53 protein-coding genes, 1 pseudogene and 1 riboswitch (1 of these 55 cut by a window edge) are annotated in these 57,091 nt (G+C 67.7%); of the genes and pseudogenes, 27 read left to right on the forward strand and 27 right to left on the reverse strand.

What is annotated here, in order from left to right:
• The 3 genes and pseudogenes from ABZV44_RS43210 to ABZV44_RS43220 form a co-directional block, all read right to left on the reverse strand.
• Nucleotides 1–1,962 (reverse strand): annotated as a pseudogene (locus ABZV44_RS43210) (DNA-directed RNA polymerase subunit beta); the annotation flags it as partial.
• 873 nt (nucleotides 1,963–2,835) lie between these two features.
• Nucleotides 2,836–3,717: a sigma-70 family RNA polymerase sigma factor gene (locus ABZV44_RS43215; RefSeq protein WP_354850459.1), complete on the reverse strand. Its 882-nt coding sequence runs from the start codon at nucleotides 3,715–3,717 to the stop codon at nucleotides 2,836–2,838.
• A 2-nt stretch (nucleotides 3,718–3,719) separates the two neighbouring features.
• Nucleotides 3,720–4,115: a VOC family protein gene (locus ABZV44_RS43220; protein WP_354850462.1), complete on the reverse strand. Its 396-nt coding sequence runs from the start codon at nucleotides 4,113–4,115 to the stop codon at nucleotides 3,720–3,722.
• 205 nt (nucleotides 4,116–4,320) lie between these two features.
• Between ABZV44_RS43220 and ABZV44_RS43225 the strand changes: the two genes are divergently transcribed.
• The 4 genes from ABZV44_RS43225 to ABZV44_RS43240 all read left to right on the forward strand — a co-directional run bounded on the left by ABZV44_RS43225 (nucleotide 4,321) and on the right by ABZV44_RS43240 (nucleotide 6,101).
• Entirely contained in the window at nucleotides 4,321–4,545 is a 225-nt protein-coding gene (locus ABZV44_RS43225; RefSeq protein WP_354850465.1) for a hypothetical protein, read from the forward strand.
• Between the two features lie 224 nt (nucleotides 4,546–4,769).
• Nucleotides 4,770–5,564, forward strand: a complete 795-nt coding sequence (locus ABZV44_RS43230; protein ID WP_354850467.1) for a GNAT family N-acetyltransferase — start codon at nucleotides 4,770–4,772, stop codon at nucleotides 5,562–5,564.
• Nucleotides 5,561–5,785, forward strand: a complete 225-nt coding sequence (infA, locus tag ABZV44_RS43235) for a translation initiation factor IF-1 (RefSeq protein ID WP_354850469.1) — start codon at nucleotides 5,561–5,563, stop codon at nucleotides 5,783–5,785. Before ABZV44_RS43230 ends, infA begins: the two co-directional genes overlap by 4 nt.
• A 22-nt stretch (nucleotides 5,786–5,807) precedes the next feature.
• Nucleotides 5,808–6,101, forward strand: coding sequence for a hypothetical protein (locus tag ABZV44_RS43240; RefSeq protein ID WP_354850471.1), 294 nt, complete (start codon nucleotides 5,808–5,810; stop codon nucleotides 6,099–6,101).
• Here ABZV44_RS43240 and ABZV44_RS43245 read toward each other — a convergent pair.
• The 12 genes from ABZV44_RS43245 to ABZV44_RS43300 all read right to left on the reverse strand — a co-directional run bounded on the left by ABZV44_RS43245 (nucleotide 6,086) and on the right by ABZV44_RS43300 (nucleotide 20,741).
• Nucleotides 6,086–6,946, reverse strand: a complete 861-nt coding sequence (locus ABZV44_RS43245) for an amidohydrolase family protein (RefSeq protein WP_354850474.1) — start codon at nucleotides 6,944–6,946, stop codon at nucleotides 6,086–6,088. The two genes, ABZV44_RS43240 and ABZV44_RS43245, sit on opposite strands and share 16 nt — an antisense overlap.
• A gap of 11 nt (nucleotides 6,947–6,957) precedes the next feature.
• Nucleotides 6,958–7,698 (reverse strand): SDR family NAD(P)-dependent oxidoreductase, encoded by a 741-nt coding sequence (locus ABZV44_RS43250; protein WP_354850476.1) that lies wholly within the window; start codon nucleotides 7,696–7,698, stop codon nucleotides 6,958–6,960.
• 54 nt (nucleotides 7,699–7,752) lie between these two features.
• Nucleotides 7,753–8,904 (reverse strand): glycosyltransferase, encoded by a 1,152-nt coding sequence (locus ABZV44_RS43255; RefSeq protein WP_354850479.1) that lies wholly within the window; start codon nucleotides 8,902–8,904, stop codon nucleotides 7,753–7,755.
• A gap of 49 nt (nucleotides 8,905–8,953) precedes the next feature.
• Nucleotides 8,954–10,273 carry a glutamate-1-semialdehyde 2,1-aminomutase gene (locus tag ABZV44_RS43260; RefSeq protein WP_354850482.1) on the reverse strand — a complete coding sequence of 440 codons (1,320 nt, stop codon included), beginning with the start codon at nucleotides 10,271–10,273 and terminating at the stop codon, nucleotides 8,954–8,956.
• Entirely contained in the window at nucleotides 10,266–11,564 is a 1,299-nt protein-coding gene (locus ABZV44_RS43265; protein ID WP_354850485.1) for a GNAT family protein, read from the reverse strand. The genes ABZV44_RS43260 and ABZV44_RS43265 overlap by 8 nt, the downstream gene beginning before the upstream one ends.
• On the reverse strand, nucleotides 11,561–12,946 hold the full coding sequence (locus ABZV44_RS43270) for a glycosyl hydrolase family 28-related protein (RefSeq protein WP_354850591.1): 1,386 nt from the start codon (nucleotides 12,944–12,946) through the stop codon (nucleotides 11,561–11,563). Before ABZV44_RS43270 ends, ABZV44_RS43265 begins: the two co-directional genes overlap by 4 nt.
• On the reverse strand, nucleotides 12,946–14,247 hold the full coding sequence (locus ABZV44_RS43275) for a Wzz/FepE/Etk N-terminal domain-containing protein (RefSeq protein ID WP_354850488.1): 1,302 nt from the start codon (nucleotides 14,245–14,247) through the stop codon (nucleotides 12,946–12,948). The genes ABZV44_RS43270 and ABZV44_RS43275 overlap by 1 nt, the downstream gene beginning before the upstream one ends.
• Nucleotides 14,238–15,614 (reverse strand): hypothetical protein, encoded by a 1,377-nt coding sequence (locus tag ABZV44_RS43280; RefSeq protein ID WP_354850491.1) that lies wholly within the window; start codon nucleotides 15,612–15,614, stop codon nucleotides 14,238–14,240. The genes ABZV44_RS43275 and ABZV44_RS43280 overlap by 10 nt, the downstream gene beginning before the upstream one ends.
• Before the next feature lie 157 nt (nucleotides 15,615–15,771).
• The gene (locus ABZV44_RS43285) at nucleotides 15,772–16,776 is read right to left on the reverse strand and encodes a glycosyltransferase (protein ID WP_354850494.1); all 1,005 of its coding nucleotides are present in this window, start codon (nucleotides 16,774–16,776) and stop codon (nucleotides 15,772–15,774) included.
• The gene (locus ABZV44_RS43290) at nucleotides 16,773–18,047 is read right to left on the reverse strand and encodes an oligosaccharide flippase family protein (RefSeq protein WP_354850593.1); all 1,275 of its coding nucleotides are present in this window, start codon (nucleotides 18,045–18,047) and stop codon (nucleotides 16,773–16,775) included. Before ABZV44_RS43290 ends, ABZV44_RS43285 begins: the two co-directional genes overlap by 4 nt.
• 466 nt (nucleotides 18,048–18,513) lie before the next feature.
• Nucleotides 18,514–19,701 (reverse strand): glycosyltransferase family 4 protein, encoded by a 1,188-nt coding sequence (locus ABZV44_RS43295; RefSeq protein ID WP_354850496.1) that lies wholly within the window; start codon nucleotides 19,699–19,701, stop codon nucleotides 18,514–18,516.
• Nucleotides 19,701–20,741, reverse strand: a complete 1,041-nt coding sequence (locus ABZV44_RS43300) for a glycosyltransferase family 4 protein (protein WP_354850499.1) — start codon at nucleotides 20,739–20,741, stop codon at nucleotides 19,701–19,703. The genes ABZV44_RS43295 and ABZV44_RS43300 overlap by 1 nt, the downstream gene beginning before the upstream one ends.
• A 397-nt stretch (nucleotides 20,742–21,138) precedes the next feature.
• Here ABZV44_RS43300 and ABZV44_RS43305 point away from each other — a divergent pair, with 397 nt between their 5' ends.
• On the forward strand, nucleotides 21,139–21,543 hold the full coding sequence (locus ABZV44_RS43305) for a hypothetical protein (RefSeq protein ID WP_354850502.1): 405 nt from the start codon (nucleotides 21,139–21,141) through the stop codon (nucleotides 21,541–21,543).
• Nucleotides 21,544–22,021: 478 nt separating this feature from the next.
• Here the strand turns inward: ABZV44_RS43305 and ABZV44_RS43310 are convergent, their stop codons facing one another.
• Nucleotides 22,022–22,501: an HIT domain-containing protein gene (locus ABZV44_RS43310; protein WP_354850504.1), complete on the reverse strand. Its 480-nt coding sequence runs from the start codon at nucleotides 22,499–22,501 to the stop codon at nucleotides 22,022–22,024.
• On the opposite strand from ABZV44_RS43310, the gene ABZV44_RS43315 reads away from it, so the two are divergent.
• The 9 genes from ABZV44_RS43315 (at nucleotide 22,484) to ABZV44_RS43355 (ending at nucleotide 32,025) form a co-directional block, all read left to right on the forward strand.
• Nucleotides 22,484–23,101: a nuclear transport factor 2 family protein gene (locus ABZV44_RS43315; protein WP_354850507.1), complete on the forward strand. Its 618-nt coding sequence runs from the start codon at nucleotides 22,484–22,486 to the stop codon at nucleotides 23,099–23,101. The two genes, ABZV44_RS43310 and ABZV44_RS43315, sit on opposite strands and share 18 nt — an antisense overlap.
• Before the next feature lie 333 nt (nucleotides 23,102–23,434).
• Nucleotides 23,435–24,886, forward strand: coding sequence for an amidase (locus tag ABZV44_RS43320; RefSeq protein ID WP_354850510.1), 1,452 nt, complete (start codon nucleotides 23,435–23,437; stop codon nucleotides 24,884–24,886).
• A gap of 210 nt (nucleotides 24,887–25,096) precedes the next feature.
• Entirely contained in the window at nucleotides 25,097–25,975 is an 879-nt protein-coding gene (locus ABZV44_RS43325; RefSeq protein ID WP_354850595.1) for an alpha/beta hydrolase, read from the forward strand.
• A 96-nt stretch (nucleotides 25,976–26,071) separates the two neighbouring features.
• Nucleotides 26,072–26,767, forward strand: coding sequence for a DUF2993 domain-containing protein (locus ABZV44_RS43330; RefSeq protein WP_354850513.1), 696 nt, complete (start codon nucleotides 26,072–26,074; stop codon nucleotides 26,765–26,767).
• An 88-nt stretch (nucleotides 26,768–26,855) separates the two neighbouring features.
• On the forward strand, nucleotides 26,856–27,290 hold the full coding sequence (locus ABZV44_RS43335; protein ID WP_354850516.1) for a DoxX family protein: 435 nt from the start codon (nucleotides 26,856–26,858) through the stop codon (nucleotides 27,288–27,290).
• Between the two features lie 49 nt (nucleotides 27,291–27,339).
• Nucleotides 27,340–27,882, forward strand: a complete 543-nt coding sequence (locus ABZV44_RS43340) for a dihydrofolate reductase family protein (protein WP_354850519.1) — start codon at nucleotides 27,340–27,342, stop codon at nucleotides 27,880–27,882.
• 71 nt (nucleotides 27,883–27,953) lie between these two features.
• A complete protein-coding gene (locus ABZV44_RS43345) occupies nucleotides 27,954–29,651 on the forward strand; it encodes a protein kinase (protein ID WP_354850522.1) in 1,698 nt (565 codons plus the stop codon).
• A 185-nt stretch (nucleotides 29,652–29,836) separates the two neighbouring features.
• Nucleotides 29,837–31,192, forward strand: coding sequence for a polysaccharide pyruvyl transferase family protein (locus tag ABZV44_RS43350; protein ID WP_354850525.1), 1,356 nt, complete (start codon nucleotides 29,837–29,839; stop codon nucleotides 31,190–31,192).
• Nucleotides 31,189–32,025, forward strand: a complete 837-nt coding sequence (locus ABZV44_RS43355; RefSeq protein WP_354850528.1) for a glycosyltransferase — start codon at nucleotides 31,189–31,191, stop codon at nucleotides 32,023–32,025. Before ABZV44_RS43350 ends, ABZV44_RS43355 begins: the two co-directional genes overlap by 4 nt.
• Nucleotides 32,026–32,034: 9 nt before the next feature.
• Here the strand turns inward: ABZV44_RS43355 and ABZV44_RS43360 are convergent, their stop codons facing one another.
• Entirely contained in the window at nucleotides 32,035–32,658 is a 624-nt protein-coding gene (locus ABZV44_RS43360) for an MspA family porin (protein ID WP_354850530.1), read from the reverse strand.
• 239 nt (nucleotides 32,659–32,897) lie between these two features.
• The gene (locus ABZV44_RS43365) at nucleotides 32,898–34,016 is read right to left on the reverse strand and encodes a methyltransferase domain-containing protein (RefSeq protein WP_354850533.1); all 1,119 of its coding nucleotides are present in this window, start codon (nucleotides 34,014–34,016) and stop codon (nucleotides 32,898–32,900) included.
• Between the two features lie 14 nt (nucleotides 34,017–34,030).
• Between ABZV44_RS43365 and rfbC the strand changes: the two genes are divergently transcribed.
• A complete protein-coding gene (rfbC, locus tag ABZV44_RS43370; RefSeq protein WP_354850536.1) occupies nucleotides 34,031–34,600 on the forward strand; it encodes a dTDP-4-dehydrorhamnose 3,5-epimerase in 570 nt (189 codons plus the stop codon).
• On the opposite strand, the gene ABZV44_RS43375 is transcribed toward rfbC, so the two are convergent.
• Genes ABZV44_RS43375 through ABZV44_RS43390 form a run of 4 tightly spaced genes read right to left on the reverse strand, consistent with a single transcriptional unit; the run spans nucleotide 34,584 to nucleotide 38,306 of the window.
• On the reverse strand, nucleotides 34,584–35,612 hold the full coding sequence (locus ABZV44_RS43375; protein WP_354850539.1) for an SDR family oxidoreductase: 1,029 nt from the start codon (nucleotides 35,610–35,612) through the stop codon (nucleotides 34,584–34,586). The two genes, rfbC and ABZV44_RS43375, sit on opposite strands and share 17 nt — an antisense overlap.
• A gap of 2 nt (nucleotides 35,613–35,614) precedes the next feature.
• Nucleotides 35,615–36,265, reverse strand: coding sequence for a PIG-L family deacetylase (locus ABZV44_RS43380; protein ID WP_354850542.1), 651 nt, complete (start codon nucleotides 36,263–36,265; stop codon nucleotides 35,615–35,617).
• Nucleotides 36,262–37,044, reverse strand: a complete 783-nt coding sequence (locus tag ABZV44_RS43385; RefSeq protein ID WP_354850544.1) for a sugar phosphate nucleotidyltransferase — start codon at nucleotides 37,042–37,044, stop codon at nucleotides 36,262–36,264. Before ABZV44_RS43385 ends, ABZV44_RS43380 begins: the two co-directional genes overlap by 4 nt.
• Complete coding sequence (locus ABZV44_RS43390; protein WP_354850547.1) at nucleotides 37,041–38,306, reverse strand: class I SAM-dependent methyltransferase; 1,266 nt, start codon at nucleotides 38,304–38,306, stop codon at nucleotides 37,041–37,043. Before ABZV44_RS43390 ends, ABZV44_RS43385 begins: the two co-directional genes overlap by 4 nt.
• A gap of 519 nt (nucleotides 38,307–38,825) precedes the next feature.
• Between ABZV44_RS43390 and ABZV44_RS43395 the strand changes: the two genes are divergently transcribed.
• From ABZV44_RS43395 to ABZV44_RS43405, 3 genes are all read left to right on the forward strand, one after another.
• Nucleotides 38,826–40,337: a sugar transferase gene (locus ABZV44_RS43395; RefSeq protein WP_354850549.1), complete on the forward strand. Its 1,512-nt coding sequence runs from the start codon at nucleotides 38,826–38,828 to the stop codon at nucleotides 40,335–40,337.
• 161 nt (nucleotides 40,338–40,498) lie between these two features.
• Nucleotides 40,499–41,725: a cytochrome P450 gene (locus tag ABZV44_RS43400; RefSeq protein ID WP_354850552.1), complete on the forward strand. Its 1,227-nt coding sequence runs from the start codon at nucleotides 40,499–40,501 to the stop codon at nucleotides 41,723–41,725.
• 71 nt (nucleotides 41,726–41,796) lie between these two features.
• Nucleotides 41,797–42,525 carry a TetR/AcrR family transcriptional regulator gene (locus ABZV44_RS43405; RefSeq protein WP_354850554.1) on the forward strand — a complete coding sequence of 243 codons (729 nt, stop codon included), beginning with the start codon at nucleotides 41,797–41,799 and terminating at the stop codon, nucleotides 42,523–42,525.
• Here ABZV44_RS43405 and ABZV44_RS43410 read toward each other — a convergent pair whose 3' ends face one another.
• The 3 genes from ABZV44_RS43410 to ABZV44_RS43420 form a co-directional block, all read right to left on the reverse strand.
• Nucleotides 42,526–42,996: a GNAT family N-acetyltransferase gene (locus tag ABZV44_RS43410; protein ID WP_354850557.1), complete on the reverse strand. Its 471-nt coding sequence runs from the start codon at nucleotides 42,994–42,996 to the stop codon at nucleotides 42,526–42,528.
• 21 nt (nucleotides 42,997–43,017) lie between these two features.
• Nucleotides 43,018–45,249, reverse strand: a complete 2,232-nt coding sequence (locus tag ABZV44_RS43415; RefSeq protein WP_354850560.1) for an MMPL family transporter — start codon at nucleotides 45,247–45,249, stop codon at nucleotides 43,018–43,020.
• Nucleotides 45,250–45,407: 158 nt separating this feature from the next.
• Nucleotides 45,408–46,799, reverse strand: coding sequence for a threonine/serine exporter family protein (locus tag ABZV44_RS43420; RefSeq protein WP_354850598.1), 1,392 nt, complete (start codon nucleotides 46,797–46,799; stop codon nucleotides 45,408–45,410).
• A 132-nt stretch (nucleotides 46,800–46,931) separates the two neighbouring features.
• Between ABZV44_RS43420 and ABZV44_RS43425 the strand changes: the two genes are divergently transcribed.
• Nucleotides 46,932–48,839: an acyl-CoA dehydrogenase gene (locus ABZV44_RS43425; RefSeq protein WP_354850563.1), complete on the forward strand. Its 1,908-nt coding sequence runs from the start codon at nucleotides 46,932–46,934 to the stop codon at nucleotides 48,837–48,839.
• Nucleotides 48,840–49,131: 292 nt separating this feature from the next.
• Nucleotides 49,132–49,800, forward strand: a complete 669-nt coding sequence (locus tag ABZV44_RS43430; protein WP_354850566.1) for a phosphatase PAP2 family protein — start codon at nucleotides 49,132–49,134, stop codon at nucleotides 49,798–49,800.
• On the opposite strand, the gene ABZV44_RS43435 is transcribed toward ABZV44_RS43430, so the two are convergent.
• A complete protein-coding gene (locus ABZV44_RS43435; RefSeq protein ID WP_354850569.1) occupies nucleotides 49,775–50,662 on the reverse strand; it encodes a nuclease-related domain-containing protein in 888 nt (295 codons plus the stop codon). The genes ABZV44_RS43430 and ABZV44_RS43435 overlap by 26 nt on opposite strands.
• An 84-nt stretch (nucleotides 50,663–50,746) precedes the next feature.
• Complete coding sequence (locus tag ABZV44_RS43440) at nucleotides 50,747–52,441, reverse strand: GMC family oxidoreductase (protein WP_354850572.1); 1,695 nt, start codon at nucleotides 52,439–52,441, stop codon at nucleotides 50,747–50,749.
• Nucleotides 52,442–52,658: 217 nt separating this feature from the next.
• Here ABZV44_RS43440 and ABZV44_RS43445 point away from each other — a divergent pair, with 217 nt between their 5' ends.
• From ABZV44_RS43445 to gcvP, 7 genes are all read left to right on the forward strand, one after another.
• The gene (locus ABZV44_RS43445) at nucleotides 52,659–53,276 is read left to right on the forward strand and encodes a CDP-alcohol phosphatidyltransferase family protein (protein WP_354850575.1); all 618 of its coding nucleotides are present in this window, start codon (nucleotides 52,659–52,661) and stop codon (nucleotides 53,274–53,276) included.
• A gap of 62 nt (nucleotides 53,277–53,338) precedes the next feature.
• On the forward strand, nucleotides 53,339–53,737 hold the full coding sequence (gene gcvH, locus ABZV44_RS43450; protein WP_354850578.1) for a glycine cleavage system protein GcvH: 399 nt from the start codon (nucleotides 53,339–53,341) through the stop codon (nucleotides 53,735–53,737).
• Nucleotides 53,738–53,922: 185 nt separating this feature from the next.
• Nucleotides 53,923–54,390: a glycogen accumulation regulator GarA gene (garA, locus tag ABZV44_RS43455; RefSeq protein ID WP_354850581.1), complete on the forward strand. Its 468-nt coding sequence runs from the start codon at nucleotides 53,923–53,925 to the stop codon at nucleotides 54,388–54,390.
• Nucleotides 54,391–54,434: 44 nt separating this feature from the next.
• A complete protein-coding gene (locus ABZV44_RS43460; RefSeq protein ID WP_354850583.1) occupies nucleotides 54,435–55,220 on the forward strand; it encodes a MerR family transcriptional regulator in 786 nt (261 codons plus the stop codon).
• 67 nt (nucleotides 55,221–55,287) lie between these two features.
• Nucleotides 55,288–55,761 carry a bifunctional nuclease family protein gene (locus ABZV44_RS43465; RefSeq protein WP_040807814.1) on the forward strand — a complete coding sequence of 158 codons (474 nt, stop codon included), beginning with the start codon at nucleotides 55,288–55,290 and terminating at the stop codon, nucleotides 55,759–55,761.
• 207 nt (nucleotides 55,762–55,968) lie between these two features.
• On the forward strand, nucleotides 55,969–56,535 hold the full coding sequence (locus ABZV44_RS43470; RefSeq protein WP_354850586.1) for a MerR family transcriptional regulator: 567 nt from the start codon (nucleotides 55,969–55,971) through the stop codon (nucleotides 56,533–56,535).
• A 138-nt stretch (nucleotides 56,536–56,673) separates the two neighbouring features.
• A riboswitch (glycine riboswitch) is annotated at nucleotides 56,674–56,769 on the forward strand.
• Between the two features lie 164 nt (nucleotides 56,770–56,933).
• Nucleotides 56,934–57,091: the 5' portion of an aminomethyl-transferring glycine dehydrogenase gene (gene gcvP, locus ABZV44_RS43475; RefSeq protein ID WP_354850589.1), read on the forward strand. 2,683 nt of this gene lie beyond the right edge of the window; 158 of the gene's 2,841 nt are visible here — the first part of the coding sequence; its start codon is at nucleotides 56,934–56,936; its stop codon lies off the right edge, out of view.

The raw sequence follows: 57,091 nt of genomic DNA on the forward strand, positions 1-57,091 counted from the left end.
CGAACGCTCGAACTTACGCAGCCGGTAGCTGCGGCGAGTGCCATCGTCGTGCATCACGGTGATGAAGTCGGCCGACACCTCTTCCACCACACCGGGTTTCTCGTTCAGCACGACATCGCCGGAATCGATCGCCGCCCGCATTTCCATACCGGTTCCCACCAGCGGCGCCTCCGAGCGAATCAGCGGCACCGACTGCTTCTGCATGTTCGCGCCCATGAGGGCACGGTTGGCGTCGTCGTGCTCGAGGAACGGAATCATGGCGGTGGCCACCGACACCATCTGGCGTGGTGACACGTCCATGTAGTCGACGGCGGCGGCATGGACCAGCTCGACTTCGGAGTTCTTGCGCCGCACCGCGATTCGATCGGACACGAAGCGGCCGGCCGCATCCAGCGGTTCGTTGGCCTGCGCCACCACGTGCAGGTCCTCCTCGTCGGCGGACAGGTAGTCGATCTCATCGGTCACCCGGCCGTCGGTCACCCGCCGGTACGGAGTTTCGATGAACCCGAACGGATTGACCCGCGCGTACACCGACAGATACCCCATCAGGCCGATATTCGGCCCCTCCGGCGTCTCGATCGGGCACATCCGGCCGTAGTGGCTGTAGTGCACATCGCGCACCTCGAGGCTGGCGCGTTCCCGGTTGAGCCCGCCGGGCCCGAGCGCCGAGAGCCGCCGCTTGTGGGTGAGGCTCGACAGCGGATTGCGGTGATCCATGAACTGCGAGAACTGGGAGGTGCCGAAGAACTCGCGCAACGCCGCCACGACCGGCCGGATGTTCAGCAGCGACTGCGGGGTCACGGCCTCGATGTCCTGAGTCGTCATGCGTTCGCGCACCACGCGTTCCATGCGTGACAGCCCCAGCCGCAGCTGGTTCTGGATGAGCTCGCCGACGGTGCGGACCCGGCGATTGCCGAAGTGGTCGATATCGTCGACCTCGACCGGGACCTCGATGCCACCGGGCGCGGTCATCACCTTCTCGCCCGCGTGCAGCCGCACCAGGTAGTCGATGATGGTGACGAGGTCCTCCTCGGTGAGCACCGGCGAGCCGACCGCCTCGGCCGTGTGGATGCCGAGTTTCTTGTTCACCTTGTAACGGCCGACGCGGGCCAGGTCGTAGCGCTTCTCCTTGAAGAAGAGATTCTCCAGCAGCGTCTGCGCGGACTCCTTGGTCGGCGGCTCGCCGGGGCGCAGCTTGCGGTGGATGTCCAGCAGCGCCTCGTCGGTGCCGGGCGTGTTGTCCTTCTCCAGCGAGGTCAGCATGATGCCGGAGTGGCCGAAGCGCTCGGCGATCTGCTCGCTGGTCCAGCCGAGCGCCTTGAGCAGGACCGTCACCGGCTGCCGGCGCTTGCGATCGATCCGGACGCCGACGGTGTCGCGCTTGTCCACGTCGAACTCCAGCCACGCACCGCGGGAGGGGATCACACGCGCGGAATACAGTGTCTTCTCGGTGGATTTGTCGATGCTCTCGTCGAAATAGACGCCGGGGGAGCGGATCAGCTGCGAGATGACCACGCGTTCGGTGCCATTGATGACGAAGGTGCCCGTGCCGGTCATCATCGGGAAATCGCCCAGGAATACCGTCTGGGATTTGATCTCCCCGGTGTTGTGGTTGATGAACTCCGCGGTCACGAAAAGCGGTGCCGCGTAGGTCAGATCCCGGTCCTTGCACTCCTCGATCGAGGTCTTGACGTCCTCGAAGCGGGGTTCGGACAGGGTCAGCGACATGGTTCCCGCGAAGTCCTCGATGGGGCTGATCTCGTCGAGTACCTCCTCCAGCCCGCCGGCGCGCGTGGCGCCGTGCGCGGCCGTCCGGGCGCGCCAATCGGGCGCGCCGATCAGCCAGCCGAACGAATCGGTCTGCACCTGCAGGAGATCCGGAACTGCCAGGGGCTCGGTCACCGTGGCGAACGAAACCCGCTCGGTCTGATTCGAGACTGCCAAAATGCGTCCTTCCAGCACCTCGCGCCGCCCGCATAGGCGGTCGGTCGCGGTATCTGCTTGTCCTGTGGCCGTAATTCACGCGCACCGGCGCCGGCCGTCCGAACATGACTCGACAACAACGGGTGGATGAAGCCGCACGCAGACAGCGCGACCTTCCACGGTCATTTCATATTTCGAGAGTCGGACAGCACCCGCCCAGGCGCGAAGTCTCAAATTACACCCGAAGCCAACAGATGTCGAGAGGCGCAACAAAATCGACACCGATATTCCGGTGTCTTCCCATTTCAATAATGACACCGCGGAACGCAATTCGTCAAGTCGATTGTCGCCTCCCGTTCACGGCCTCCTGACCAGCGCGAAAGCGACTGGGCGGCAGTATGTTCGGCCCTGCGCGCCAGGGTGTGGCCGTGCGGGAATTCGTATCTCGCAAGGACCGTGACCGGGCCCGGGCCGCGTGGGAAGCGCAATCGGCCGGCCGCGCCGATGATCGCCGAGTTCACGAATCTGACATCGGGCAATGACGCTGTTCCCGGCCCGTATTCACCGATGTTCTTGCTGCACCGGCTCAGTGGACTGTTCCTGGCCGAACTGTGGACCATGATCCGCAGTGATGCCGATCCGGGGACGAGCGAGCATTCACGGAAGCGATTGTGGTCGAGGCTGATTCGGGCCGGGACTTCGAGATCTCTTTCCACGCCTCGCGTATCGCGGCGACCGGGGTTGGAGCCGGCCCAGCGCCTACCGGGTGTACGGTGGTCGCCCTGCCTCCCTGCCCAGATCCTCGACGGTAGTTGCGGCAGTCTCGAATTGGAACGCGCCTGATCGGATCCCGCCGAACTGGTCACCGGCGCTTGGAATCTGCTCGACGCCCTCGACCTCACGGTCGGTGATTCAGGCCGAACCTGGTAGGTGCATCGCGGCGAGGCGGTGCGGGTCGGCGAGCAGGGTGATGGCGGTGATGCGATGACAGGCGACGGCGAGGGATATGACGGATAGCGGGGTGCCGTCCTCGCGCCAGGAGATGAAGCCGGGCAGATTGTCGACGAGGACCGGCTGGTGGCGGGTGACCGCGCCGGAGAAACTGCGTGCGCGCGTGGCTACCTCGGTGGCGCCGAGGGTGACGAATACGCCGCCGGGGGCGTGGACGGTGAGCCGCACATCGGGGTCGAGGACGCGGAGGAGCGCCTCGAAGTCGCCGCCCACCGCGGCCCGGCGGAACGCTTCGGCCACCGCCCGCTGTTCGCGCCCGGGGGCGGCCGGGTGCTCGCCGGCGCCCTGCACCTTCCGGCGGGCGCGGCTGGCGATCATCTTGGTGGCGTCGGCGGATTTGCCGAGTATCCGGCCGATATCGGCGAACGGCACCGCGAACATGTCGTGCAGCACGAAGGCCAGGCGCTCGCTGGGGCCGAGCGAGTCCAGGACGACCAGCAGCGCCAGTCCCACCGAATCGGCCAGGGCGACATACTCTTCCGGTTCCGTGGCGCCGTGGTCGGCGGTGACGACGAACTCGGGCAGGCCGTCGTAGGACGACTCCTGCCGGGCCTGGCGCGAGCGCAGCAGGTCCAGGCTGATCCGGCCGACGACCGTGGTGAGCCAGCCGGCGAGGTTGTCGATGGCGGCGGCGTCCTGGCGGGCCAGCCGCATCCAGGCCTCCTGCACCACGTCCTCGGCATCGGCGTGCGAGCCCAGGACGCGGTACGCGACCGCCCGCAGCCGATCGCGCTGTGCCTCGAAGGCCGCGGCCACCGGGTCCGTCGAGCCGGATCCGGCCATGGCTACCGTCCCCGCCGCTGCTGCCGCAGTGAGATCCGGTTCCCGTCCGGGTCCATCGCCTCGATGCGCACCCCGAACGGATAGTCCACCGGTTCCGGATCGATGAATGTCACGCCCCGCTCCCGCATCACCTCGAAGTCCTTCCACAGATTGTCCGATTCGAGAATGAGCGGCCCGGGCGCGACCAGCTCCGGCCCACCGGACGGCTGTCCGGCGGCCTCCGGAAGCTGCCACAGAATGATCTCCACGGGACTCCTGGATGCCTTGACTGTCAGGAATCGCCCATCGGGCCCGGCATAGTCCACCTGCTTCTCCAGACCGAGCGCTTCGGTGTAGAACTGCAGCGCGCGGTCCTGATCGGTCACGTAGACGGTCACATACAAGATGTTCGACAGCACCCTGTCCTCCATTCGTCGGCTCGGCGACCCGGTCGTTGTCGGTCGCCAACCCGTATGACGCGGGCCGCCGCGAGAAGGTAACCGCGGTTCGGATAACGAAACGGGCGAATCGCGGCAAAGTTGCAGCAAACGTCCGATCGGGGCGATTAGCGTCGGAGACCTGGTCTGCCGCTTCGCCCGCGGCGCCCACTAGAAGGAGGACCCGGTGACCGAGCCAGCGAAACCCTCACTGCTGTCGAAGATCTCGATGAAGCAGTGGATCGCGATCGTCCTCACCGTGCTGGCGGTGATCTTCATCGCGGAGAACCGGCACCGGGTGGACATCGAATTCCTGCTGCTGACCATCCGTTCGCCGATGTGGCTGGTGCTGCTGGTGACCTTCGCCATCGGCTGGGTCGTGGGCGTCCTGACCATGCGATCCCGTCGCTGAGACGGCCATTCTTGTGCTTCCTCTTCGGTCCGTGGCGGAAAATACCTTGCGTGGACCGGGATTCGGTCTGCTAGCCTGCTGCCTACCGTGACATCAGGCGAGGAGGTGAGACCCATGAACACAGTACCGATGTGGGGGCTCCCTCTCGTCGTCACGGATTGGCGAACGCTGTAGTTGTCGCCGGGAGCGCCTGCCTGACAAGGCAATCCCGAAAGGTGACAACGATGAATACTTCGGATATCTCTTCGCGTGCGGGCGATTCCGCCGCGATCACCCGGGTCGCGCTGACCCGATGGCAAGCCGTGGAGAACGACCTGGTGGTCGGGTGCGGTGATGTTTCGACACGACCCGACGGACGGCTGTTCGTCAGCATCGACGCCTGGCACGACGCGGTGTTCGAGCAACTCACGGCCGCGATGCTCCCCACCCTGCGCAGGCCACTGCACACCGTGGTCGACGAGAACGACGCCGACCTGCTGTCCCGGTGGGCACGAGCCGGTTTCGCGACCCGGCGCCGGGAATGGGAGTACCTGATCCCCACCGATCCGGCCGGCACCGGGCTGCATGCGGTCCTCCCGCCACCGGACATCACGATCGTGCCGGCCGGGCGTGCGGCGGCGGAACCGTTGCGCGCCCTGGACCGGGTGATCCGCGACGAGGTGGAGGCGGCGGTCGGCTGGCAGGAGATGCCGGCCGAGATCCTGGGCGGGTACGACGGTGACACCATCGTGGACCGGTCGAAATACGTGGCGGCGGCCCAGGCCGACCGCTACGTGGGCCTGCTCCGCGTGGTGCAGGTGACCCGGCTACCGCGGATCGGACTGATCGCGGTCCGGGCCGGCCAGCAGCGCCGCGGCATCGCCCGCGCCATGCTGGCCCACACCCTGTCCACGCTGCACCACCGCGGCATCGCCACCGCCTCGGCCGAGGTGAACGAATCCAACGCGGCGGCCACCGCACTGTTCGACGGCATCGGCGCCCAGCGTGTGAACAGCAACCTGGAACTGGTGCTGCGATGACCAGGACCGGAAAGGGAATTGAAATCGAGGGCACCGTCGTCGAGTGCCTGCGCAATGCCACCTTCACGGTGGAACTGCCCAATGGGCATCAGGTCCTCGCGCACATCAGCGGCAAGATCCGGAAGAACTACATCAAGATCCTTCCGGCCGACCGCGTCCTCGTGGAACTGAGCCCCTACGACCTCACCCGCGGCCGAATTCTGTTCCGGTACAGGACGTAACGGGCACGGGCGGCGGCTTCCGGTGGAGGCTGTCGAAACCGAAGTCGGAGGGCCCAGCCGCCGGGTGGGCGGCTGGGCCCTCCCACCGTGGGTTCAGGCGTCGTCAGCCGATCTGGACGCGCTGGTGGCCCTGCTGACCGACGACGTGTTCATGTCGATGCCGCCGATGCCCTTCGAATACACCGGCCTCTACGTCCTGACCCTCGCCGGTGACCGGATCAGCGGGCTGACCAGGTTCGACACCGCGTGCTCCCACGCTTCGGGCTGCCCCGATCACTGCCGAACCGCTAGCCGGGTCACCTATTTCAGGCGGTAGGTGTCGAGCGCGTTGGCCCGGTAGAAGAACTCCGCCTCCTGATCGGTGGCATCGGTGGTGACGATGTGGTCGATCGCCGAGACCAGCTCGGTGTAGGTCCCGGCCAGCGAATCCACCGGCATGTTGGAGGCGAACATCAGCCGCCGCCACCCCCACAGCGCCACACTCGATTCCAGCCAATACTCGAGCGACGGCCACGCCAGATCCCGGCAGATCAGCCCGAACCCCGACAGCTTGCACAGCCACTGAGTCTCCTTGGCCGCCAAGGAGATCGCGTTGTGCCACGCGGAGCGGGCCTCGGAGGAATGTCCCTGCGGGAACCCCAGGTGCTCGAGCACCACCCGCAGCTCCGGGTACCCGGCCAGGAAATCGATCCAGTCGAGAATATCGCCGGGCTCGGTCACCAGATCGAAGACCGCGTCGTGCTCCTGCAGCCAGCTCGCGAGGGCATCCGCCGCAGGCGTATTCGGCGACAGCCCTTCGAAAACCCGTACCCCGCGGAACCGCTCGGTGCGGGCCTGCTCGTCGAGATGCGCGATCAGCTCGGTCGTCGGCAGGGTGGGATCGACCGCCCCGACGATCGCGAACGGTCGCGACCCGGCCGCGGCAATGCCGTCCACCCAACGGGTTTCGTCCAGATAGGCGTGCGGCGCGGTGGTGGCCGACACGTGTACCAGCCCGGCCACCTCGATCGAGCCCAGCCCCCGATCGAAGTCGGCCGGCAGAAAGTTCTGCGCGATGTCGGGTCGTCCGGCGGCGGCGAATCTCGCCAGGCCCGGATACCAGGCATGCGCACCGGTGTCCCACAGGTGCATGTGGGCATCGACGAGGGGGAGAGAGGGCATGTGGGCAACTCCTACTGCATGGTGATGCCGCCGCTGACGCTGATCAGCTGGCCGGTGACGTAGCTGGCTTCCGGGCTTGCCAGCCATGCGATGAGGGAGGCTACTTCGTCCGGCCGGCCCAGGCGTTTGAGGGGGATGGATTTTTCGAGGGCGGTGAGGGTTTCGGGGTGATCGGCCATGGTGTGGGCGACCATGCGGCCCTCCAGCGGTCCGGGGCAGACCACGTTGACGGTGACGCCGTCGCGGGCGACCTCCCGGGCGAGGGATTTGGCGAAACCGAACAGGCCGGATTTGGATGCGGCGTAGACGGTTTCGCCGAAGGCCCCGGCTCGCGCGCCGTCGGAGGCGACGAACACGATGCGGGCGGCCTCGGCGTCGAGCATGCCGGGCAGCAGCAGCTGGGTCAGGCGCATGGGCCCGCGCAGATTCACCTGGAACATGAGGTCCCAGGCGAGGGTTCCGGTGTCCAGGAATGGTTCCACGACGGCGACCCCGGCACAGTGCACCACCGCCGAGACCCGCCCGCCGACCGTCCGGGCGGCCGATTCGATACTCTCCGCGCTCGTCAGATCCAGTTCCAGCGCAGTGGCTTCCGCCCCCAGCTCCGCCGCACACGCGCGCGCACCCTCGGCATCGACATCCGCGACCCACACCGGCCGCCCGGCGTCCACCAGCCGCCGCGCCACCGCGCGCCCGACATCCCCTGCCCCACCGGTCACCAGCGCGCCGGATACCGCTCCGACACCACCCACTGTCTCACCCTGTTCCGCTGTTCTCGAATCCATCCGGATTCTATGAATAGTCGGTCAGCGGGAATTGCGCGACACAATGTCCGCGATTCGGCCGCGGAAGGCCTCGGGGGAGAAGGTGACGGCGTGCTTGCGGATGGTTTCGGGGTGATAGTCGGCCGGGTCGAAATCGCGCATCACCCGCGCGAATCCGGCCACCACTGAATCATCGGAACCGGTCGGAATGTGTTCGCCGGAGATACCGGGCACGACGGTGTCGAGCGCCCCGCCCTCACCGACGGCGAGCACCGGTGCGCCACAGGCCATGGCCTCCACCGGGACGATGCCGAAATCCTCCACGCCGGGCATGAGCAGCGCCCGGCAGCGGCGGTACATGTCCTGCAGCACCTCGTCGGAGGCCGCCCCCAGGAAGGTGGTCTCCGGGCCCGCCAGCGCCTCCAGCTGACGGCGATAGCGGCCGTCGCCGAGGATCACCAGGCGCACCCCGGCCGCGCGGGCGGCGCGAATGGCGAGATCCGGGCGCTTGTAGGGCACCAGCCGGCCCGCGAACAGGAAGAAGTCCTCCCGGTCGATGCGCGGATCGGGGGAGAAACGGTCCACGCGCACAGGCGGATTCACCACCGACGCGGGCAATCCCCACCAGTCCCGCACCCGATCGGCCACCGCCTGCGAGTTCGCCACCACATGCGTGAGCCGCGGCGCGGCACGCAGTTCGTTGTGCCGGGCCAGCGCGCCCAGCGCCATCAGAATGGCCTGCCCCGCCCGTCCTCCGGCCTCCCGCGCCCGGAACGCGCTGTCCCAGGCCCACCGGGCCGGGCTGTGAACGTAGGCGATCACCGGTGCGGTGGTGGCGAAGACCGCCTGGGTCGCGAAGGCGTGATGGCTCACCACCACCGCGTCGTACTCGCCGTCGAGTGGAAGACGGCGCAGCGTTCCCGGCACGAAGGGCAGCAGCGGCGCATGCGACCGCCGCCCGCTCGCCGAGTAGGCGCGCGAGAGCCAGGTGTCGTGCACGAGTCCGGCTGCCGCCGAGCCCGTTTCGATCGAGGACCCTGCCGCCGCCACGAGTGCGTGCGTGCACTCCGCGTCGGCGATGGGCGCGAAAACCGGTGCGCCGGGCCAGGTTTTCATGAACTCGGCGACCACGGCCTCGGAGCCGCCGTATTCGGTGAATCGCTCGTGGACGAGGGCGATCCGGGGTGCGGACATCACAGCTCCTGGGTTACTGCGCGAGACTGGGTTACGGTGCGGGGCTGGGTTACGGTGCGAGACGACGCGGTGCCGCCATGCGCCGCAGCGCCGGAGCCACCGGCCGTCCGGCGAGCAGGCCGTCCACCGAGCCCTGTTCGAGGGCCTTGCGGTAGGTCTTGGCCGCCGACTCGCAGGCGTCGATGGTGTGGTCGACGTCGGCGTCGGTATGTGCGGCCGAGTTCACGAACGACTGCCCCAGCACGCCCCGGTCCAGCAGTTCCTGCAGGAACAGCGTCCGATAGGGCTGGGAGGGAACGCCTTCCGGGTCCCGGGTGAGGAACACCAGGCACGACGGCCGGCCCGCCACCTCGAGATGATCCCCGATACCGAGGTCCGCGGCAATGGCATTGACCCCGGCGGCGAGGCGGCGGCCGGATTCCTCCATGCGCGCCACCGGATCGGTGTCGCGGTAGGTCTGCACGACGGCCCGGAAGGCGGCCAGGGACGCGGTTTCCGGCCCGTGGGTGGTCGAGAGCAGGAAGACCCGGTCCGCGTCGGTGCGCAGCCCGCCCAGCTCCATGTACTCGCGTTTGCCGGCCAGCGCCGAGAGCGGGAACCCGTTGGCCATGGCCTTGCCCCAGCACGACAGGTCGGGGGTCACACCGTAGATCCGCTGTGCCCCACCGGCGGACCAGCGGAACCCGGTGATCATCTCGTCGAAGATCAGCAGCGCGCCGTACCGGTCGCAGAGCGCGCGTACGCCTTCCAGGAAGCCCGGCGCGGGTTCGGCCAGGGCCGTGGCCTGTTCGAGGATCACGCACGCGATCGCGATGCGGCGCAGGGCCGTTTCCAGCGACGCCAGGTCGTTGTAGCGGAATCGCACCGTCGGAACCGCGGGTATCCCCGCGTTCATCTCGGTGGTGCCGATGAACCAGTCGTCGACCGAGAAGAAGGGCTGCTCGCAGATCGCCACCGCCTCCCGCCCGGTCACCGCGCGCGCCAGCCGCACGGCGGCCGTCGTGGTGTCGGAGCCGTTCTTGGCGAACTTCACCATGTCCGCGCCGGGCAGCAGGCTCAGGAAATCCTGGGCCGCCAGGAGTTCCAGCTCGGTCGGCCGGGAGAAGTTGACCCCGTCGGCGATGGTCCGGGCCACCGCCTCGACCACCGGCACGAACCCGTGGCCGAGGGTCACCGAGCGCAGCCCCATGCCGTACTCGACATACTCGTTGCCGTCCGCGTCCCACACCCGGGCGCCCTTGCCGCGCACCAGGATCGGGGCCATGGCCTCCGGATACTGGTCCGCGCCGCGCGCGTAGGTGTGCGCGCCCCCCGGGACCAGATCGTGCAGGCGCGCCTGCAGGGCGGCACTGCGCCGGTAGTCACGCATGATCGGCACCCCCGGCGGTGATGGCCCACAGTTCGTGGTCGCCGCGGTGCCCGTCGAGTCCGGTGTAGCTGCGCATGGTTCCCTCCTTGTGCAGTCCCGCCGAGGCGGCGACCGCGGCCGATGCGGTATCCCCGGCCGCGACGGCCGTGTATACGCGGAACAGTCCGAGCCGGTCGAAGGCGTGTGCCAGCAGGGCCCGGGTTGCCGCCAGGCGGACTCCGTCGTCGGCGTGGGCGGGATCGGCCCAGATGTGCATCCGGGCGTTGCGATCGAACATGTCGAGGTCGAACAGCCGGGCCTCCCCGGCGTAGGCGCCCGCGGCGTCGAGGACGAGCAGCAGACCGGCGCGGGAGCGCACTCCCGCTGTGCTGCGGGCGAATTCACGCCACCAGGACGGACCGGTGCTATCGGTTCCGTCGATCGCCGGGGGCGCCCCGTTACGCCGGGCGGTCGCGCGGGCCGGGCCGTCGGAGGGCCGGAGGCTGCGCAGCGCCACCCGGTCGAACCCGGCCAGCCGGAGCATGACGGGCCGGGTGGGCAGCGCCTGCCGCGCGGCCCGCCACAGCTGGCCCGCGCGATACCGGGCCAGGACCCCGAAAATTGTGGCTGTATCGGGTATTCCGTTCGCCTCCGGTGCTCCGGTGGGTTCGTCCGGGGGCGGGGTTCGATGCGCGAGCGTGCGCTCGGTCCACATCTCGGTGAATCCCTTGGGCGGAATCTCGGCCCGCGTCATCGACCACAGATCGTGATCGGCCCGCGCCCCGCCCACGTCGAAGCGCAGCCGCATGCGCCCCTCGCGCACGAACCCGATCTGCACCGCACCACTGGTGGCCGCCGCGTTTCCCGGCGAGATGGGCGCGTTGATGCGCTCCAGCCCCAGCACCTCGAAGCTGAAGTCGAGGATCAGTCCCGCCGCGATCCCGCCGAATCCGTGCCGCCCCATCCGGGCGTCGATCCAGATTCCCATCTCGCCCTGCCGGGCCTGCGGATCGATATTGCCGATCTCCACCTGCCCGGCGAAGCGCCCGTCGATCTCGATGACGGTGGCTACCCGCCGCCCGGTGCGGGCATTGGTCGCCGCCTCCAGGCATTCACGCACCCACGCCTTCTCATTGTGCCGGGTGTCCCAATCCAGCGGCGAGGTGTGCCAGAACGGTTCCAGGAGTCCGCGATTGCGCAGCCGCAGCCGCCGCCACTCCTGGTAGTCGGCGAAGCGCGGCAGCCGCAGCAGCAGGGTGCTGCCGTGCAGCCGCGCCGGGCCCAGTGTCAGTCGTGCCCCCGTGCCGCTCACGAGTGCGGTCGCTGCTTGCCCAGCGACGAGGTCTTGATCGCACCGTCCGTGCCCACCGACAGCCGCCAGTACGTGCCCGCCGAGTCCTTCAACACGATTCCCCCTTCGCTGCGATCGGAAATATAAGCCCCACTGTTCAATACGGCCGACAATACGGTCCCGTCCCGGTCCTGGACCTGGAAAATATCGGCATCGGGCTGACTCGCCTGCGCCACCGTGGTCCCGGCGAAGCGCGCGCCGTGGATGGCCCCGCGCCCGATGACGTGCCAGCCGTCCGGGAACGACCTGGGATCCACGTCCTGGTAGGACCCGGAGATGAGGTTGACGGCCGTGCCCTCCGCCACGCCCTTGGGGTCCACCCGCACCTCGATGGGCGGCGCGTCCAGATCCGGATCGAACTGCACATTGGCCAGATACGGCTGGCGGCAGTGGATCAGGTCCAGGCACACCTTGCGCGCGGCCACCTTGCAGTTGACCAGACCGAACTGGGCGGGCCCGCCGGCCGGTCCGCCGATGGACAGCGCGGTATCGGCCCCTTCGAACCACACGTTGGTCAGCCACCAGTCGTTCGCGGGGCCGTCCACCACCAGGTGCTTGTCGGTGGTCCTGGGATCGTTGTCGGACACGAATTCGACGTTGGCCAAGGCCAATCCGGCATTGTGGTCGCCGCCGGTGCCGAGCACCCCGATGTGATTGTTGGTGAGTTTCGAGGACGTCACGTAGTTCTGGATGCACGAGGTGACGATCCCGTACCCGAAATTGTTGATATCGGAATTGATGACGGTCGTGCCCCCGGTGTTCTGATCCAGCACCAGTCCCCGCTGGTCCAGGAATCGGGGCGCGTTGTCGCTGAGATGGTTGCCGCGCAGTACCACCGAATCGAAGGTGCAGCGGAAGCACTCCGACAGCCGCACGGCGGTGGCCTTGGGGCCGGAGAAGTAGAAACCCAGGCGGGAGAAGCGAACCCGTTGCTTGCGCTGCAGTGCGATGAAGGTGTCGTCGCCGTCGTAGTTGATGGTGGTGACATCGGCCCCGTCGCCCAGCACCGTCGCGTAGTCGGCGAGCGCCGGGAACTTCTTCAGCGTGTACTGCCCGGCCGGGATGTAGAGCACCAGCGGCTTGTCGCTGACCGCGGCGGCCTTGGCGAAGGCGTCGGTGTCGTCGGCCTTCCCGTCCCCGACCGCACCGAAGTCCTTCACATTCCGGGCCGACGGCTGATCGGTCACCTGCGGCGAACGGAATTCCGTTGCGCCGGAATCGGTTTTCGAGCACGCGGCCGCGACCGGCAGGATGGCCGCCGCCCCGAGTCCGGCGGCCAGCAGCCGCCGGCGGCGCACGGCGGCGTCCGACCGGTTGTCCGTTGTCCCCCCGTCCTCCTCGATCACCGTTTCACCAGATCGAGCGGATGCTTGACGAGTTCGCCGACGCTGCGATGCGGCCGTGAGAAGACGACCGTGCCGATCATTCGCTTGTTGTCGTGACCGAAGGTGGCCAGCGCCCCGCGTACCTGGCTGGAGGTGGTCTGCCCGAGCTCGATCACGCCGATGGTGGCGTCCACGCGCCGCGCCAGCGCGATGGCGTCGGCGGCCGCGGTGACGGGTGCGGCCTCCACCACGATGTGGTCGAATTCGCTGCGCAGCTTGGACATGATGTCGCTGAACCGCTCGGAGTCCAGCAGGTCGGGGGTGCGGAAATCCATGCCGCCCAGCGGCAGCACAGTGATCCCCACCTCCGGCCAGGCCATCACGAACCCTGCGGGAGTCGCGTTGTTGCGCAACAGCTCCGAGAGTCCCGCCGCCGCGGCCGCCGGACTGCGCCGGGACGAGCCGTACCCGGTGGTGTCGGCGTCCACCAGCACCACCCGCGCGCCGGTATCGGCGAAGGTGCGGGCCAGCCCGATCGCCACATCCGGTTCGGAGTGCGGCGACAGCGAGGTCAGCAGCAGGCTGACCAGTGTGGGATCCTCGGTGAGCCGGGTGCGCAGCCGGCGTAGCTCACCCGCCGCTCCGGGCCGCCCGTCGTCGACGATGCCCAGGATCGGGACGGGCAGAAAGGCTTCCAGCTCGGTGGAGGTACGGACTCGCTTGTCGAGTTTGTCGCGCAGGATCGCCGCGCCCAGGCCGACCATCAGTCCGGCCAGCACGCCGAGCAGGTAGTAGCGCTTCTTCTGCGGTCCGCTGGGCTGGCTGGGTGTCTGGGCCTTGTCGATGACCTCCGCGCGGGCGGCGGGCGCGGCGTCGCTCTGAGTGACCTCGAGCCGGGAGACCAGCGCCCGGAACTGGGAGACCACCTCGTCGGCCAGGGCGCGCGCCCCGGCGGCGGTGGAGTCCTTCACCGTGATGATGATGATCGTGGTGGCCGGCGGCGAAACCGCGGTGATGCGGCCGCGCAGGTCGTTCACCGAACTCTTCAGGCCCAGCTGATCGTGCACGTAGGTGGCGACGGTGACGCTGGAGGCCAGATCCACGTACGAGCGCACCCGCTGCTGCGCGGCCAGCCCGCCCTGATAGGAGTCGTTGACCGAGGTCCCGGTGGCCATGGATACGTACACCGAACTGGACGCGGTGTACTCGGTCGGCAGGGTGCTCGCGTATCCGTACGCCGCCCCCGTGCAGAGCGCCACCGCGACCACGATTATCGGCCAGCGCCGCCGCAGCAGCCGCCAGTAGTCGATCAAACCCATTGCGCTGTCCTCGTTTTCCCGGATGGAATCGGTGCCCCCTGCAGCTGTTCCACCCGTCTTCGGAATTCACCAACAACCAGATACGCCAGCCATGCCAGCACCACGGCCTGCAGATACTTGCCGAGCATCTCGACGGTGCCGAGGATGCCGCGCTCGAACAGGACCGGGACCTCGATCACCGACAGGCCCAGGATCGCCATGGCCAGGTACCTGCTGTAGAGAGCCCGGATCCAGATCAGCAGCAGCACGAACGTGATCGTGACCCCCACCGCGACACCGATGTAGCCGCCCAGCACGTAGCCCTCGTTGATATTGCCCTCGGCCAGGGACACTTCCACCGTCGACATGTCCACCGAGCGCCCGCGCACCTGCTCGGCCCAGGCGGCGCCGGACCGGAACTTCTCCGCGCCCAGCAGCTGGGTGGGAATCAGGCTCTGCACGGCGTGCTGCGCCACCTGACTCGGCGTCAGCCAGGAACTCGGCCCGGCGAACCAGGAGTCGGTGGCGGCCTCGAGCAGGTCGAAACGGCGCAGCATGCTCAGGAAGGGGTGCACCACCGTCGGATACTGCGCATCCACCTGTGCCGCTTCGGCTTTGGCGGCGGCGTCGGTCTTGAGCGACTGCAGCCAGCCGAAGCCGCCGATGGCGAGGCCGGTGATGCTCAACACGCCGACCACCTTGACGCGCGTCCAGCCGGTCATGGCGAAGCGCACGGCGATGGCCAGCGCCGCGCCCATGATCGGGGTCTTGGACTGCACGGTGGCGGTCCACACCAGTTCGCCGCAGGTGAGCGCGCCGACCACCAGCGCGGTGGTGCGGCCGGACTCGTTGCGGTAGAACACGATCAGGCCGACCGCGCCCAGCGTGGCGAGAATGGTGACCAGGTTGATGAGCGGGTTCGGGCTCTCCAGTTCGCCCGCCTTGCCGGTGGTGCCGGTGGCGTAGGCCGCCAGCCGGCCCAGGGTGCCGACGCCGTAGAGCAGGAACAGGGTCTGGGTGAAGATGGGCTCGCCCGCGAAAGGCGCTACGCGCGGTGTGGTCTCGCGCGGGCGCAGCCGCACCCAGAACACGTAGCCGATGATCAGCGCGGCGTAGACCCAGAGTCCGAAGATGACCGGTTGCAGCACCGCGGCGATGCCGCCGTCGTAGCCGTACTCGTAGAGCCGCGGATCGGGCACATTGTCGCCGTAACTGGGGAAGGGCTGCACCCACAGCAGCACCACCGGCCGCGCGACATACGACAGCGACCAGTGCGCGGTCTGCGCGATCAGGAACACCCGGGCCACACCGGGCAGGAACATCGCGGCCACGACGATCGTCACCAGCGCGGCGGCGACGAGGAATACAGCGAATTGTGCGGAGGCCATCACTCTCCCATCACCCGTATGTCCGCGCCGCGGGCCGGGGCGTTACCCGTTTGCGTGGCCGTTCTTTTCGCCGTCGGCGCGGCAGATCCGTCGCGCCGTTCCGGGCATGGGCGGAGCTGCGCGCGGCTACGCTGTGTGGCCTGGTGCGCGCGGCCGCTCATGCCAGTGCGTCGATGATCTCGCGGGCGCGGTCCACGTACCGGTGGTCGCCGTGCACGATGCGGCGGTGACCGGCCTCGGCGACCTTGGCGACCTGATCGGGATACTTGGCGCAGCGGTGCAGGATTTCGCGCAGCTCGGTCGGGCCGGAGAACAGGTAGCACTCGGCCTCGTCCTGGAGCAGTTCGGCGTGTTCGTCGGTGCGTTCGCCGACGAAAAGGCCACCGGCGGCCGGGACTTCGAAGGTACGGCAGGTGTGGGTGTCGCGATTGTCGGAATTGAGCAGCACCAGGTTCGCGGTGACGGCGGCGACCGCCGTGGAGAAGTTCTCGCCGTAGACCGCGCCGCCGACATCGGCGCCGGTCTGCCACAGTGCGCGCACGCGCCGCCAGCCGGGACCGCGTAACAGCATGTCCCCGTGGTGTTCCCGGGCCAGCGAAATCAGGAGGTCTTGGCGGTCGGGGCGCACCGCGCCGATGAAACCGACCAGGTAGTTACGGACGGTGCGGCGGGCGGTGAGGTGGTGCAGGGCCGGATCGTATGCGCTGCGAACGAATTTCACGTGCCGGGCGCCGCGGGCGGCCAGTTCGGGAACGTTGTGCCACTTGGTGGTGACGATGAGATCCCATTCGGCTTCGTGTGCCAAGTATTCCGGGCTGGTGTTGTACGGATTGGACACGTCATCCGGGCTGTAGTGTACATGCAGACCAGCCGGGGCGCTCAGTAGCCGCTGCTGGTCCAGGTGCACCGATTTGAAGGCGAACAGCACGTCGGGCGCGAATGCGGCGGCAGCGCTGTCGATCTCGCGATGCAGTGCCTCGACGTCCCAGGGCGCGCGGCGATGGGCGACCTTCGAATACACCCACGGTGGCGACAGCCGCGCGGGCAGCGTGACCGGGGTCGTGTCGATCACCACCACCTCGTGCCCCGCCTGCTGGAATCCGTCGGCGAGTGAGCGCGCGTTGCTGCCCACCCAGTCATCCCCGACGAAAAGTACTTTCACGCCAAATCCCCCTTGGTCAGCAGCGCGGTGGCAGGTTCGACCGGCCCGCCGCGGCCGGCTCGTTCCCGGAGCATGAGCCACCGCACCCGGATGATGTACCACAGCGCGACGCTGATTTCCGCGGAAACTGTGCCATAGACCAGGGTCCAGACCGATCCGGTCCGGGCGGCGACCACCAGCGCCACCGCGGCGACGCAGGTGCCGATGATCGCGCCGATCAGCACGCCGATAGTGTCCTGCTTGACTGGCAGCACGGCGGTGGTCACGTACGAGGTGATGGTGGTGGCGGGCAGGATGAGAATCTCGACGCGCAGCAGGGGTATCGCGCCGTCGAAATCGTGGGTGTAGATGAGATGGATGAGGATCGGGGCCAGCGCCCAGACGCTCACCACGGCCAGGCAGGCCAGGGTCACGCAGCCGATCAGCATCTGGATCTGATTGCGCCAGAACTGATCATGGGCGCTGCGGCGAGCCATGCGGGGGAGCAGGGCGAAGCCGATCGGGTCCAGGGTGGATTGGATCGCGCGGACCAGCCGGTCGCCCGCGGAGTAGAGGCCCAGCGAGGCCGCCTCCAGCACCGCGCCGTACACCGCCGCCGAACCCTGGCCGTAACCGGTCACCAGCAGCCGGGAGGTGAAAATCGGTGCGGCCATGCGCAGGACGGCCCGCACGCCGTAGGGCCGGGCGGGCGGTCCGAACTTGCGAAAGGAGTCCCACCAGGTCAGCGCCACCGTGGCGATGGAGGAGACCAGCAGGCAGAGCACGGCCATGGAGGCGCTGGGGAATCGAGGTAGCAGCCCGACGAGCAAACCGAGATATCCGATGCGGCCCACGCCCTGATACATGGTGGAGCTGCCGAATCTGCCCTGGCCGATGAGCAGCCAGTCCTCCGAGATCGACCAGAAGCCACCGGCGAACAGGCCCAGCAGCACCATGTGCAGTTTGGGGGACACCCCGATCGCGAGGCTGGCCAGCAGCGCCACGCCGATGAGGGTCAGGGTGGTCGCGCGAATGGCGAGGTAGGTGCCGCGCAGGCGGTTCACCTCGAGGTGGCCCGGATCGTCGTCGGGCACTTTGGCGGCCAGGAACGAGGTGACGCCCAGATCCACGGCCAGCGAGCCGATGAAGTAGGACGACATGCCGATGGCCAGCAGGCCGGTGCCGTGCGGGCCCAGCATGCGGGCCAGCAGCGGGACGGTGACCAGGGTGATGACGTACTGGCCGTACTTGCCGAAGGTCACCAGTCCGATATCGCGGATGATGCTGCCCATACTGCCCAGGCCGGAGGACGAATCCTTGCGATGCTTACCGTCGGCCTGGGAATGATCTGTGGCGGTGGGGGATTCGCCGTCCGTCGCGGCCTGTCGGTAAGCGCCGGTGGCGTCGCGCGCCGGGCGGGTGACCGGGAGCCGCACGGTGGGCGGGTCGACCGGATCGCCGTAGAAGGTGGGCAGCACCGGACCGCGGGAGGGCGCGGCATAGCGGGCGGCCCGGGTCTCGTCGAACGACACCGTGCCACGGCCGGTGCCGTTCTCGTGGCCGTTCGGTCCGGCGCGGCGCTGCCGCGGGCCGGCCGGACCGGAATCACCGCGGGCGTCGTGCTCGAAGGCGGAGGACTGCTGGTCGACCTCCGGAATCCCGTGCCGCATGTGGCGGCGCTGTCGCAACCGGCCCAGCGTGCCGAGGGCCTCCATCCGCACGGTGGGCGGGTCGTAGGCCGGCAGTGGATCGGTCGGATCATCCACGCCGCCACCGCTTTCCGGGCAGGCCGGTCAGGAGGTCGGTCACGATCCGGCCCGACTCGGCGACGTCGAATTCGCGGGATCGCACCTGTGCGGCATCGGCGAGTTTGACGCGCAGTTCCTGGTCGGCGATGAGAGTGTCCAGGGCGCGGGTGAGCTCGGCGCGATCGCCGGCCATCACCAGCAGGCCGTTCACTCCCGGCTCCACGATCTCCTCCGGTCCGCCGGGGCGGGTCGCGATGACCGCGCAGCCCGCCCGCATGCCCTCCACCACCACCTGGCCGAAGGGTTCGGGCAGCACCGAGCAGTGCACGAGGATATCGGCGTGGCGCAGATAGGATTCCGGGTCGTCCACGTGGCCGGTGAAGGTGACGGGGAGGTCGAGGGCGGTGGCGTGCACCTCGAGTTCGGCGCGGTAGGGCTCCTCGTCGAAGAAGGTGCCGCCGACCAGGAAGACCTCGCGGGGGAGGGTTTTCACATCGGCCAGGGCGCGCAGGAACAGGTCCTGACCCTTCCAGGGGGCGAGACGGCCGACGACGGCGATGATGGTCTCGCCGGGAGGGCGTTGTTCCTGGGGGCGTCGGTCGCGGGTGAGCGTGGATTCGTCTGCCGGGGTGTGATTATCAGGTGGGAACTCGACACCCGGATAGGCGACGACGGCCGCTTGCCGCCAGGTGTACAGCGAGGCCAGCGTGCCGCGGCTGTTGGCGATCACGCCGCGGGCCACCACCCAGCCCAGCACTCGGATGACGAGGGCGAGCACCCGGCCGAAGTAGTCGCGCGAAACCCGGTCGTGCACATGCCAGACCAGCGGGACCCGGGCCCGGCGGGCGGCGACGGCACCCATGAGCATGGCTTTGGTGCTGCCCGCGACCAGGACCGTGGCCTCCAGGTCGCGGACGGTCGCGCCCAGTGTCCAGCCCAGACGTAGCAGGCCCGTCGCGCCGATGAGCAGGCTGCGGATCCCGGCCTTGTCGATGGTCATGGCGCGGGAGTCGAAACTATTGGTGACGACGCGGGTTTCGATCCCGCGCGCGGCCATCAGGCGCAGCATCGGGCCGTCCTCGGTGTAGAGCACGGCGGTCCGCCCGGCGGGCATGGCCGAGACCAGGCGGAGCGTTGCCAGTTCGGCTCCGGAGGGGGCCGCGGTGTGCGCCAGGAACACGGCCTTCAGCGGTGCCATCAGTCGACGAGCTCCGCGTAGAGATCCCGGTGCCGATGCGCCGCGACGGCCCAGGAGAATGTCTCCGCGTGGGCGCGGCATTGTTTCGCGGCGGGCCGGGAGCCGTCGAGGGCTGCGGCGATGCGGGCGGCGAGTGCCTCGGCATTGCCCGGCGGGACGAGGAGCGTGGCGTCCAAATCCCGGACAGAATCGGGCAATCCACCACAATCGGACACGATCGGGGGGCGTCCGGCGGCGAGGGATTCCAGGGCGATGAGCCCGAATCCCTCCAGTGCGAGGGAGGGGACCACAGTCAGATCGGATCGGGTGTACAGGTCGGTGAGCTCCGCGTCGGACACCGATCCGGTGAATCGGATCGACGGCTGGTCAGCGGCGAGTGCCCGCAATTCGGCCTCGGCGGTCCCGGTTCCGACGATGATCAACCGGGCGTCGGGATGCTTGGCGGACACGTCGGACCAGGCGCGAATGAGCACGTCGATGCCCATCCGCTTCTCCAATCGCCGCACGCACAACACGATTCCGGTGTCGGACTCGGGCTCCGAAGTCGTGAAACGCTCCAGATCCACACCCGGCGGAATCACCCGAACCCGATCGGGCCGCACGCCGTAGTCGCCGACCAGCAACCTTTCGAAATGTTGCGACAGCACGACGAACCGGTCCGCCCTGGCATATCGCAGCCGCTCGACCAGATACTTGGCACGCACGGCCCGCGCGCCCTCTCCGGCCATCCGGCTCTCGGCCGCCCACGGCCCGTGAAAGTGCACTACCAGCGGATTTCGTACCGTCGCAGGCCCGTACAAGCAGAAGTGCCGATCGATCACGGTGTCGCGGGTGAGCCCGTCCCGGTCCAGAAACGCGGTCCGTGCGCGCTGGAGCGTCGATCCGCCGGTGGGTCCCCATGACTTCGCCCCGACCGGGCCGTCTCCGAAAGCCCTTGCGCCGACACTGATTCGAGTGTCGCGAGTCAAGGCGCCGTATAGATCTGTGAAGTACCGGTTGAGACCCCCATGAGCGGCCGTGAACCACTCCGACCCTGTCATCAACACCCGAATGGGCCGTGTCAAAACCCTCACCCCCGGGTCCGTCACCCACATTCGGACCGAGATAACGATCCGAACGCCCTTGCAGCGCAAGTGTATGCCAATCCGCGCTGCCGGGCGGGCTATCGGCCCGCAATCAACCCACCGACCAGTATTTTCCGCGCCTTCGTTTTCCGAGCACGCATCAGCCGGACCATCGAGGCGTCGAAACAGCCGGATCATCGAGGCGTCGAAACAGCCGGATCATCGAGGCGTCGAAACGGAAGGACCATCCCCGCGCGGAATTGGCTGGATGCTGTGTCAGCGCAGCTGTCAGGCCGGTATCAGCTCGACGTCAGCCGCCCCAGCGAAAGTAATTCACGTCAGCAACACCGCAACTCGCACCGAGGAGCCCACCATGACCGCCACCCTGACCGCCCAGGACAAGCAGACCCTCCGCACCGCCGCCTACGGCGCCGTCTCCCTGATCTCGGCCGCCGACGCCGCCGGCGGCTCGCCCCACAAGGCCGCCACCGCCGGCAGCATCGCCCTCGGCTCCGCCACCGGCCTGGTAGGCCACATCCTCGCCGAGAAGTCCACCGGCGTCCGCCTCGACTCCAAATCCGTAGCCGCCCTGGCCGACCAGGTCCTCCCCGCCCTCACCACCGCAATGACCCTCCTCTCCACCCACTCCCCGTCCGAGGCCGCCAACTTCCGCACCACCGTCCTCGTCGCCATCGAAGCCGCCACCCACAAAACCGGACCCACCCCCACCGTCACCGACATGACCCGCAAGATCACCGCAGCCCTCGACGCCGCCTGACCAAATGCCCCCGGGGCCACTTCTCGCCGGCACCGACCCACAACCCCAACCAGGGACCCAAGCCCGGACAGAACGAATGCTCTGTCCGGGCTTCTTCGCTGCGTCCCGCCCTGTTCGAAAAGCCCGTCGAAACCAGGTCTCGCACGAGTCGACAGAGGTTCGGTTTCTCTCCCTGGAGGAGTTGGAGGACCTGCCGGTGCACCCGACCGTGCGTCTGAGGCTTCAGCATCACCGGGAGCAGCGGCAGACTCCTTGGTTGGGCTAGACGTCGCATCGCGCGGGTATGAAGATGGGTGTCTCCGTTGTTGTGGGTCACACCAAGCGAGCGGGTGTCGGCTCGTTCGCCTACAGGTAAAGGCGGCAAGGCTGACGGATATCGACAACGCAACCCCCGGCGACGTTTCATCATCGAGTTCGACGAAACCGACTGCGCGGAACGAGTAATCGGCGACCCTGCAACCGCACCGACCCGGTGGAGTCAGGTTTTGGGTGAGGGGTCGAAGTAGCTGCGCAGCCGATCGGCGTAGATCCATCGTTGTTCGCCGGTTGCGTACCCCGGCAGTGGGTGTGACCCGTAGAGGTTGTCGGAGTCATATCGGGGGAAGACATGGACGTGGTAGTGCCACACGTCCTGGCCGCCGCCGGGTTCATTGTGCTGGCGGGTGGATACGCCGTCGCAACCGTAGGTGGCGCGCATCGCGATGGCGACCTCGCGGACAACGTCATGCACGGCGTGCCCGTATTCCGGTGGCAGGTCGTACAGGTTCTCGTGGTGAGCGTTCGGAATGACCAGGACGTGCCCGCGGTTGTTCGGCCACCACCGGGATGCGGTGAAAGCGGTGGCACGGTCGGTGCGCAGCACGATGTCTCGCGGGCCGTCGAGCGGGGTCTCGCCACCGGTGAGAAGGAAACAGAATGGGCAGTGGTAGCCGGACGGTTCGTGATTGTGCACGGTCATTCGACCCTACCGCATGGTTCACGTCAGATACATTGCCGCCCAATCCATCCGCATCCGGCATCCACTTCGACCGGCGGCCGGATGATGCTGTCGTTTTTCCGCCAGCTCGGCCCGATGTGCGGCTATATGGTGCGGTTCATGACACTCGACAGCAGGAACGTCGTTCAGGCCGCCTGGCGAGCGTTCGCCAGCCACGATGGCGAGCAGATCGCGGCATTCTTCACCGCCGACGCGGAGTGGCTGGCGCCGTCCGGCAACGCGACCGCGGTCGCGCTGAACGCCCCCAGTCACATGGTCGGACGCGAGGCCATCACGCAGTTCGTCGCGAACGATTTCCCTCGATTGTTCGTCGGCGATGTGGTGGTGGAATTCCATGGCTTCTATTCCGATGGTGACTGCGTGATCGTGGAGGAGACGATGAGTGCCACGCTGGCGAACGGGAATCGATACAGCAACGACTACTGTTTCGTGTTCGAGTTGCGCGACGGTCTGATCCACCGGGTTCGGGAGTACATGGATACCGCACGCGGTCATCGGGATGTCTTCGGTGATTCGGAAGCCGCTGCCAACGGCACAACTCGGTCGGTAGCCGCCAGCTGATATCCACTTGGATTCAGGTGAGTCGGTGGCCCCGGCGCCGGTAGTGCGACAGGCGAGCCTGGTACTGCCGGCGCGGGGGCCATCGCCAGGGCTACACGGAACGCATGCCGCGACGTGGCCGCAGCGCGGAGCAGGGGATGGAGGCATCTATCTGGTTGTGTACCGCGGTATTCCGTGCCCCGTACCAGGGGGAACAGTCCATCGCGGACACCGTGACCTGCGGTGGGCCGCGATCGACGACCGGGCGAGGTCTGTCGTGGCGGACGCTTCCGCGGATCGTGGGGCGGCGAAAGTCGGGTCGAGGGACCGGCGCACGGCGGTAGGGTCGGGTTCATGGAGTGGAGTTTTCGTGCGGCGGAAGAGCTTTCGGCGGCAATGCGCGCTGGTGAGGTGACCTCGGTGGAGCTGACCGAGGAGGCGATTGCGCGGATCGAGCGGGACGACAAGGCGATCAATGCGGTTTGTGTGCCGGACTTCGAGCGGGCGCGGGCTGCGGCGCGTCGGGCTGATGAGGCGCGCGGGCGGGGTGAGGACAAGCCGCTGCTCGGGATTCCGGTGACGGTCAAAGAGTCCTACAACATGGCTGGGCTGCCCACGACCTGGGGTATACCTGCGTTCCGGGATTATGTGCCGGCCGAGGACGCGGTGCAGGTGTCGCGGCTCGAGGCTGCCGGTGCGGTGATGCTCGGTAAGACCAATGTGCCGTTCATGTTGCAGGATCTGCAGAGCTTCAACGAGATTTACGGCACCACCAACAATCCGTGGGACCACGGGCGTTCGCCGGGTGGCTCTTCCGGTGGATCGGCGGCGGCCTTGGCGGCCGGGTTCGGCGCGCTGTCCATCGGGTCCGATATCGGTGGTTCACTGCGCACTCCGGCGCATTTCTGCGGCGTGTACGCGCACAAGCCGACCCTCGGGTTGGCGGCGACGCGCGGTATGGTGCCGCCGCCCGCACCGGCACTGCCGGCCGAGATCGATCTCGCCGTCGTCGGTCCGATGGCGCGTACCGCCCGCGACCTCTCGCTCCTGCTCGATGTCATGGCCGGACCGGATCCGCTGACCCTCGGTGTCGCGTACGAAGTGGCTCTGCCGCCCGCCCGCCACGAGAAGCTGTCGGACTTCCGCGTCCTGATCATCGACGAGCACCCGCTGATTCCTACGGGCTCGGCCGTGCGGGCCGGGCTGAACCGAGTCGCCGGCGCGCTCACCGCCGAGGGGGCTCGCGTCGAACGGCACAGTCCGCTGCTGCCCGATCTCACCGAAGCCGCGACCCTCTATACGCAGCTGCTGGTTTCGAACCTCGCGGCGCGCATGCCGGCGGAGCAGTACGAGCAGGTGCGGGCGGTCGCCGCCGGACTGCCCGCGGACGCAGAGGGTTCCGAGGTGGCCTGGGTGCGCGGCGCCGTCTTCAGCCACCGCGAATGGATCGAGGCGAACACCCGACGCGAATTCCACCGCCAGACCTGGCGGCAGCTCTTCGGTGAGTTCGATGTCGTCGTGTGCCCGATCACGCCGACTCCCGCGTTCCCGCACGACCACAATGCCGATATGCGGGACCGGCGGATCGACATCGACGGCGTCGCACACCCATTCGGCGACCAGCTCGTCTGGGCGGGGGTGGCAACCATGCCCGGCCTGCCGGCCACCGCCATCCCGACGGGGCTCTCATCCGAGGGGCTCCCGGTGGGCGTTCAGCTCATCGGCCCGATGTTCGAGGACCGCACCCCACTGCGGCTGGCCGAACTGCTCGAAGAGAAGATCGGCGGCTTCCAGCAACCGCAGTAGGGCCACGTTGGGTGCGGCGCACAACCAAACGTTGTGCGCGGCAGGTGGATTGGTTGTTTGATGTCCGGTGCCTCGGCTGATTGCATCTTCCTGATCGATGCGAGGGTGTTCGGATGCGGCGATGCGCCGCTGACATTCGCGCGGTACCGGGCAGTGAACAGGAGAAACGTGGAGATCGGACTCACGCGGCTGATCGATGAGGAACTCGGCATTCATGTCGCGGAATGTCGGCGGCTCAACGCAGCCTCGAAACCTGTTGCCGGCCCGGCCACCTTCGAGGAGCTCCTCGCGGTGCGGGACAGATATGCCACGTCCCTCCCTCGCGCGAGCACCAGGGCTACCGAGCACGTCGCCGAGACGGGCGGCCGTCGAGTCCCGGTGCGGATCACGGTCCCCCGGGACACCGAGATCCGAGCCGCCTATCTCGACATCCACGCCGGAGGCTTCTATCTCGGCTCGGCGGCCGGCGAGGATGCGCGCAATGCTCGCCTTGCCGACGCCCTCGGGGTAGCCGTGGTGAGCGTCGACTACCGCCTGGCGCCGGAGCATCCCTGGCCCGCCGCCCCCGACGACTGCGAAACTGCCGCGCTCTGGGTCCTGGAACATGCGGAATCATTGTTCGGGACAACGGATCTGGCGATCGGCGGAGCATCCGCGGGATCCACCCTGGTCATGACCACCCTGCTACGACTGCGCGACCGAGACCTGGCCGATCGGTTCGCCGGTGCCGTCCTGCAGTTCGGCGCCTACGACCTCAGCGGGCAATCTCCCGGCGGCAGACTCTACGCCGACGAGTACTTCATCCAGGCCTACGCCGGCCACATCTCCGACCGCACCGACCCGGACATATCCCCCCTGTATGGCAACCTCGCCGACCTGCCCCCGACGCTACTGATGGTCGGATCTCTGGATCTCCTCCTCGAAGACAACCTGGCTATGGCAGCCCGTCTCTCCGCAGCGGGAAACGACGTGGACATCCGCGTCTACCCCGAGTCCACCCACGCCTTCACCTCCCGCCCGACCGGCATGGCCACCGCCGCCCTCCGCTACGCCGAGTCATGGCTTGACCGACGCCTCACGAGGAAATAACAGGTCGCCGCCCTACGCCGGACCCGGTGGCGAGTCGGAGGCGGCGGATGGTCGCGATCGACAGCATGATGGTGGGATGGCCGAGCGGGTGAGTGCATGCGTGCGTTGTTGATGTTGGTGGTTGTGCTGGCGATTGCGCTGGTCGTGGGCGACCGGGTCGGGGTTGTGGTGGCACAGAACGAGATCGGGCGCCAGATTGCTACCGAGTACAACCTTCCGCAGCAGCCGCGCGTGGAGATCGGTGGCTTCCCATTTCTGACGCAGGCTGTTGACGGTAATTTCCATGACATCGATATCAAGGTCGGCGACTGGAGTGGACAGCAGATTTCTGTTCACGATCTCGATGTCAGCCTGACCGATGTATCTGCGCCGCTGAGTGATGTGGTGCACAGCCGCACCTCGAATCTGGTTGCCGCGACGGCGACCGCAACGGCTCTGGTTCCGTACGACACCGTGCAGACTTTTGCCCCGGAGGGGGTGCAGTCGATCTCCTATGCTCCGGACGGACTGCGGGTGAAGGGAACGTTTTCGGTGGAGGGTCTGTCGGTGCCCGCGACGGTCGTCGTCACCGTCGCGCCGACCGAGGACGGCATCGTGGTCACTCCGGTCTCGGTCCAGGCCGCGGCCGGCGGCCCGACGATTCCGCTGGCCCTGTTGCAACAAAATCTCACCTTCACCGTGCCCTTGCAGCGGCTGCCGCTGGGCGCGCAGCTGACGTCCATCCAGCCGAGCGCCAACGGCTTGCAGGTGACCGCCGTCGCCCACACCGTGCGCTTCTCCGACCTGTCGTAAGCACACTCGCACTGGGTGCTGTCACATTTCCCGCGTGCCGATGGTCGAGGAGATGACACCGAAGAGTGCATCCCGACAGGAGCAGACCATGGCCACCATCACGCAGCAGATCCCGACCCGGACCACCCCGGCCGCGCGAGGCCGGATTCGCACGTACGCCTACTGGGCGTGCACGGTGAGCCTGGCGTTCATGATGGTCAGCGGCGCCTACGGCGAGTACACCCAGCAGTACGGGACCCAGGAAACCCACACGATTCTGGGGTATCCCACCTACTTCCTCACCCTCATCGCAACGTGGAAACTGCTGGGCAGCGCCGCGATTCTGGTTCCCGGCTTCCCGCGATTGAAGGAATGGGCCTACGCCGGAATGTTCTTCAACATGACCGGAGCCTTCATCTCGCACCTGGTCGAGCGCGATTACGGCGCCGCCGGTATGCATCTGACCGTCACCGCCGGCATCGTGGCGCTGGTCCTCGCGTCCTGGGCATTGCGGCCTGCGGACCGCATGCTCCCGCGTCGATAGGACCGGCCGCCGCCGATGAGTTTGCGCCTCCCGACCCGTCTCCACTCCCATGACTCAGGTTCTGTGGCACATCACGATGTCGGTGGACGGGTTCATCGCACCGGAGGACGACTCCACCGAGTGGATGTTCGGGCACGGCGCGGCGGGCCCACTCGGGGTGGAGGCGATGCGGCGAACCGGGGCCGTGTTGTCCGGGCGACGCGGATACGACCTGGGCAACCAGCCCGGGACCGGCGATCGGAAACTGTACGGCGGCATGTGGTCCGGGCCGATATTCGTGCTCACCCACCGGCCCGGGGACGCGCCGCACGATCCCGATGTCACCTTCCTGTCCTGCGGTGTCGCGGAGGCGGTCGCCGCGGCGAAAGCCGCGGCGGGGAAAGACGACCTCGGGATTTTCGGCGCGAATCTGGCCCGGCAATGCCTCGAGGCCGGGCTCGTGGACGAGATCGTCATGCACATCGTGCCGATCCTGCTCGGTAGCGGAGTGCGACTGTTCGAAGGCGCAGCGCCGGTTCGGCTGCGCAAGCTGCACTGCGACGACTCCGGCCAGATCACCGATCTCCGATTCCAGGTCCAGCCCGCCGATTAACGCCGACGCCGCGCTGCCGGATCTGGGTTACGGTGATCGGCGGGCACGACGTGGTCGGAGGTAGGCAGGCTGTGGGGCGGACACTCGCGCAGGGGCAGGTTTTCGCGGGGTACACCATTGAACGGCTGCTCGGGGTGGGCGGGATGGGGGAGGTCTATCTCGCCGAGGACAAGGATCTGCCACGTTCGGTGGCCTTGAAGCTCTTGGCTTCCGGCAAGGCCGACGACCCCGAGGTGCGGGCGCGCTTCCTGCGGGAGGCCGATACCGCTGCGCGGCTGTCGCATCCGAACATCGTCGCGGTGTACGCGCGCGGCAATGACGGCCACCGCCTCTGGATGGCCATGCAGTACGTCGAGGGCACCGATGTGTCGGCGATCCTGCGGGAGGGTCCGATCCGGCCCGACCACGCGGTGCGCATCATCGGGGAGACCGCGCGGGCGCTGGACCACGCGCACCGCGCCGGCGTGCTGCACCGGGATGTGAAACCGGCCAATATCCTGCTGGCCTGGGGCCCGGATCAACGGGTATACCTGGCGGACTTCGGCATTGCGAAGGCCGTCGACCAGACCGGCGCGCTGACCCGGACCGGCGAGATGTACGCCAGCTTCCAGTACGCCGCGCCCGAACAGTTCGAACTGCGCAGCGACACCGACCATCGGGCGGACGTCTACGCCCTGGGCTGCACGCTGTTCCACATGCTCACGGGCCGGCTGCCGTATCCGGGCGAGAGCACGGCACAGCTGGTGGCGGCCCACCTCGGCGCCGAGATCCCCCGGCCGAGCCTGGTGCACACCGGCGTTCCCGCCGCGTTCGACGCGGTCATCGACCGGGCGCTGGCCAAGAACCGGGACCAGCGCTTCGGCAGCTGCGGGGAACTGGCCGCGGCCGTCGAGCAGGCGCTCGCGGCAACGAACGGCCCCTGGGGGCCGGGCTCCCGCCAGGATGGACCCGCTGAGCAAAGCGCCGTGCCGCCGAATCCCGCTGTGGCGCAGTCCCGGATGGGTTTCGATCCGAGCAAGTTCACCGGCGCGACCACCAAACCCAGCATGCCCACCCAGCCCGCGCCGGTCCCGTACGGCGAGCTGCCGACCCAGCTCAGTGCACAGCGCCCCCGGGTCGCGGCGCCGCAGACCCGGATCAATCCTCCGCAGGTCCTGCTCACCGCGCCGCCACCGCAGTACGGCTCGGCCGGCAGCGGCCCGCATCCCGTCGACGCCACCCCTGCCCCGCCCGCCGCGCCGCGCCGCCACGTCCGCAAGGTGCTGCTCGGCGCCTTCCTTGCCGCCCTCCTGCCGGCCGGTGGCCTGGGCGTCGGATTCGGAACGGGTGCAATCCATTTCGGCAACGGAGACGGCCGCTCCCGCTCCCAGTCGCCGGTAGCCGGTGACGCCTCCCAGGCCGCGGCTACCAAGGCCGCCTGCGCCTACGCCGAACTCATGAGCACCTACGACTACAGCAATGGCGACGGCTGGCAGTCGAAGGTGATCGCGGGCGCGACCGGCACCTGGAAATCCGAGGCCGAGACACTACTGCCGACCATCCGAGTGCTGCTGGAGTCGGATTCCGAGCACACCCGCGCCGCCGACGCGGCCTGCACGGTGACCTCGGGCAGCAATACTCATTACGATCTGGCCGTCGACGTCACCCAGATCAACTCCACCCAGGGCAAGGCCGACACCGCCAATCACCAGAAGATCACCCTGTCCATGGAGTACATGGACGGCAAGTGGCTGTGCAGCAATCTGGTGAGCCCCCTGTTCCCCAGCTGACCGGTCGGTGCTGCCGCGCCGATGATCCTGCCACTGAAACGATTTCGCATTCCGGGACCCCGCACCGTATGGCGCGAAGCACTGGACGTGCGATAGATTCGCTGCGGATTCGTGCTCGGACCGGGCGTCGGAAGGAATCGAGCGTGGGGAACTCTGGCGCGGGGGATGGTGCCGGGAAAATAAGGGTGCTCGTCGACAATGGCGAGTACTGGTTACGCAATCGCGGCGACATCGCCATGATGGTGATGACCGTCGAACGCCTACGGGAACACTGGCCGCACGCCCGGATCGGCATGCTCACCGACGAACCCCACATTCTGCGCGGCGTGCTGCCGCAGGCCGAACCCGTGCCGGCCAACACCGGCGGGCACTGGGGCCGGGGCGGTCTCGCGGGCCGGCTGGAGGAGGCCGCCGGGGTCCACGTGCTCGGCCCCGCCGCCATGCGCTGGCGCTCCGCCACCGAGGTGCCCAAACACTATCTGCGCGGCGCCAAGAACTGGGCGCGCAAGGAGGTCCACGTCCTCACCACGGGCGACCGGGAACCCGAACCCGCCGGCATGCCCGACCTGCCGCCGGTGCCCGCCGCCCTCGCCGACGCGGACCTGGTCATCGCCCAGGGCGGCGGCTACATGACCGATGTCGACCTCTACCAGGCCCATCGCACCCTCAACCTGCTGGAAGCCGCACAGCGCCAAGGCATTCCGAACGTCATGATCGGCCAGGGCCTGGGCCCCATGCGCGATGCGCACCTGCTGCGCCGCGCGGCCGAGGTGCTGCCGGGCGCCGACCTCATCGCTCTGCGCGAGGGTCGGCGCGGCCCCAAGCTACTGGCCGAACTCGGCGTCGCCGCCGAGAAGATCATGGTCACCGGCGACGACGCGGTGGAGTTCGCCTACCGGCTGCGGCGGCCCTGCATCGGCACCGATCTCGGTCTGTGCCTGCGCATTTCAGATTATTCCAAGGTGAGCGACTCCGCCCGCGACACCCTCGGCGTGGTGGTGCGCCGCGAGGCCGCCGAGCTGAACACCGCGCTGGCCCCGCTCATCATCTCCGAATACGACGACGAGGACCGCCGCCACACGCTGCCGCTGCTCACGGGCGCGGCGAGCGCCCGGCCCGTCATCGGGCGCGCGGGTACCGCGCAGGACGTGGCGCGTCAGGTCTCGCGCTGCCGGGTGCTGGTGACCAGCGCCTACCACCTCGCGGTTTTCGCACTCTCCCAGGGCATTCCGGCCGTGGCTGTAACGGCGTCGCAGTACTACGACGACAAATTCTATGGGTTGGCCGACATGTTCGGCGCGGGCGCGGCCGGGGCCGGTCTGCGCATCGTGCACCTGGACGTGGACAACCTCGACGCCGAGCTGTCACGTGCGATTCGCCAGCTGTGGGAATCCGCGCCGGAACTGCGGGATACGCTGCAGCAGAGGGCAGTTGAACAGATCGACGCCGGCCGCGCGGGTCTGGATCGGGTGTACGGGCTCGTGGCAGGAGGTGAGGGCGCACCCGGCGAACCAGCCGAACCAGTTCAGGGGGAACGATGAAGAACCTTTCGGTGTGCGTCCCGGCCTACAATTCCGGCCGCACCCTGGCGACGACGCTGCGCTCGATTCTGGACCAGGACACCGATATCGAGGTGCTCGTCCTGGACAATGCCAGTTCCGACGACACCGGCGCCATCGCGAAATCCTTCGACGACCCGCGGGTGCACGTGCACCGCAACGAGGACACCCTGCCCATCGGCGAGAACTGGAACAAGGCCGTCTCGCTGACCTCGGGTCGCTTCGTGAAGGTCGTCTGCGCCGACGACATCCTGCTGCCCGGCTCTCTCGACAAGCAGCTGGAGATCATGGGCGACAACGGCATCGCCATCTGCTCGTCCAAATTCCAGGTCATCGACGAGCACGGCGCGGTCGAGGAGACCGATCTGGGCCTGCCGAACCTGCTGGGCCGCCGCAATGCCCGCGCCCTCATGCGCACCATCGTGCACCGCGGCCCCGCCGACTTCGGCCCCACCGCGGCGGCGCTCTTCCGCCGTCAGGACTTCGACCGGGTGGGCGGCTTCCGCGGCGATCTGGTCTTCCCGATGGACGTGGATCTCTTCGCCCGCGTGTGCGCCTTCGGCGACTTCTACGGCATGCCGGAAATCCTGGCCGCCTGGCGCAATTCGAGTTTCAACCTGTGCAGCCAGACCTCGACTGTCAGCAAGCTGACCGAGATGCTGCGCTTCCATCACCGCCTGGGCGCGGAGTATCCGCAGTACGTCGGCCGCGGCACGGTCCTCGGCGGCGACTGGCGGCTGGCGCGCGCCGCCGCCGAACGGGTGCGGGTCCGGACGGTCGCGACCGCACTGCGCCGCCCGGACCTGCTGCACTGACCGCCGCCGCTAGATGCTCGACAGCGGCCCGTAGGCGACAACGGTGTCGCCGCTGCTGCTCACCAGCCGCACGAATGGCCGGATGGTGGTGGTGCCCAGCACCCCGGACACGGTGCCGTGGAAGCCGGACATGGTGATGCAGCCCTCGGTGCCGGACACATCGCCGCCGGCGGCGTCCACCGATTGGATGCCGGGGCCGAAGCCGACGTCGAGGGTCACACCCAGCGTCGGAATCAGGTTGAAGACATCGGCTTTGGGGTCATTGCCGATCTCCAGCTCGAGGCCGGGAGTCTGGTACTGGAATTCCAGCTTGCCCGACAGCGTGGCCGGATAGCCGACCTGGTAGCCGAGGGTGATGTGGCCGGTCCACGGGTCTCCGGCCGGGAGGTCGACCTTGAAGCAGGCCTTGCCGCTGTGGAACCACTCCCGGGTGAGCGGATTGCCGTCCAGCGGCGGCACGAAATCGATCTTGGTATCGGCGGAGATGGCCTGGACCGTCCGACCATGCTGGTCGACGATCGAATTGGCGGCGTCGACGGCGGCCGACGAGGCGCCGCCGCTCAGAACCAGGCCGATGGTGCCCGCGACCGCGACGGTCGCGGTGCGAGAGAGCGCAGTCGTGTTGTTGCGCATGATGTTCCCATTCCCTCATCAGGTATTGCTGCGTATTGCCTACGCGTGTTTGATGATTCCCCAGTGTTATGGGACGGGAGACGCCGTCCCCCGTCCCCTCGGCCGATGATCGACCCCCACGCCGAGACTAACCCACTCGATTACCCTGCGTGTGGCCGCGACCCCATGATCGGTATCACAGGCCGACGTGGTGCGTGCCCGGCGGATTCATCCGCGTGCCGGGCGAGATTTGCTGGCTTTCATAGCGATTCGGTCACGTCGATCACCCACTTCCCGTGAAGTTCGGGCCACCGGGACGAGACCTCCGGCAACAGATCGGGCAACGTCAGCAGGACCCGATCCGGCTGCGCGGCAACGAGTTCCGCCGGAGACAGGATCGGGATGTCGGTACCGGGCATGCGGCGGCCCTGCTTGCCCGGGGAGGCATCGGCCACCCCGGCCAGCAGGCCGCGATGCGCGCCCGCCAGATGCAGCAGCGCGACCGCACGCGAGGCCGCCCCGTATGCGTAAACGGTTCTACCGGAGGCGGTTTCGGCTTTCAGCCAGGCGCGCAGGGACCGTGCCTGCTGGTCGGAGGCGCGCTGGAGCCCACGCACCACCACCGGGTCCGCCACCGCCGCCTCCGCGGCGAGGATCCGTGCGATGGCGGGACCGGGGACGGCGGGCGCGTGCACCGCCGCCGCCAGCACCGTGCCGCCGTAGAGCGGGAACTCCCACGCGGTCACCGCCGCCAGCCCGGCCGCGCGCAGCAGGCCCTGGAGCGAACCCATCGTGTAGTAGGCGAAATGACCGTGCCGCAACGCATTCCACTGTCCCTGGCGCACGATGGCGTGCAAGGAGTGGAACTGCATCAGCAGCACCCCGCCCGGCGCGGTGGCCGCCGCGCGCTGCGCGAAGGCGACCCGCTGATCGGGCTCGTGCATGATGCCGAAGCAGTCGATCACCACATCGGCGGGCCGGTCGGTGACCCGGTACCCGCGCTGGGTCAGCAGCGGCAGCCAGCTGCCGCCGTGCGGGCTGCCGAACTCCCGCACCGTCCCGCCGCCGGGCAGCAGGCCCGCCGCGGCCACCCGGGCCACCGCGTCCGCCGCCTGATCCCGCAGCGCCTGCGGCTCCACGCCGCGCGGTTCGGCGGTGACAGTGTCGTCCTCGGCCAGTTGCGCCAGCCCGCACACGGCGCACAGGTCCATGGCCAGCGGATGCGCCGCCTCGGCCGCCAGACCAGGTCCTTCGCGCTGCAGGCCCGCCGACGCGAGACTCGGAAAGTCGTCTGCCGCAGGCATTTTCCCGAGATCCAGCACCCGGGCCAGCGGTCCCAGCCCGCAGCCGCGACACCCGTACCGGGGTTCGCCGCTCATGGCACGATGACCTGGTGCGCATCGAATCGACCGACCTCGCCGATGTCCTGCTCCTGATCCCGCAGCCGTTCCGCGATGATCGCGGCCTGTTCACCAGAACCTTCGACGCCGAGGAATTCGACGCCCACCTGGGCACGCCCGGGGTGTCGGCGACGTTCGTACAGGACTCGCAGTCGCGCTCGAACCGGGGTGTCGTGCGCGGTATGCACGGCCGCTCCGGGCGCGGCGAGGCCAAGCTGGTGCGCTGTGCGCACGGCGCGGTGCACGACGTGCTCGTCGACATCCGCCCGGATTCGCCGACGTTCGACCGCCGGCAGGCATTCCTGCTGGACGACACCGACTTCCGGCACCTCTACGTCCCGCCCGGCTTCCTGCACGGCTTCCAGGCGCTCACCGAGGTGGCCGATGTCTGCTACCGCATCGACCGCCCGCACGACCCGGCCGAGGACCTGGGTGTCGCCTATGACGATCCGGACCTGGCCATCACCTGGCCGCAGCCGGTGACCGTGGTGTCGGAGCGGGACGCGGGTGCGGGCTCGTGGCGCGAGCTGCTCGCCGCCCTTCATCTCACACCTCGGTCCTGATCCGGCGCAGCTCGTCGTCCAGCACCCCGGTCTCCTTCAGCGACTTCAGCCACGCCAGGCGAGTGAAACGCTGGAAGAAGGCCCCGGCGGTGAGCTCGCGCGCGCGGTATTCCCGGTACAGCTCGGCCGCGCCGTCCGGAATGCTCCACTCCGCTTCGAAGCCCAGTTCCTTGCGGGCATAACCGAAGTCGACCCGGTACGAGCGCGGGTCCGCGCCGCTCTCGCCGGTGATGACCAGCGTGGATTCCGGGACCACGTCGACCACCGCCTGCGCGATCTGCGCGACCGTCAGATTGTTGGCCTCGGTGCCGACGTTGTAGGCGCGGCAGTGCACGGCCTCGTCGGGCGCCGCCAGGCAGGCGGCGAAGGCGCGCGCGATGTCCTGCGCGTGCACCAGCGGCCGCCACGGCGTGCCGTCCGAGAGCACTTTCACCTCACCGGTCAGCACCGCGTACCCGACCAGATTGTTGAGCACGATATCGGCGCGCAGCCGCGGCGAGAACCCGAATGCCGTGGCATTGCGCAGGAATACGGGGGAGAAGCCGGAGTCGGCGATGGCGGCCACATCGTCCTCGACCCGGACCTTGGACTCGGCGTAGGGGGTGAGCGGACGCAGCGGCGCGTCCTCGGTCACCAGGCCGTCCCCGGCCGCCCCGTACACCGAACACGTGGACGCGTAGAGAAATCGGCGCACCCCGGCGTCCTTGGCCAGTCGCGCCAGCCGGACCGACGCGTGATGGTTGATGTCGTAGGTGATCCGGGGCGTCAGCGCGCCCAGCGGATCGTTCGACAGCGCCGCCAGATGCACCACGGCGTCGAAACCGGAGAACTGATCGGCGGTCACATCGCGCAGGTCCACCGCGAGGGCGGGCGGCGCGGGCGGTGCCTCGCCCAGCACGCACTCCGCGAAAAGCCCACTGTCCAGCCCTGTCACCTCATGGCCGGCCTGCTGTAGCAACGGCACCATGACGGTACCCAGATACCCCTGATGCCCGGTGACGAGCACGCGCATGACTATGCACCTCCGAAAGTGATGGTGGCCTTCTCGAGCAGAAACGCCTCGGCGTGCTGGGCGCGGCACTGCACCCCGCGCAGCCGGGACAGGGCCAGAAAGGACTGCTCATCGAACCAGTCCCGATTGCGCTGTGAGGGATAGTGTTTCATCAACAGCGTCGCTTTGCGCTCCGCGCAGCCCGCGGGCAGCGGATGGAAGACCGCCGGCTGCGGGGTGTCGTTCTCCCACTTGAGGATCTCGTAGCCCAGGATCAGGTGGTCGCGGAACTCGGTGGGCGCCAGCTCGGCCAGCAGCCGGTGGTCCTGATGGGCGTCCCCGCGCTGCGGCGCGAACACCACCTGGGCCGCGCAGTCGCGGCGCAGCGCGCCCACCGCGTCCTTGACCCGCGCCCAGTGCGCGGGCGCGTAGCCGTCCGGCACGTCCAGGATTCGCAGCTCCAGATCCGCGCCGGGACAGAGGGATTCGAGCGCGGCCCGTTCCTCCTCGGCGCGGTCGGTGCCGGCACCGGTGAGCACCAGCGCCCGCACCCGCAGGCCCGGCACGGCCTCGGCCAGTGTCAGCAGCGTCCCGCCCAGCCCGATGGCGAGATCGTCGCAATGCGCCGCCAGCAGCGCGATCTCGGTGATCGCGCCGGTGTCGAGTCGGATCATGCGCTGCGCTGCTCCCACACCATCCACGGGCGGTCACCCTGCAGATAGCCGGTGTCCAGCTCGGCGCGCTCCTTGAAGGTGTCGGCGGGCTTCCAGAACCCGTGATGCTGATAGCCGAACATCCGGCCCTGTGCGGCCAGTGCGCCGCAGGCGTCCTCCACCAGATCCCCTCCGGGCGGCAGATGCTCGAAGATCTCCTGCGTCAGCACGAAATAGCCGCCGTTCTCCCAGATCGGCAGCTGCGAGACCGGGGTGATGTTCTTGACCTCTCCGGCCGAGTTCACGTCCACGCAGTGGAAGGAGGACTGCGGCGGCACGATCATCATGGAGGCTGCGGCCCCGGAATGCTGGAACCGGGTGATCATCTCGTTCAGTGGGGCGTCGGTGAGCACGTCGGCGTAGTTGGCCAGGAAGTACCGCTCGCCCGCGAGATGATCGCGCACCCGGCGCAGCCGCTCACCGATGGGTGACTCCACCCCGGTGTCGACGAAGGTGATCGTCCAGTCGCTGATATCGGACTGCAGCATCTCCACTGTGCCGCCGCGGATGACGAAGTCGTTGGACACCGACTCCTGGTAGGTGAGGAAGAAGTTCTTGATGTGCGCGGCGCCGTAGCCCAGGCACAGTATGAAGTCCTTGTGCCCGAAGTGCGCGTAGTAGCGCATGACATGCCAGATCAGCGGGCGCGGGCCCACCATCTGCATCGGCTTGGGGATCACGTCCTCGGTGCCGTTGCGCATCCGCATGCCGTAACCGCCGCAGAACAGTACGACCTTCACTTCGCTTGCCTTTCTGCATGAGTGGATGCGGCGGCGTCGTCGAGCGTCGCATGATGAAGGTGGGGGAGCGGGTAGACGATCTCGCCGCCCCAGTCGGTGACGTGGCGCAGCTGCGCGGTGATCTCCCGTTCCAGGTTCCAGGGCAGCACCAGCACCACATCGGGGCGGTCGGCGTCGATCCGCTCCGGTTCGTGTATCGGGATGCGGGTGCCGGGTGTGAACCGTCCGTGTTTGTAGGGGTTGCGGTCGACGGTGTACTCGAGCAGGTCGGTGCGGATGCCGCAGTAGTTGAGCAGGGTGTTGCCCTTGCCGGGAGCGCCGTAGCCCACCACGCGCTTGCCGGATGCCTTGGCGTCGAGCAGGAATCGCAGCAGATCCTGGCGCACCCGCTCGGTGTCGGGTCGCAGTTCGAGGTAGCCGGCGACCTCGTGCAGACCGGCATCGGCCTCCAGTCGCAACACCTCGGCAACCCGTGCGGTGGGGGTGCCGACGCCCTCGGGGCGGGCCCACACGCGCAGCGAACCGCCATGTGTGCCAATCAGTTCGCAGTCGACCACGGCCAGGCCGGCGGTGGCCAGGGCCCGCTGGGCCGACAGCAGCGTGTAGTACTGGAAGTGCTCGTGATAGATGGTGTCGAACTGGGCCAGCGCCACCAGGTTGAGCGCGTGGTGCACCTCGATGGACAGCCAGCCGTCGTCGGCCATGAGCGCACGCAGTGACCTGGTGAAACCCAGCAGGTCGGGGATGTGGGCGTAGACATTGTTGGCCACCACCAGATTCGCCGGCCCGCGTTCGGCGCGCACCCGGGCGGCCAGCTCCTGGTCGAGGAAGGCGGTCTCGGTGGGTACGCCCTTGTCGCGTGCTGCCGCACCGACATTCACCGACGGCTCGATTCCCAGGCACGGGATGCCGGCGGTCACGGCGTGCTGCAGGAGATAACCGTCGTTGCTCGCCACCTCAATTATGAAACTATTATCAGTCAGATTTAGCTGCGTGATTGCCTGATCGACGAAGAGCTCGGCATGCCGAACCCAGCTCTCCGAAAATGACGAATAATAGGCATATTCCGTGAATGTTTCCTCCGGAGTGATGAGCGCCGGAATCTGCAGCAGCAGACAGTTTTCACACAGCCTCAGGTGCAGCGGATATGTCGGTTCGCACAGGTCCAGTTCGCCGGCGGTGAGGAATTTTTCACACGGCGGTGTGGCGCCCAGATCAAGCACGCTGCGCAGTCGATCGGAATGGCAAAGACGGCATTGCACGAAGTTCCCCACCTTTCACCGAGTTCGGGCTGCCCGCGCAGCGCCGGATGACCTGTGGTCGGCTCGGTCCGGCCTTACGTTACAACAGGATTGCGTGGTGTTCGGGGCGCCCGGCGAGTGACCGATGAGGCCGAAGCAACTGGATTTCTGCGACCCGCAGAACCAGGCGTCCGGTCGGCAAACGTTCGAGCCTTGCGGTGCAAGGGTTTCGACCAGCTCACACGGTGGATCTTGCGTAGTTCAACCTGCGATTTTGCGAATAGGGGAAATAGGGGGAGGGGTGCGGGAATCCGGTCGTCACGGATCCCGTTACTTTTCGGAAACGTTGGGGCCCTACGGGTTACATCCTGCGCGCTACCGTGGTTGTGTAACATTCGGCATCTGGCCACCGAAAGACTCGGCGGCCACATCGGTTGTCATGGTCCTGAAAGCCCTTGGGAATCCGGCGTCGGCCGGTCGTTGGAACTGATCAGCGGGGATCGGAACCGAGTTCTCCCGTGGGGGAGGTGCGTTCGTTTCATGAGTTACGAAATTTCTGCCGGTCGCGCCGTGCGCGCGTCGCGGCCTCCACGTCCCGAGCCGCGCTCGGATCGTGAACGCTGGCAAGCGGATTACGCGCATCGGCTGTTCATTAGTGACTTAATCGTTTTAGTACTATCCATCGGATTTGCCCAATGGATTCGCTTCGGCGGCGCGGGGGCCGAGCCGCCGCTGGCCTCCCAACTACCGCTGGAAGTTCGCTACACCATGGTGTCGGCCGTGCTGGCACTGGCGTGGTCGGTCACGCTGACTCTCAGCGGTACCCGATCGCCGCGCGTAATCGGCAGTGGCACAGAGGAATACCGGCGTGTGGTGGCCGCTTCCCTGAAGCTGTTCGGCGGAATAGCTATTGTGTCGCTGCTACTTCGTGTCGACATCGCTCGCGGCTATCTCGCCATCGCCCTGCCGCTCGGCATGATCGGGCTCATGGTGGAGCGGCGGATCTGGCGGCGCTGGGTGGCCGGGCGCCGCGCCCGCGGCCACTACCGCACCGCCATGCTGGTGGTCGGCAGCCCGGAGGCGGCGCGGGCCATGCTCGCGGCTTTCTCCCGCGACCGTGACTCCGGATACCAGGTGATCGGGGTGTGCACCCGGGACGAGGGGGCGCTCGCGGACGCCGCGCTGGAGGTGGGCGGACGGGAGATCCCGGTTGTCGCAAGCGATCACGCCGTGATCGAGGCGGTCCGGCGGACGGGGGCCGACACCGTCGCGGTCACCGCCACCGACAACCTCGGCCCGGCCGACTTCCGCCGGATGGCCTGGGAGCTGGACGAATTGGGCGCCGAACTGATCGTGACACCGGGCCTGGTGGACATTGCCGGCACCCGGCTCACCCACCGGGTGGTCGCCTCCATGCCCATGCTGCACGTGGAGAAGCCGCAGTACGACCGCGCGAAGTCGATTCGCAAGGGCGTCTTCGACTTCTGTTTCGCCTGCGCCGCCCTGCTGGCCATCGCTCCGGCGCTGGCCGTCATCGCGCTGGCGGTGAAGGTCACCAGTCGCGGTCCGGTCTTCTATCTCTCCGAGCGGATCGGCCGGGACGGGCGGCCCTTCCGGATGATCAAGTTCCGCAGCATGTACGCCGACGCCGAGGCGCACATCAACGCGCTCATCGAGAGCAACGGCGGCAACCCGCTGTTCTTCAAGGTTCGCGACGATCCGCGGGTGACCGCGGTCGGCAAGGTCATCCGCAAGTACTCGCTCGACGAGCTTCCGCAGTTCTTCAATGTGCTGCGCGGCGAGATGAGCATCGTGGGCCCGCGTCCGCAGGTCCAGCGCGAGGTCGACTCCTACGACGGCGTCATGCGCCGCCGCCTGCTGGTGAAACCCGGCGTCACCGGTCTCTGGCAGGTCAGCGGCCGCTCGGATCTGACCCCCGAGGACGCCATGCGCCTCGATCTGTCCTACGTGGAGAACTGGTCCATGGTCCTGGATCTGCTCCTGATCGCCAAGACCATCGGCGCGGTGACCAGGGGCGAGGGCGCATACTGACCGTCAATTCCGAAACCGTCGCGTCCGCTGTGTTCCTCGCAGCGGGCGCGTCCTGTTTCCGGAGGCGGCGACATCTAGTGAACGGGTTTTAGTAAAAGGTGTTCACAAACCCGGCTGTGGTGTGGTTCACTCGGTGGAGAACGTGTTCCAAAGGAGGTTCCGTGTCCGCGCCGTCCATCCCCACCGGTTTCGACTTCACCGACCCCGACCTGCTCGCGCAGCGTCTGCCGGTCGAAGAGTTCGCCGCACTCCGCAAGCAGGCCAAGCCCTTCTGGGTGCCGCAGGCCAATGGCCTCACCGGCTTCGACGATGGCGGCTACTGGGCCATCTCCCAGATGGATGACATCAAGGAGATCTCCAAGAGCCCGGAGACCTTCTCCAACGAGGAGAACACCGCGGTCATCCGCTTCTACGGCGACATCGCCCGCGAAGAGATCGAGGTGCAGCGCTACCTGCTGCTGAACATGGACCCGCCGCGCCACACCAAGCTGCGCCGGATCATCTCCAAGGGCTTCACCCCGCGCGCCATCGAGTCGCTGCGCAACGCGCTGCGCGAGCGCGCCGAGCGAATCGTGCACGAGGCCAAGAAGAACGGCTCCGGCAACTTCGTCGAGCAGGTCGCGTGCGAGCTGCCGCTGCAGGCCATCGCCGAGCTCATCGGCATCCCGCAGGAAGACCGCGGCAAGATCTTCGACTGGTCCAACCAGATGATCGGCTACGACGATCCGGAGTTCAACGGTGACCACAAGGTCGCTACCGCCGAGGTCATGGGCTACTCCTGGAACCTGGCCGAACAGCGCCGCGCCTGCCCGATGGACGACATCGCCTCCACCCTGCTGCAGGCCGACATCGACGGCGAGTCGCTGGCGTCGGACGAGTTCGCCTGGTTCGTGATCCTGCTGTCGGTCGCCGGCAACGAGACCACCCGCAACGCCACCACGCACGGTATGAAGGCGTTCGTGGACAACCCGGACCAGTGGGAGCTCTACAAGGAGCAGCGTCCGCGCACCGCGCCGGACGAGATCGTGCGCTGGGCCACCCCGGTCATCGCCTTCCAGCGCACCGCCATCGAGGACGTCGAGCTCAGCGGCCAGCTGATCCAGAAGGGCCAGCGCGTCGGCATGTTCTACAGCGCGGCCAACTTCGACGAGAACTACTTCGAAGACCCGTACAAGTTCAACGTGCTGCGCAACCCCAACCCGCACGTCGGCTTCGGCGGCACCGGCACCCACTACTGCGTGGGCGCGAATCTGGCTCGCCTGCAGCTGGATCTGATCTTCAACGCGATCGCCGACGTGATGCCGAACCTGCACCAGATCTCCGAGCCGGTGCGCCTGCGCTCGGGCTGGCTCAACGGCATCAAGAGCTGGGAAGTCGCGTACGAATGAGCGTCCGGGCCCCGAGGAGGTAGTGTGCGTAACCCGGTAGGGGCCCCGTTCTTTCGACATTTGGAGTCAGCATGAGTGAACCTCGCCGACGCGGCCGGATGCCGGCGGTCAGCGACGCCGACATCCGGCGCGTCGCGCGGTCACTGCTGGTCGACCAAGGGCCCGACGCGATCACGCTGCGGGCCATCGCGCGGGAGCTGGGCATCACCGCTCCCGCGCTCTACCGGTACTACGAATCCCGCGACGACCTCGTCGCCGCCGTCCGTACCGACGTATGTGCCGATCTGGCAAAGGATCTGGAGGCCGCCATCGAGGGCCTCCCCGACGACGCGGGCGTCCGCTTCTTCGCCATCTGCCGCGGTTTCCGCCGCTGGGCCCTCACGCACTCCCGCGAATTCACCCTGGTCTTCGCCTCCCCGGTCGGGGCCGGAATCACCAGCGCCATGCAGCAATTCGGCGAACCGGTCGGCCGCATCTTCCTCGGCGCCGCCGGCCGTCTCCTCACCGACTACGACGTCGTCACCCCGCCCACGGCCCTCATCCCGCCCGAGCTCCGCGACGACCTCATCAAGTTCCAGACCGACCTGCTCCGTGTGCTCGCCGAATCCGGTCAGAAGTTCCCCGCCGAAAAGCTGGACCTCGGCGTCAGTTACGTCATGATCCAGTTCTGGGCCCGCCTCTACGGCCACGTCACCCTCGAGGTCTTCGGCAACTACCCCATCCCGGTCAGCCACCCCGACGTCCTCTTCGACTCCACCCTCGCCGACATCGGCCGCGGCATCGGCCTCGTCGCCGACTGATCAGCCCACTTTTTGGTGGACGCGGCGCATGAAGCGTTCGCAGTCGTCATCGGGTGACGGTCCGGCGTCGACGAATCCGTGACGGATATACAACGCGATGGCACTGTCGTTGCCGGACTTGACCGAGAGCACGACATCGCGCCGGCCCGCCCAGTCCACGACCGCGCGCACGGCCGCGTCGCCCACGCCGCGGCCGCGGGCGGACTCGGCGACCCACAGCGAGATCAGCTCTGCCGCTTCGTCGTCTCGGATGTAGGCGCCGGCCATCCCCACGGGCATGCCGTCCAAGCGCACGACGAAGTTGAGGGGGACATCGGTCAGCCGGGCGCGCCAGCGCTGTTCGGTGTCGCCGGGTCCGCTCCACTCCGCGAGGGTCGAACCGAAGACCGCCGCCGATTCGGTCAGGGCCCGCAGCCGGAGCTCGCGCCACAGGGACCAATCGTTGGGCCGGAGGACCTGGATTTCGATCATGGTGTCGGTTCCTGGGGCGAATCAGCTTCGGGCGTCGGCCAATTCGGCGCGGCGCAGGTGGGCGGGTTCGTCGCGCAGGACGGGTTCGCTCAGGCCGATGCGTTGCTGGATGCGCTTCATCCAGGCCGGCGCCCACCAGACGCGGTCGCCCAGCAGCTTCATGGCGGCGGGGACCAGGAGCATGCGCAGGACGGTGGCGTCGATGACCAGGGCGGCGATCATGCCGTAGGCGATGTACTGCATGAGGACCAGGTCGGAGAAGGCGAAGGCGCCGGTGACCACCAGCAGGATCAGGGCGGCGGCGGTGATGATGCGGCCGGTCTGGGCGGTGCCGGAGCGGATGGCCTCCTCGGTGGTCGCGCCGCGCGCGCGGGCTTCGACCATGCGGGACACCAGGAAAACCTCGTAGTCGGTGGAGAGGCCGTAGATGATGGCGATGATCAGGAACAGGATGTTCGCCTGAATCGGCTGGGGGGTGAAGTTCAACAGGGTCGCGCCGTGACCCTCGGTGAAGATCCAGGTCAGGATGCCGAGCGTGGATCCCAGGCCGAGCACGCTCATGAAGGCGGCCTTCAGCGGGAGGACCAGGGATCCGAAGGTGAGGAACATCAGCAGCGTGGTCATGGCCAGCACCAGCAGGATCATCAGGGGCAGCCGTTTCAGCAGCGCGGCGATGGCGTCGTGCTGAACCGTCGGCACGCCGCCGACCAGGACGGTCATATCGTCGGGGACCGGCAGTGCCCGCAGATAGTCGATGGTCTTGTCGTACTTGGTGGAATCGATCAGATAGGCCTGGGTGCGATAGACGTTCGGCTGTGTCTGGGAGCGGGTCGGAATCTCGAAACCGGTCGAGAGCCCGGTGGTGACCAGCCCGGGAGCGCGGCTCGCCTGTTCGATGAAGGGGCCGACCTCGGTGCTGTCACCGGCGGTGATGAGCAACTCGATCGGGTCGGGCTTGCGGAGCGGGAAATAGGTGTCGATCTGCTGCTGGGCGACACGAGTCGTATTGTCCGGCGGCAGATATTTCTCACTGAAGCCGCCGAAGGCGATATTGCGGACCGGCACGATCAGCACCAGCAATCCGAGGATCAGGACCGCGGTGATCTCGCGGGGATGCCGCATCACCCAGCTGGTGGACCGGCCCCAGAAGCCCTCCTCCACCTCCTGCGCCGAATCGGTACGGCGGAATCGCTTGATGCCCAGGGCATTCACCCATGGCCCGAGGATCGCCAGCATGGCGGGCAGAATCGTGACGGCCGTCAGCGCCGCGAGGGTGACGGTGGCGATCGCGCCGTACGCGATGGACTTGAGGAAACCCTGCGGGAACAACAGCATGCCACCCAGGCTGGCGACGATCATGGTGGCCGAGAACAACACCGTGCGGCCCGCGGTCATCACCGCACGCCGGACTGCGGCGGGCGTGTCGTATCCGGCGGCCACCTCCTCGCGGAACCGGCTCACGATGAACAATGCGTAGTCGATGGCCAGGCCCAGGCCGATCATCGAAACGACCGGCGCCACGAAGGAATTCACCTCGGTCACATTGGTGATCGCCCGGACGATGCCGTTCGCGCCCAGAATCGTCAGCACACCCATCAGGAGCGGCAGCGCCGCGGCGACCACGCCGCCGAAGATGAAGAACAACAACACCGCGACCGCCGGAATGGCCAGCAGTTCCATGCGATGGGTATCGGCCGAAATGGTGTCGGTCAGGGCGGTCGAGACCGGTTGCAGGCCACCGACGTACACCTTGATACCCGGAATCGAGAACGCGTCCTTCACGGTCGTGGCGGCATTGTCCTTCAGCGCGACGGAGGCGACCGCGCGGGTCCGGTCCTTGGTGGCGAAGGCCGCGGAGGAACCACGGGTGGCGGAGACCTCGGGCCAATACGTGGCGTACACGCCGGCGATGTCGTTCGGAAAGCGCTGGGCGAGCCCGTTGAGGCTGTCCACGATCGGCTGGCTCACGTCCGGATCGTCGACGGTTTTCCCGTCGGGCGCCTGATAGAGCACGATCACATCGGCGGCGTGGTTCGGCCCGAACGCATTGGCGGCCAGCACCGCGGCCTGCGCGGACTCCGAGTTCGGATCGTCCAGACCGCCCGCGCTGAGCCGGCTCTCGAAGCCCCAGGCGTAACCGCCGAGACCGAGCAGAGCGGCCGCCACGATGCCCAGAACGAGAAAACGGTGGTTGGCTACGAGTTTTCCCCATAGCGCGAAGACATCGCGGTCACGCGGGCTTCTCGTGGTCATACTGCACGGTAGCAGTCAAGATCACGAGGAGTGAAAATCGTTGTATCAGAATATAATAAGTGAATTCCGGAACGTGATTTAGCGATAGAAAACAAGTATGGATCGTGGTGAAAAAGCCGTGCCGGATCGCCGGGCTGTGATCACCCGGAGCGCTGTGATCACCCGGAGCTGAGCCGTGGCCGGCGCAGCGAGCCCATGCGCTTCACGATCCGGGGCCGGCGCAGATCGCGGGCGATCCACTCACCCAGGGTCACACCGGCCGCCAGCGCCAGGCCGACCGCGAACGCACTGAACAATTGGTTGAGCCCGACGATCAATTCGTCATTGAGCAACGCGTAGAGACCGCGATAGACGCGCAGACCGGGGAGCAGGGGAGTGATGCCCGCGACCGCCACCACCAACGGGGGAGTCAGGGCGCGGCGCGCCACCAGACCACCGGCCAGACCCACCACCGTGGCCGCCACACCCGACGACACGATCGGGCCGAATCCGAAGTGCTGGACCAGCAGATAGACGATCGTGGCCGCCGCACCGCTGACCGCCGCCGCCGCGACGGCGCGCCGCTCCGCATAGCAGGCGAGCGCGAAGGCCGCCGAGGTGAGCGCGCCCGCGAACAGCTTCAGGGGCAGGTTGGTCAGGTCGCGGGTCGAGGTCATGTCGGCGATCGGAACCGTCGCCCCGAACACCTCCGCCACCCGCAGCGTGAACGCGATACCGGCGATGATGCCGCCGGTCATCATGATCACTTCCAGCATGCGCGCCGACGCGGTGATCGGCGCGCCGGTAATGGCGTCCTCGACCGCGCCGACCAGCTGTAAACCGGCCAGCAGCACCGTGATTCCGGCGGCGATGATGAGCGAAGGGTCCAGATGCAGGCTCTCGGCGAAGGTGGAGACCAGGACCGCGGGCACGGTGGCGATGATGCCGCCCACCATGTGCTGGAAGAAGAACGGCAGACCGCGCCGATTCAGGATCCGGTTGGTGCGATCGATCATGGTGGTGGCGGCGAAGCTCAGCAGGGCGATGAGCAGGCCGCCATTGAGCAGCAGCGCCACCGCCGCGGCCATGACCGCCCAGCCGACCGTCGCGAGCCACCGCGGGTACGGGTGCGGCGCGGACGTGATCTCGTCCAGTGCCGCGAGCGCCTCCTGCGGCGGGACCAGTTCCCGGCGGATGCGGCGGGTCAGCCGATCGGCGGCCGCGAGGCGGGTGAAGTCGAGCGACCGGTAATGCACGACGCGCATGGTGCTGTACGGCGGCAGCCGCGGTCCCCGGTCGGCGGAGATACGAATCGAGTTGTAGGTGACGTCGATATCGCATTTGGACAGCCCGTAGGTGGAGGCGATGAATTCGATCTGCGTCGTGGTGTCCATGACCGCGGTCCCGGACGCCAGCACCACCTCGCCCACCCGCTCGGCCAGATCCATCACCTCGGTGACCGTCGCGTCGTCGGTGACGTCGATCGGCTGGACCGGAGCGGGCGCTTCGACCACCGCGTCGACGGTCGCGCGGCGTTCCGCGACCAAGCGGCCCACCGCGCCGGTCAGCATCCGGCGCCACCGGGCGCGTAGCCCGGAAGGCGCCTCCGCCTCGATAGCCACATCGGTGCTCACATACAGAAACGTACACGGGTGCGGGAGATCACCAGGTTGAGCAGTTCGATGGCAGTAGTGTTTTCGAGTATGGCGACGAGCGGCGTTTCGATTTCGGAAGAGCTACGCGCGGCACTCGACGGCCCCTGGCGTGACGTGCGCGAACGAGCGCGGGGCATCCTCGACGACGATCGCCTCTACGGTGACCCCGCCCTCGACATCAAGGCGGCGCGGGCGCGCGTGCTGGACCAGATGCAACTGGTCGCCTCCTTCGGCTGGGTCGAGGGCGGCTTCCGGCACCCGGACGGCAGCCCGGGTGACCCGGGCGCGGTGGTCACCGCGCTGGAGATGCTGGCCTACACCGACCTGTCGCTGTGGGTGAAAAGCGGTGTGCAGTGGGGTCTTTTCGGCGGTGCGGTCGAAAATCTGGGCACCGAGCGCCACCGCGAGTACATCGACGAACTGATTCCGCTGCGCCTGCTCGGCTGCTTCGCCATGACCGAGACCGGGCACGGCAGCGATGTCGCCAACCTGGAGACCACCGCCACCTACGATCCGGCGACCCGGGAGTTCGTGGTCCACAGCCCGACCGCCTCGGCCCGCAAGGACTACATCGGCGGCGCGGCCGAACACGCCCGCATGGCAGCGGTTTTCGCGCAGCTGATCACCGGTGGCGAGAGCCAGGGCGTGCACTGCTTCCTGGTGCCCATCCGCGACGAGGCGGGCAGCGACCTGCCCGGGGTGACCACCTCCGACTGTGGTCTCAAGGGCGGCCTGCCGGGCGTCGACAACGGCCGAATCCTGTTCGACCAGGTGCGGATTCCGCGGGAGAACCTGCTCAACCGCTATGCCGACGTCGCACCGGACGGCACCTACAGCTCCGAGATCGAGAACCCCAGCCGCCGCTTCTTCACCACCCTCGGCACCCTTGTGCGCGGCCGGATCAGTGTCGGCGGCGCGGCCTCGGCGGCCACGCGGGTCGCGCTCGGCATCGCCGTCCGCTACGCCGAGCAGCGCCGCCAGTTCGCCGACCCCGACACCGGCGAGGAGACGGCGCTGCTGGACTACCGCAGCCATCAGCGCCGTTTGCTGCCGCTCGTAGCGCGTTCCTACGCACTGGCTTTCGCGCAGAACGATCTCGTGCACCGCATGCACCTGGTGCAGACCGGCCAGACCACCGACCCGCGCGCCCAGCGCGCCCTGGAGAACCGCGCCGCCGGACTCAAGGTCGCCCAGACCCGCCACGCCACCCAGGCGATCCAGGAATGCCGCGAAGCCTGCGGCGGCGCAGGCTATCTCACCGAGAACCGCCTGGTCACCCTCAAGGCCGACACCGATGTGTTCACGACCTTCGAAGGTGACAACGTGGTCCTGACCCAGCTGGTGGCCAAGGACTTGCTGACTGCCTACGCCGATGAGGTGCGCGACCTCGACGCCCTCGGCTGGGTGCGCTTCGCGGCCACCATGGCGCGCGATGTGGTGCGCGAGCGATCCGGTGTGCGGCAGATGATCCAGCGTCTGCGCGACCGCGGCGACGAATCCGTCGACGAGGCCGACCTGTCCCGGCGGTCGGTCCAGTTGCAGCTGTTCGCCGATCGCGAGGACTACATGGTCCGCACCGCCGCGCACCGGCTCCAGGCCCGCGCCAAGGAGACCGGGCCCTTCGAGGCGTTCAACAATGCCCAGGACCACATCCTCGCCGCCGGCACCGCGCACATCGAGCGGTTGGTGCTGGAGGCCTTCATCGACGGCATCGCGGAGATCGAGGACCCGGACGCGCGCGCCCTCGCCGATTCCGTCTGCGACCTCTACGTCTACTGGACCATCGAGCAGAACCAGGCCTGGTACATCATGCACCGGTTCATGTCCGTGGAGCGGGCCAAGGCGGTGCGCCGCGGTGTCAACGAACTCGTCGATCGGCTTCGGCCGCAGGCGCTCACCCTGATCGAGGGACTCGGCGTGCCGGAGGGCATCCTGCGCGCCGCCATGCTCGGCTGACCCCGGTCGCCGTCGCAGCTGAATCCTAGTGCCTCCGTGCATCATTGAGAGATTCCACACACGACCCGCCTCGCCAAGGCCGTCTCGCCCTGGCCCGAACCCATGCCGAGCCGTGGCTCCGCAGCCGCGACGGCACGGTCGGGCTGATCATCACCACCGTCCGCGACGCGCGACCATGCCAAGGGCGTCGCGGTGTTGTGGCATGCGATCGGGCCGCGCGACGGGCTGCTGCGGCGCGTGCTGGTCGAGCGCCGATCCTGAGGCACGGGCGGGCCGTCGGTATCGTGCAGCCGTGACTCGATCGACCGCGCCCGCCCCTATCCCGCCGGATCACCGGATACGCCGTGCCGCTCTGCCCGCCATCGTGCTGGCGGGGGTCATCGTCACTGTGCTTGTGCCGCTGTCGTTTCCGGCGGGCGGCGGGTCGACGAGCGCGGATCTGGTGCTGGAGCGCGATATCCACTCGGGGCTGGACGCGCACACGTGGGTGTATCGAGTCCTGGTGTTTCCCAGTAACAGTTATGTGGTCCTGCCACTGCTGTGCGCCTTTGCGGCATGGTTCGCCTACCGCCGCCAATGGTGGCAGGCCGGATTCGCCCTGGTGGCCCCCGAGCTGGTGGTGGCCGTCAATACCTTTGCGCTCAAACCGTTCTGGGACCGCAGGCTCGACCACTATCTCGCCTACCCCAGCGGGCACACCGTCCAGCTGGTCGCGGTCGTCACCGCCTTCGCGCTGGTGGCCGAATCCGCCCGCGTGCGGACCGGCACGGTGATCGTCATGGTGGTGGTGCTGCCGGCCGTCATGATCGGCATGGTCGGCTTCGGATACCACCATCCGACCGATGTCCTGGGCGGAACAGCGGCCGCTGTCGCGCTCGTGACCGCCCTCTACCTACCGTTCCGCTACTTCACGGCTACACCGGTTGCCGCGCTGTCTAATACGACGCCGCCCCCGCGATGATGAACCACACCACCCACAGCACAGCCACCAGGAAGCCGAGCGTCAGCATCACCCGCATGAGCCCGCGGGTCACCTCGATCCGGTCGCTGCGGCGCGGGTAGAGCTTGCGCGGGCTGAACCACGGCTCGGGGATGTTCAGACCGCGTGCCGACGCGTGCTCGCGCTCCAGCCGCGCCTGCTCCTCGGCGAAGGCCTCGGCCTGGGCCTGCTGCGGACCGCCGTGCCACAGCGTCGGATCCACCGGGCCCAGGAAGCCCTCGTTCAGCAGATCCTGCGGCGCGGGCAGATACGGCAGGATGCCCAGACCGCGGAACGCCCAGGCCACGTCATTGGCCGACCACTGCGGCCGCCCCCGCGAGAGCAGGCTGGTGAAGTGGTCGCGCAGCCGCCGCTCGTCGCCCAGCAGCACCTGGAAGCTGGGATCGTTCCACAGCTGGGTGACCCGCAGATTCGAACCGGGCGCCGGCACCACCAGCACGATGCCGTGGATGACGCGCTGCCCGAGTCCCCGTTCGGCCAGCCAGTTCTGCAGTGCGAAGGTGTGATCGCGGGACTTGTCCAGCGGACTGCGCTTGTCGCCGCCCTCGAAGGTGATGATCCGGTCGCCGACCCGCCAGGGGCCGTTGACCGGAACCTCGAGCTCGCCGTCCATGCGCTCCGACAGCGTCTCGGCCTCGATCACCACACAGCTGGTCGGCGTCCACACCACCGCGTCGAACGGATGCAGCTTATCGCCGTGGAACAGACTGCAATTGACGGTGGCGACGCCCTTGGGATCGGTGCTGCCCTTCCAGGTTCGCAGCCAATCGATGAGCACCTTCTCGGCGTGGCTGCCGGCGGTGTTCTGCACTCGGACGAGCATCGGCTCTCACCTTCCTCGTCGAATCGATACCGGGAAATGGTACGGGCACAACACCCCAAATTACCGCCGGGCACGCCGCCGCGCTCAGTTCGCGGAGAGCTCGTGATCGTTCGGGAACAGGGGCAGTCGCAACGCGCCGGGCGCGAAGTCCGGCACCACCGCGTGCTTGGGCGCGACGGGGCGGATCCGACGATACGCGGCGCCCAGCTCGGGCCGCGGATCGGCCTCGTTTCGGTTGGGCCAGAACGCCATTGCGCGCTCGGCCTGGGCGGTGATGGTCAGCGACGGGTTCACGCCCAGGTTCGCCGTCACCGCCGAGCCGTCGGCGACATGCAGACCCGGATGGCCGTACACGCGCTGATAGGGGTCCACCACACCGCTTTCCGGGCCCTCCCCGATGACGCAGCCGCCGATGTAGTGGGCGGTGGCCGGGATGTTGAACACGTCCATGGCCAGCATCTGCACGTCGCCGTCGACCTTCGCCCCGAAGCGGCGGCCGACATCGTGCGCGAGCGGGATCCAGGTCGGATTCGGCTTGCCCATGCCCTGTTTGGTCTTCAGCTGCCCCCAGCGCCGGAACGAGGTCAGCGAGTTGTCCAGCGACTGCATGACCAGCAGGATGACCGACTTCTCCGACGCCCGCCGGGCATTGAGACTGCGCGCGAACACCACCGGGTGCAGCAGCATGGCCAGCAGGAAGCGCAGGAACCGGAACGCGCCGCCGTCCACCAGCGGCACCGACAGCGGGAACAGGCCGTTCTGGCCCTTGCCGTAGTGGCACACCTCGACATGGGTGTCGGGCTCGGGATGGATCGAGGAGGTGATGGCGATGCCCTCGGCGAAGTCGTCGCGCGCCTTGCTCACCACGTTCAGGATGGCCTCGGAGTTGGAGCGGGTCAGCTCGCCCAGCCGCGGCGACAGGTTCGGCAGCACACCCTCGTCCCGCATCTTGTGCAGCAGCTTCTGGGTGCCCAGCGCGGCCGCCGCGAACACCACCTGCTCGGCGGTGAACACCTTGCGCCCCTTGCGGATCCAGCGATCCGAGCGCTGTGTCTCGATGGCGTAGCCGCCGCCGGTCATGGGCCGCACCTTGGTGGCCGTGGTCAGTTCGAACACGTGCGCGCCGGCCCGCTCGGCCAGGTACAGGTAGTTCTTGGGCGTGGTGTTCTTGGCGTTGTGCGGGCAGCCGGTGAAGCAGCGCGCGCAGTGGATGCAGCCGGCGCGCCTCGGCCCCGCCCCGCCGAAGTACGGGTCGTCCACCTCCTCGCCCGGCGCGGCCTCGTTGAAGAACACGCCCACATTGGTGGCGTGGAAGGTGTCGGCCACGCCCAGATCCTCTGCGACCGAACGGATCACGTCGTCGGCCGGGGTCATGCGCGGATTCGGGGCCACGCCCAGCATGCGCTGCGCCTGGTCGTAGTACGGCGCGAGCTCCGAGCGCCAGTCGGTGATGTGGGCCCACTGCCGGTCGGTGTAGAAGGCCGGCAGCGGCTCGTAGAGGGTGTTGCCATAGATCAGCGACCCGCCGCCCACGCCCGCCGCCGAGAACACCGCGCACTTGCCCAGAATGCTGATGCGCTGGGTGCCGGTCAGCCCCAGCCGCGGAGCCCAGATCGACTTGCGCACATTCCAGTTCGTCCTGGGGATGTCCTCGGCGTTCCAGCGGCGGCCGGATTCCAGCACGGCCACCCGGTAGCCCTTCTCGCTCAGGCGCAGCGCGCTCACGCTCCCCCCGAACCCGGAGCCGATAACGACGACGTCATAGTCGAAGTCGGGCATGGTCTTTCCTCTCCCTGGGCTGTACCGATCAGCCTTCACCACTGGGGCCCGAACCGCAGCACGCCCCGCGAATTCGCACCCCTCCAATACGATGAGAAAATACTAATGTCATTCTCTCACCGGGTGAGTATGACAGCGAACATATCGGTTGGCTCCGGCGGCGGCGCGGCGGCGTGCCCGGATGGAGATGGCGCAGCGATTGGGGTATGACCGGGATGTGACAACCGAGCGGAACGCCGAACCGGTCTACAGCGACCGCATCCTCACCGTGCCCAACGTGCTCAGCGTGATCCGGTTGATCGGCGTCCCGGTTTTCCTGTGGCTGCTGCTCGCCGAGAAAGCCGACGGCTGGGCCTTCACGCTGCTGGTTCTCAGCGGCATCACCGACTTCCTGGACGGCAAGCTGGCCCGCCTGCTGGATCAGTCGTCCAAACTGGGCGCCATCCTCGACCCGCTGGTGGACCGCCTCTATCTGCTGGCGACCCTGGGCGGCTTCCTGATTCGCGGCATCCTGCCCTGGTGGGTGGTGCTGATCCTGGTCGGCCGCGACGCGATCCTGACCCTCACCCTCGGCATCTACCGGCGCCGCAACCTCCCCCCGCCCGAGGTCATCTACCTGGGCAAGGCGGCCACCTTCGCGCTGATGTCCGCGCTGCCCTGGCTGCTGGCGGGGCAGATGGACTGGGCGGCGGCGGGTTTCGGCCGCGCTTTCGGTGGGGCATTCTTGATCTGGGGCACGGCGGTCTACGTCTGGACCGGAATCCTGTATCTCCGCAAAGCCGTCGCCGTGGCCCGAGCGATACCGCCCGTGCCACATCATGATCACTCCCGATAGGGTGTGCGGCGGACGGATCGACGACGATCCCGAGAGGAACGCCCGTTGAAAGGACACTGCCAGTGACCGCAGTACCCGAGGATTTGCGCTACTCCGAAGAGCACGAGTGGGTGAACAAAGTGGGTCCGACCCGGGTGCGGGTGGGTATCACCGATTACGCGCAGTCGCAGCTGGGTGACGTCGTGTTCGTGCAGCTGCCCGCGGTGGACTCCGACGTGGCGAGCGGTGACAGCATCGCCGAGATCGAATCCACCAAGAGTGTGTCCGACATCTACGCCCCGCTGGCCGGGAAAGTCGTTGCGGTGAACGATCTTCTGGATGCCGAACCCGAGACGGTCAACTCCGACGCCTACGGCGACGGGTGGCTCTTCGAGGTCGAGGCGGAGTCCGCCGAGGCGCTCGAAGCGGCACTCGGAAAGCTCCTCGATGCCGCAGGTTATCAAGGAGTTATCGGAGGCTGAAGGAGCCTTCACAGTTCTACCTGCACGGGTACGCCCTGGCAGGGTACGGTCAATGCCAACAGAAGTGCGCGCAGCCGGTGTCCGGATTATCCGGACCTACCCGAAGCGGGGAGTGGCCGGAGTGCCGCATCGCTGAGGGCATCAACTGCTTGCATGGATTATTCGGTTCGAGGAGGAGAGCAAGGGTGAGCGAGAACAAGGACCCGGGTTACCAGGAAACGGCAGCAGAGACCACTTCGGTGTTCCGTGCCGACTTCCTGAACGAGGTCGACACGTCGCGCACCGAGCAGACCGGCGAGCAGCCGGTGCAGGGAGTGGAGGGCCTGCCCGCGGGCGCGGCCCTGCTGGTGGTCAAGCGTGGTCCGAACGCCGGCTCGCGCTTCCTGCTCGACCAGCCGACCACCTCGGCGGGACGCCATCCCGACAGCGACATCTTCCTGGACGATGTCACCGTCAGCCGGCGTCACGCGGAATTCCGCCAGGACGACGACACCTTCCAGGTCGTCGATGTGGGCAGCCTCAACGGCACCTACGTCAACCGGGAGCCGGTGGATTCCTCGGAGCTGCAGAACGGTGACGAGGTCCAGATCGGCAAGTTCCGTCTCGTCTTCCTGACGGGACCGCGACCGGCGACGAGCGACTCGGGTCTATAGGACCGAGCGGAATGACTGGCGCAGCGCAGTGGACGCGCGGAGGCATGTCGATCGGCTCCGTGCTGGATCTCCTGCGTCCGGATTTTCCGGACATCACCATCTCCAAGATCCGATTCCTGGAGTCGGAGGGCCTGATCAGCCCGGAGCGCACGCCCTCGGGGTACCGCCGCTTTCATGTGGCGGACGTCGAGCGCCTGCGCTTCGTGCTGACCGCGCAGCGGGATCAGTACCTGCCGTTGAAGGTGATCAAGGAACAGCTCGAAGCGATCGACAGTGGGGCGGCGACGCTCGGGGTCCGGGAGGCCCGGGCCCGGGCGAACGCCGTGGGAGGGGCCGTGCCCGATTCCAGACCTGGGCCCGACGCGAGAGATGGTCTGTCGCCCAATGGAGGCGGCCGCCTGCGGCGGCTGACCGCCGTGCCCGGTGAGGTATCGCCCGAGGAGCTCCGGTTCGACCACGAAATCCGGATCACCCGGGCGGATCTGCTCGAGCAGGCGGGCATCGACGAGAAGTTCCTGACCGAGCTGATTCGCGCCAACCTCATTACCCCCGGTGCCGCAGGCTATTTCGACGGCGACGCCGTCACGCTGGCCCGCACCGCCCAGGCTCTGAGCGAATTCGGTTTGGAGGCAAGGCATCTGCGCGCCTTCAAACTGGCCGCCGATCGCGAGGCCGCCATGGTCGCGCAGATCGCGGCGCCGATCGCCAAGAGTCGTGACGCGGATGCCCGCGCCCGGGCCGAGGAGACGGTCCGTGAGTTGGCGGCATTGTCGCTGACTCTGCACACCTGCCTGGTGAAGACCTCTGTGCGCGCTTCCCTCGGGGGCTGAATTCTTCGCCTAGACTCGGTATTACAGCCGGGTTGGGCGGCCGGTGAGGATCTTGGGAGGCAGTGCGATGAGCGAAATGCGTGTGATCGGCATCCGTGTCGAACAACCACAGAATCAGCCCGTGCTGTTGCTCCGAGAGGTCTCCGGCGACCGCTATCTACCCATTTGGATCGGCCAGGCCGAGGCCACCGCGATCGTGCTGGAGCAGGAGGGCGTCACGCCCATCCGCCCGCTGACCCACGATCTGATCAAGATTCTGATCAAGGAGCTCGGGCACACCCTCAAAGAGGTGCGGATCGTGGATCTGCAGGAGGGCACCTTCTACGCCGACCTGGTCTTCGAGAACGATCTGCGCATCTCCGCGCGGCCCTCGGATTCGGTGGCGATCGCGCTGCGGGTGGGCTGCCCGATCTATGCCGAGGAGCCGGTGCTGGAAGAGGCCGGACTGGTCATGCCGGACGAGCGCGAGGACGAGGTCGAGAAGTTCAAGGAGTTTCTCGAATCGGTATCTCCCGACGATTTCAAGGCCACGGACAGCTGACCAGTTCCTGACCTGGTAATGATCTCCAAACGGGACAAAACAGGGTCTCTACCTCAGGTTTAGGGTTAAAAACACGCGGCTGATCAAGCTTTGCCGGTGCCGATTCTGCCGCGACAATCAGGGGAGTAGCCTCGATTGTTAGGCCAACGCTCCAGAGTCGATTGACAGAGCCCGAGCCCTGATAGGTAAGCAGTAAGGGAGTAGTCAGTGGGAGATCAACCGCAACCTCAGGATGTGGTGCAGCCAGGGCTGTTCCCCGATGACACGGTGCCCGACGAACTCGTCGGCTACCGCGTGCCCAGCGCTTGCCAGGTGGCCGGCATCACCTACCGCCAGCTCGATTACTGGGCCCGCACCGGACTGGTCGTCCCGTCCATCCGCAGTGCCACCGGATCCGGCAGCCAGCGCCTGTACTCGTTCAAGGACATCCTGGTCCTGAAGATCGTCAAGCGGCTCCTCGACGCCGGCATCTCGCTGCAGAACATCCGCATCGCCGTGGATCACCTGCGCAGCCGGGGCGTCGAAGACCTCGCCGGGATCACTCTCTTCTCCGACGGCACCACCGTCTACGAGTGCTCCTCCGCCGAAGAGGTGGTCGATTTACTGCAGGGTGGCCAGGGCGTGTTCGGCATCGCCGTCAGCGGCGCCATGCGCGAACTCACCGGAGCGATCGCCAACTTCCCGGCCGAGCGCGCCGAGACCGCGACCACCTCGGACCGTCCCGAGGACGAGCTGTCCTTCCGCCGCAAGGCCCGCATGAGCAAGACCGGCTAGGCACCCTTTTCCGGACGCGCGTCGCTTCTTGCGGCGCGCGTTTCGGGTATCCGGGCAGGCCTTTCGAACTGCGCCACAGTCTGAAACCTGCCCAGGCAACATTCTTGTAACCTGGCGCCGCTTAGACTGACAGTGCGTCGCAGCCGTGCGGGAGAGTTCCGGGGATAGTCTCGGACGCCGAAGGAGCAGCACCTCCCCGTCAATCTCTCAGGCACCAGGGACCGTGCGGAGTTTCGACGCCTCTGGAAAGTGGTGACCTCGCGTCACCCGCCCATGGTGAAAGGTCAACGGCCGCAAGGCCGGGGTCCGAATCTCTCAGGCATCGAGGACAGAGGGGGAGGGCAGACGACACGTCGGCCGCCGGGCCGACCCCCGCCCACCCCTTTTGGAGAGCAGCCGTGATCTGGACTCGATCCTTCGCCGACCGCCACATCGGCCCCGACAGCGGCGAGACCGGCCGCATCCTCGAGACGGTGGGCGTCGAGTCGCTGGACGAACTCGCCACCCGGGCCGTGCCGGCCGGCATCCTGGACGCGCCCGAGGGCAATGGGCTCAA

The organism is Nocardia sp. NPDC004860 (assembly GCF_040609015.1).
GTDB lineage: Bacteria > Actinomycetota > Actinomycetes > Mycobacteriales > Mycobacteriaceae > Nocardia.

Excerpts from the sequence above, each read along its gene's own strand:
- ABZV44_RS43230 (WP_354850467.1), top strand. The coding sequence starts at position 4,770 with ATGAATACTTCGGATATCTCTTCGCGTGCGGGCGATTCCGCCGCGATC.
- ABZV44_RS43340 (WP_354850519.1), top strand. The coding sequence starts at position 27,340 with ATGACTCAGGTTCTGTGGCACATCACGATGTCGGTGGACGGGTTCATC.
- ABZV44_RS43260 (WP_354850482.1), bottom strand. The coding sequence starts at position 10,273 with ATGCGTGACTACCGGCGCAGTGCCGCCCTGCAGGCGCGCCTGCACGAT.
- ABZV44_RS43425 (WP_354850563.1), top strand. The coding sequence starts at position 46,932 with ATGGCGACGAGCGGCGTTTCGATTTCGGAAGAGCTACGCGCGGCACTC.
- ABZV44_RS43410 (WP_354850557.1), bottom strand. The coding sequence starts at position 42,996 with ATGATCGAAATCCAGGTCCTCCGGCCCAACGATTGGTCCCTGTGGCGC.
- ABZV44_RS43365 (WP_354850533.1), bottom strand. The coding sequence starts at position 34,016 with ATGAGCGGCGAACCCCGGTACGGGTGTCGCGGCTGCGGGCTGGGACCG.
- ABZV44_RS43380 (WP_354850542.1), bottom strand. The coding sequence starts at position 36,265 with ATGATCCGACTCGACACCGGCGCGATCACCGAGATCGCGCTGCTGGCG.
- ABZV44_RS43465 (WP_040807814.1), top strand. The coding sequence starts at position 55,288 with ATGAGCGAAATGCGTGTGATCGGCATCCGTGTCGAACAACCACAGAAT.
- ABZV44_RS43295 (WP_354850496.1), bottom strand. The coding sequence starts at position 19,701 with ATGGCACCGCTGAAGGCCGTGTTCCTGGCGCACACCGCGGCCCCCTCC.
- ABZV44_RS43335 (WP_354850516.1), top strand. The coding sequence starts at position 26,856 with ATGGCCACCATCACGCAGCAGATCCCGACCCGGACCACCCCGGCCGCG.
- ABZV44_RS43395 (WP_354850549.1), top strand. The coding sequence starts at position 38,826 with ATGAGTTACGAAATTTCTGCCGGTCGCGCCGTGCGCGCGTCGCGGCCT.
- ABZV44_RS43330 (WP_354850513.1), top strand. The coding sequence starts at position 26,072 with ATGCGTGCGTTGTTGATGTTGGTGGTTGTGCTGGCGATTGCGCTGGTC.
- ABZV44_RS43255 (WP_354850479.1), bottom strand. The coding sequence starts at position 8,904 with ATGTCCGCACCCCGGATCGCCCTCGTCCACGAGCGATTCACCGAATAC.
- ABZV44_RS43405 (WP_354850554.1), top strand. The coding sequence starts at position 41,797 with ATGAGTGAACCTCGCCGACGCGGCCGGATGCCGGCGGTCAGCGACGCC.
- ABZV44_RS43415 (WP_354850560.1), bottom strand. The coding sequence starts at position 45,249 with ATGACCACGAGAAGCCCGCGTGACCGCGATGTCTTCGCGCTATGGGGA.
- ABZV44_RS43420 (WP_354850598.1), bottom strand. The coding sequence starts at position 46,799 with ATGCTGACCGGCGCGGTGGGCCGCTTGGTCGCGGAACGCCGCGCGACC.
- ABZV44_RS43440 (WP_354850572.1), bottom strand. The coding sequence starts at position 52,441 with ATGCCCGACTTCGACTATGACGTCGTCGTTATCGGCTCCGGGTTCGGG.
- ABZV44_RS43275 (WP_354850488.1), bottom strand. The coding sequence starts at position 14,247 with ATGGGTTTGATCGACTACTGGCGGCTGCTGCGGCGGCGCTGGCCGATA.
- ABZV44_RS43215 (WP_354850459.1), bottom strand. The coding sequence starts at position 3,717 with ATGGCCGGATCCGGCTCGACGGACCCGGTGGCCGCGGCCTTCGAGGCA.
- ABZV44_RS43280 (WP_354850491.1), bottom strand. The coding sequence starts at position 15,614 with ATGGCCTCCGCACAATTCGCTGTATTCCTCGTCGCCGCCGCGCTGGTG.
- ABZV44_RS43355 (WP_354850528.1), top strand. The coding sequence starts at position 31,189 with ATGAAGAACCTTTCGGTGTGCGTCCCGGCCTACAATTCCGGCCGCACC.
- ABZV44_RS43460 (WP_354850583.1), top strand. The coding sequence starts at position 54,435 with ATGTCGATCGGCTCCGTGCTGGATCTCCTGCGTCCGGATTTTCCGGAC.
- ABZV44_RS43290 (WP_354850593.1), bottom strand. The coding sequence starts at position 18,047 with ATGGGCAGCATCATCCGCGATATCGGACTGGTGACCTTCGGCAAGTAC.
- ABZV44_RS43245 (WP_354850474.1), bottom strand. The coding sequence starts at position 6,946 with ATGCCCTCTCTCCCCCTCGTCGATGCCCACATGCACCTGTGGGACACC.
- ABZV44_RS43310 (WP_354850504.1), bottom strand. The coding sequence starts at position 22,501 with ATGACCGTGCACAATCACGAACCGTCCGGCTACCACTGCCCATTCTGT.
- ABZV44_RS43360 (WP_354850530.1), bottom strand. The coding sequence starts at position 32,658 with ATGCGCAACAACACGACTGCGCTCTCTCGCACCGCGACCGTCGCGGTC.
- infA (WP_354850469.1), top strand. The coding sequence starts at position 5,561 with ATGACCAGGACCGGAAAGGGAATTGAAATCGAGGGCACCGTCGTCGAG.
- ABZV44_RS43320 (WP_354850510.1), top strand. The coding sequence starts at position 23,435 with ATGGAGTGGAGTTTTCGTGCGGCGGAAGAGCTTTCGGCGGCAATGCGC.
- ABZV44_RS43305 (WP_354850502.1), top strand. The coding sequence starts at position 21,139 with ATGACCGCCACCCTGACCGCCCAGGACAAGCAGACCCTCCGCACCGCC.
- ABZV44_RS43375 (WP_354850539.1), bottom strand. The coding sequence starts at position 35,612 with ATGCGCGTGCTCGTCACCGGGCATCAGGGGTATCTGGGTACCGTCATG.
- ABZV44_RS43300 (WP_354850499.1), bottom strand. The coding sequence starts at position 20,741 with ATGACAGGGTCGGAGTGGTTCACGGCCGCTCATGGGGGTCTCAACCGG.
- ABZV44_RS43435 (WP_354850569.1), bottom strand. The coding sequence starts at position 50,662 with ATGCTCGTCCGAGTGCAGAACACCGCCGGCAGCCACGCCGAGAAGGTG.